The sequence below is a fragment of the Bradyrhizobium sp. 6(2017) genome (assembly GCF_011058295.2).
Classification (GTDB): Bacteria; Pseudomonadota; Alphaproteobacteria; order Rhizobiales; family Xanthobacteraceae; genus Bradyrhizobium; species Bradyrhizobium septentrionale.
On sequence record NZ_CP049289.2, the window covers coordinates 9,951,821 to 9,994,154 of the forward strand.

Here is a 42,334-nt window from a genome sequence, read left to right on the forward strand (position 1 = left end):
TTTGTATTTGGCTTGCAGCCGCGCGAGCGCTTCCGGCACCTCCGGAAACGGCACCAGCTTCTCGATCTCACCGACGAGGTAGCACACATCGTCCATCGTGTGGTCGATCCCGGCGCGGTCCATCACGTGGGACACCGCGCGGTGCCCGATCTCGCGATAGGGCGTGTGCTCGCGATGCAGCAGCGCATCGATCATCGAATTCTCGAAATGCGTGCGGCGCCACCACGTGACGAAGGAATCCGGATCGCCCTTCCAGCCCTTCTTCGCAAGGAACGGCGCCGCGATCCTGGTCAGGCCGCCCTGCATGTCGACCACCGTGCCGTACTGATCAAACATGCAGATCTTCACGTCGCGCTTGATTGTCTCAAAGCTCATGGGTGCCTCCTTGGTTCAGACCCACTGATACTCCGCGGGATCACCATGGATGAAATGGATTTGTGATCTCTCACTATTCACGATATGAATGGCGGATGAACCTTCGATCCATCGACCTCAACTTGCTCGTCGCACTGGACGCGCTGCTGACCGAGCGTCACGTCACCAAGGCCGCCGATCGTGTCGGCCTCAGTCAACCGGCGATGAGCAACGCGCTCAACCGGTTGCGCGCGATGTTCGCGGACGAACTTCTGGTGCGGACGACGACCGGGATGCAGCCCACGCCGCGCGCGACCGAATTGGCGGAGCCGCTGCGCCAGGTCCTGCGCCAGGTCGAGCGCGTGATGGCGAGCGATGCCGGCTTCGACCCAAACCGGACCGAACGCACCTTCACGATCAGGATGTCGGATATTCTCGCGTGCCTGCTGCTGCCGAGACTCGCCGCGGCGCGGCCGGCGGACGGGCGGATCTCCTACAACACGATCCATCTGTCGCCCTCCCTGACGATCGATGCGCTCGAGCGCGACGAGATCGACGTCGCGGTCAGCATGGGTCTCGAGCACTCCGCATCGATCCGCTCGGAGACGCTGCTGCGCGACCGTATGGTCTGTCTGATGCGGCGCGGTCACGAGATCAAGCGCGGGCGGTTGACCTTCGAGCGCTTCATCGCGCAGGAGCACATGAAGGTTTCGATGAGTCCGACTGATCTGCGGTTCGTCGACGATGTGCTCGCCGAACGCGGCCATCGAAGACGCATCGCCCTGAACGTACCGCATTGGCTCGTCGTGCCCCACGTTCTGAAGAAGACTGACCTGCTCGCGGTGATGCCGCGGCACCTCGCCGCCGTGCTGATGGACGATGAGCTGCGGATGGAGGACCTGCCGTTCGAGTCCGCGCCCTTCGACTGGATGTTGTACTGGCATCGCAGATACGACCAGAGCAATGCGAATGGCTGGCTCCGCGACCGGCTCAGGGCGGCCTGCTCCGATCTAGGTTAGGCGCCGATGTCCGCTGGTCTACGCGCGATCGACCGCTCACTTCCTGCGTCAGCGTCCACGATCGCTGACGCATCCTCCAGCGATCGTCCCTTGGTTTCGAAACCGAACATGAGGAAGACCACGGCCTGGAAGACGAGGATGCCGGCCAACGTCGTCAGCACGCCGGTCAAGCCTTGCCAGGCGAAGATCGCGACCACGACGTATTGAACCAGCGCGGTCGCGATGCGTCCGGACGTGGCGCAGATCGCCGTGCCGCGCAGCCGGTAGCGGGTCGGGAACAGTTCCGGGACGTGCATCGCAAACCCGGTCGCCAGCATGACGTAGATCGCGGTGACGAGCAGGAAGCCGACGCCTGCGAGCGCAACGCCGTCCGGCATGGTGGGATAGGCGATACCGAGCGCCGCTGCCGCAATCGACGAGCAGACGATCGACAGCCGGCGCCCGAGCCGGTCCGCCAGCACGAGGCCGATCAGCGATCCGACCGGCCCGCCCAGGGCCATCACCGTGGTGTAACCCAGCGAGGAGACCACGCTGTGGCCGCCCTTGATCATGAAGGTCGGAAGCCAGCCGATGAACCCATAGAGGCTGAAGCCGACGACGATGTGCAACAGGCTACCGAGCAGCGTGCGGCTGAGATATGGCGGCTGGAACAGGCGCCACACCGGGCCGGGAGGCTGCTGCTCCGTCGCGCCGGCGGCGACCGGAGCCAGCGCGCCCTTGCGCGCTGCCTCCGCCTCGATTGCCGCGAGAATTTTCTCGGCTTCATCGGCGCGGCCGTTGGCGGCGAGCCAGCGTGGCGATTCCGGCATCGACTTGCGCAGGACCCAGACGATCATCGCGAGGACGCCGACGAGCGCGAACATGTAGCGCCATCCAAGCGTCGGGATCACCCACAGGCCGATCATCGACGACGCGAACAGCGAGAAGTTGGTGATCACGGCCAAGAGCCCGATCCAGCGTCCGCGCGAGGCGGCCGGCACAAACTCGGTCAAGGTCGCGTAGCCGACCACGATCTCCGCGCCGAGGCCAATGCCGATGATAAAGCGCAGGCCGATCAGGACGGTCATGCTGGGCGCGAAAGCCGCCGCGATCGACGCCAGGCCAAAGATCGCGAGGTTCATCTGGTAGGAGAAGCGCCGACCGAAGCGGTCGCCGAGGATGCCGGAGAACCAGGCACCGATCGTCATGCCAACGAAGGTCGCGGAGACGAAGGCGGCGTTGAGCTCGAGAGTGGACCAGCCTTCCTTGAGCACGGTCCCCAGCACGCCGCCGGCCAGATAGATGTCGAAGGCGTCGAGGAACATGCCGGCGCCGATCAGCGCCAGGATGCGCCAGTGGAATCCACAGATCGGCAGCCTGTCGAGGCGTGCGCCCGCGTTGATGTCGATGTCGGCGGATCGCGCCATGCCAAACCTCCCTGCCCGGCCTTTCGGGAGCCGGATGTTCCATCATTGATTGATGACGCGCAGGGGGTGGTCGTCCAATTCAAATCGAAAATTCGACTATTTGGCGCAGTGATGAAGCTGACGCGCGATAGTGCGCGGCGATCTCACTGATGTTGGCGACTGCAGCCGCAAGACGCGTCAGGCCAACGCGTCGGCCGCAGCCCCGATGCCAGCGTAGATCTCATTGAGATCCGCCTCCGTGACGCAGTAGGGCGGCATCACGTAGATCGTGTTGCCGAGCGGTCGCAGCAGCAGGTTTCGCCGTTCGAAGAAGGCCAGAAGTTTTGGGCCGATGCCTGCGAGATAGCCCGCATCGTTTGCCTTAAGATCGAGTGCGGTGACGGTGCCGGTGCGGCGGACGTTTTCGAAGCGCGGATCGGCGCGGAAGGGTGCGATCAGGCGCTCCTGCATCGCGGCGAGCGACGTGACGCGCTCGTGCGCGCCGTGTTGCCAGAGCTCGAGATTCGCTTTTGCCGCGGCGCAGGCAACCGGGTTCGCGGTGTAGGAACTGGAATGGAAGAACATCCGCGATCGATCGCTGGAATAGTGCGCATCGTAGATGTCGGCGCGGCACAGCGTCACCGCGAGCGGCAGCGATCCGCCGGTGAGGCCCTTCGAATAGCAAGCGATGTCAGGCGTGACGTCCGCCTGCTCGCACGCGAACAAGGTGCCGGTCCTGCCCCAGCCGGTCATCACTTCGTCAGCAATGAACAGCACGCCAGCGGCCTCGCAGATGCGCTTCATTTCCTTCAGCACCCAGGCGGGATACATCAGCATCCCGCCGGCGCCCAGAATCAGCGGCTCGACGATGAACGCGGCCGCGTTTTCCTTGCTGCATGCGGCTTCCAGCGCATCGAGCGTCGCCTGCTCATGCCCGGTGGCAGGAAACGGGATCGAGGCAACGTCGAACAGCAGCGGTTCGTAGGCCGCATTGAACACGCCGCGCGCGCCGACCGACATCGTGCCCACGGTGTCGCCATGATAGGAGTGCTGCATGACGATGATGCGCGTGCGCGGCACGCCGATATTGTGCCAATAGCCGAGCGCCATTTTCAGCGCCACTTCGACGCTGGTCGAGCCAGAGTCGGAGAAGAACACATAGTCGAGGCCATCAGGCGCAAGCTTCAGGAGCTGCGCGGCAACCGCTTCGGCCGGATCGTGGGTATGGCCGGCAAAGATGATCTGGTTGAGCTGCTCCGCCTGGCTCTGGATCGCGCGCACGATATGCGGATGGCAATGGCCGTGGGTCACGACCCACCAGGATGCGATCGCGTCGATGATGCGGCGGTCATCCGCGGTGTAGAGGTAGGCGCCCTCGCCGCGCACGATCCTGGTCATCGGGCCGTGCAGCGCGTGCTGGGTGAACGGGTGCCAGATCGGCGACTTCTTTGGTGACGTCATGGATTGAAATCGTCGTGGCGGAACGACGCCTTGAACGCGGCCTGCAGCGTGTCCGCCGCAAGCGGCGCAAGCCAAGGCATCCGGCCGAGCCGCTGGACCTGCCCGATCTGGCAAATCGCCCGCTCGCTCTCCGGATTGCTGTCGCCGATGAAGGCGATGCCGAGAAGATCGATCCGGCGCTTGCGCAGCGCCTCGATCGACAGCAGCGAGTGATTGATGGTGCCGAGCGCGGTGCGGGCGCAGAGCACCACCGGAAGCCGCCAGCGCTCGAAGATGTCGATATATAGCGTGTCGTCATTCAGCGGCACCATCAGCCCGCCGGCGCCTTCGATCACCAGCGGCCGGTCACAGGTCGCGGGCACATCGAGCGCAGCCGGATCGATGCGCACGCCGTCGATCGCGGCGGATTGATGCGGCGACGCCGGCGTTCGCAGCCGATAGCGCTCGGGCACGATGCGGTCGGGCGCAAGACCGCCGAGCCGCGCCACCAGCTGCGCATCGGTCTCTTCTTCAAGTCCGGACTGCACCGGCTTCCAGTAGTCCGCGCCGAGGAAGCCGGCGAGGCCTGCGGAGAAGATCGTCTTTCCGATCCCGGTATCGGTGCCGGTCACCACGATCCGGCTGGTCATCGCGACCAGCCCTTAGTCTCCTCGACCAGCGCATCGAGCAGTGCGCGCACGTCGCCCTCGTCGACATTGAGGGTCAGTGCAATGCGCAACCGCGCGGTTCCCGCCGGCACGGTCGGCGGCCGGATGCCGCGGATGTCGAAACCACGCGCCTGCAATGCTGACGCGAGTTGCATCGCGCGCGCATTGTCGCCGACGACATAGGGCACGATCTGCGAGCGCGACGGACTTTGCCAGCCGCGCAGATAGAGTTCGCGATGCGTGAACGCGACCAATTTTGCGAGGCGCTGCTGATGCTCGGGCTCCTCCTGCAGGATCAGAAGCGCCTCGCGCACGGCAACAGCCACAAGCGGTGACGGCGCGGTCGCGAAGATGAACGGGCGGCAGCGATTGACCATGAAGTCGCGCAGCACGGCGGACGCGGTGACCAGCGCGCCGGCGGCACCCAGCGCCTTGCCGCAGGTATGAACGATCACGAGGTTGTCGCGTCCCTCATAGGGCGCCGTCAGCCCACGGCCCTGCTCGCCATAGACGCCCGTGCCGTGCGCCTCGTCGACCATCACGAATGCGTCGTGCCGTTCGGCGATCGCGACGAGATCGTCGAGCGGCGCGATATCGCCGTCCATGCTGTAGACGCTTTCGACCACGATCCAGACCCGGCCGGTCCCGCCCTGGGCGCGCCAATCGCGAATGGTATCTTCGACCGACCCGGGATCATTGTGTTCACTGAACCGGAATTCGGCCCGGCCGGCACGCGCGCCTTCATGGATGCTGGCATGCACCAGCGAATCGAGCACCAGCAGGTCGCCGCGCTGCGGCAGCGTCGTCAGCACGGCAAAATTGGCGACGTAGCCGCCGCCGAAGAACAGCGCGGTCTCGGCGCGGAAGAACCTGGCGGCCTCGGCCTCTAGCCGTTCGTGCTCTTCGCAATTGCCGCGCAGCAGCCGCGAGCCGCCGGCGCCGATCGGCGTGCCGGCCTCGAGCGCGGCCGCAACTGACTGCTTGATGCGCGGCGCGCTCGCCAGCGCCAGATAGTCGTTCGATACCAAATCGATGCCCGCGCGCGGCTTGAGGCCGCGCAGCCGATCGTCCTTGCTCAGGGCATGCAAGGCCGCGGCGTAATCAGCGACCTTGGCCGCATGGATTGCGCTCATGCTTCACTCACAGGAAGATTGTCGATTGCGCACAACCAGCGTTGCGCGCTCGCCGAAGTTTGCGGTTAGGCAAGACGGGACGTGATGCCGAGCCGATCCAGCAGATCGGCGTCGCGATCGCGCTGCGGGTTCTTGGTGGTCAGCAGCACGTCGCCGATGAAGATCGAATTGGCGCCGGCGAGGAAGCACATCGCCTGCAGCTCATCGGTCATGTATTGCCGCCCGGCCGACAAGCGGACCACGCTGTTCGGCATCATGATCCGCGCGGTGGCGACCAGCCGCACCAGCGCGATCGGATCGGGCCGCTCCGCGGTGTCGTTGACCGGCACGCCCTTGACCTCGTTCCACAGATTGATCGGCACGCTTTCCGGATGGCTGGGCAGATTGGCGAGCAGCATCAGCATGCCGAGCCGGTCTTCAACCTGCTCGCCCATGCCGATAATGCCGCCGCAGCAGACCTTGATGCCTGCGTCGCGCACATGCGCCAGCGTATCGATGCGGTCCTGCAAGGTGCGGGTGGTGATGATCTTGTCGTAGAACTCCGGCGAGGTATCGACATTGTGGTTGTAGAAATCGAGCCCGGCCTCGGAGAGGCGTTCGGCCTGACCAGGCGTCAGCATGCCGAGCGTGACGCAGGTCTCCATGCCCAGCCCCTTCACCGCGCTGACCATGTCGCAGACCTGATCGAGATCGCGGTCCTTGGGACTGCGCCAGGCGGCGGCCATGCAGAAGCGGCTTGCGCCGGCATCCTTGGCGCGCTGCGCGACGGCGACCACCTCATCCCGCGGCATCAGGCGGGTCGCCTTCAGGCCGGTGTCGTAATGCGCGCTCTGCGAGCAGTAGCCGCAATCTTCCGGACAGCCGCCGGTCTTGATGCTGAGCAGGCTCGCGGTTTCGACGTGGTTCGGATTGAAGTTGGCGCGGTGGACGCTTTGCGCTTGAAACATCAGGTCGGCGAACGGCAAATTGTAGAGCGCTTCGGCCTCGACGCGCTCCCAGGTCTTGCGCAGCGGGGCGCTGCTGCTTCTGTCGGTCCGTTCGATTTCCACCACATCAACCATCGGGCTTGCCTTCTCGTTTGCTATGGATCATAGATAATATGATCTGTTATCTATGATCATTGACTTAGAATGATGCTAGCCGAGGTCGAGCGGATGCGCATCCGTTTTTGTGATAGATAATCTATGGTCAGCGAAGCAGAGAACACGACCACCGCCGGGCGCATCGCCGGCGCGATCGGCGAGCGCATCATCAGCGGCGGATTGCTGCCCGACGCCCCGCTCCGGCAGGATCATGTCGCGCGGGAATTCCACTCCAGCCACGTGCCGGTGCGCGAGGCCTTCAGGCAATTGGAGGCGCAGCACCTTGTCGTTGCCGTGCCGCGTCGCGGCGTGCGGGTTGCTCCACTCGACACCAAATCGGTGAAGGAGATCGCCGAGATGCGCGCCGCGCTCGAGGTGGTCGCGTTCCGCAATGCCGCCCCGAGGTTCACGTCGGCGCATCTGGCGCGGATCGAGCTCGCCTTGATCGAAGGCGACAATGCCGAGACGGTTCAGGATTTCGAGATGGCCAATCGCGCCTTTCATCACGCGCTGGTGGCGCCGTGCGCGATGCCGCGGCTGCTCGCCAGCCTCGACGGATTGCAGCTGGCCAATTCGCGGCTCGTGTTCGCGATGGCGCGCAACGCCGGCTGGCGGCCGCGGCCCAGCCAGGATCATCGCATGATCCTGCAGGCCGTACGTGCGCGCAACATCGAGCAGGCCTGCAGCCTGCTCGCACGCCATATCCAGACGATCGAGCGTCTTGCGTTGCCGGCGGCGTGATCTGGGATTTGCAATCGCTTGCGGGTCGCAGGCGGCTAGGAGATCGCCACGATCTCCAGCTCCTGATCGCCCGACCCGACGATATCGCCCACGGCTTTGCCCATCAGCGATCTCGCCACCGGCGCGACAAAGGAAATCGAGCCGGCCTTCGGATCGGCTTCGTCCTCGCCGACAATGCGATAGGTCTGCACCCGCCCATCGGCGCGGCTGAACGTCACGGTGCTTCCGAACGCGACGGTTTCGGTCGAGCCAGGCTCAGGGACCACCTGCGCCGTGCGGAGCCGTTCCGTGAGATAGCGCGTGTCGCGCAACGGAACGGCCGACTGCCGTCGCCGTTCGTTGACGTCGTCCAGCTGCTGCGCGATCTCCAAGGCCTCGCGTGCCTCCTGGAGCTGGCGCTCCAGCGCCTTGCGTCCTGCCTCGGTCACCAGATTGGGATGCGGCGAAATCGGACGGTCCGGCAGCAGCGTCTCGGACGCGGTCTCGGCACTTTCTTCCTTGGTGAAGGCAACGCTCAATCCAGAACTCCGTCAATGAGGCAGGCAGTATAGCCCCGCCTTATCAGCCCCGCTAATGCGCGATGGGATTAGGTTGGATCTAATGCGCCGCGGGTTGCTCCGTCTTGCCCCTACGCCCGAAGCGGTTCTTGGCAGCCTCGCGCCAGCGCTGGATGGTGACGTAAAGCATCGGCACCAGGAAGATGCCGATCGAGCTCGCGGCGAGCATGCCGCCGAACACCGCCGTGCCGACTGCACGGCGGCTGATTTCCGCGGCGCCGGTCGCGACCACCAGCGGCACCAGGCCCAGGATGAAGGCGATCGAGGTCATCATGACCGCACGGAAGCGCATCTGCGCGCCCATCATCGCGGCCTCCGTGATCGGCCTGCCGGCCTCGCGCTGCTCCTTGGCGAATTCGACGATCAGAATGCCGTTCTTGGCGGCGAGCGCGATCAGCACCACGAGGCCGATCTGGCCATAGAGATCGAGGTTCAGGCCCGCAAGCTTGATGCCGAGATAGGAGCCCAGCACGCCGACCGTGACCGACAGCAGCACGGGGATCGGAATCGTCCAGCTCTCATACAGCGCCACCAGGAACAGATAGGCAAACAGCACCGCGAGCGCGAGGATGATGCCGGTCTGGCCGGAGGCCGCCTGCTCCTGATAGGCAGTGCCGGTCCATTCGTAGGAATAGCCCGCCGGCAGCGTCGTCTTCGAGAGTTCAGCCATCGCGGCGATCGCGGTGCCAGACGATACGCCGGCCGCCGGACCGCCATTCACCGTGACCGAACGATAATTGTTGTAGCGCGTGATCACCTGAGGGCCGGTGACGATCCGCAAGGATGCGATCGAGCGGATCGGCACCATCTCGCCGCCGCTGTTGCGCACATAGATCTGCCAGATGTCGGGGATGTCGGCGCGGTTGGCCGCGTCGCCCTGCACATTGACCTGCCAGGTGCGCCCAAACAGGTTGAAATTGTTGACGTAGATGCCGCCGAGCGTGGCCTGCAGCGCGGTGAACACGTCGGCCATGTTGAGGCCGAGCGCCTGCGCCTTGGCACGATCGATATCGAGGAAAATCGATGGGTTGGTCGCGGTGAAGGTCGAGAACACGCGGGTCAGCCGCGGATCGCGGTTCGCCGCGGCGATGAGCCCGCCCATCACGCTGCCGAGCGCGGCCGGGTCCTGCCCCTCGAGCGCCTCGAGCTGATATTCGAAGCCGCCGGAGGTCGAGAGCCCGATGATCGGCGGCAGGTTGAACGGCAGCACCGAGGCCGAACGGATCTGCGATCCCGCGATGAAGGTCTGCCGGATCGCGGCCTGCACGGAATCGGTGACCGCCTTGCGGTCCTCGAACGGTTTCATGCGCGCCACCATGAAGGCGGAATTGGGCTCGTTGCCGCCATCGAGCAGCGAGAAGCCTATGATCGACAGCACGTGGTCGATCGCCGGGTTCTTCTTCAACAGCGCCTCGACCTGCTTGGTGACCTCGCTGGTGCGCGCCACCGAGGCGCCGTCAGGCAGCTGCACCGCGATGAAGAACGCGCCCTGGTCTTCCTCGGGCAGGAATCCGGTCGGCGTGATCTTCGATACGCCGAACACCGCGCCGGCAAACACCAGCACCGCGACCAGCGACAACACCGCCACGCGGACCAGCCGTTGCACCACGCCGGCATAGCGGTCGCGCACCCAGTCGATGCCGCCGAGCACCCGTCCCATGATGCCGCGGCGCGGCCCGCCATGGCGCAGGAACACGGCGCACAATGCCGGCGACAATGTCAACGCGTTGAGCGCCGAGATCACCATCGCCGCACTGATCGTCACCGCGAACTGGCGGAACAGCGTGCCGGATATGCCGGGGATGAACGCAATCGGCACGAACACCGAGAGCAGCACCAGCGAGATCGCGATGATCGGCGCCGTGATCTGCGCCATCGCCTTCTTGGTGGCGTCGGCCGGCGACAGCTCCGGCTCCTCTTCCATGACGCGCTCGACGTTCTCGACCACGACGATGGCGTCGTCGACCACAATGCCGATCGCAAGCACCATCGCCAGCAGCGAGACCGTGTTGGCGGAATAGCCGAGCGCCAGCAGCACCGCGAAGGCGCCGATCAGGCTGACCGGAACCGCGACCGCCGGGATCACCGTGGCGCGCAGATTGCCGAGGAACAGGAACACCACGATCACGACGAGCACAAAGGCCTCGCCGAGCGTCTTGATCACCTCCTTGATCGTATCGGAGACGAAGGTCGTGGAGTCGTACTGCACGAGATAGCTCAGCCCTGGCGGAAACCGCTCCGACAGCCGCGCAAGCGTGGCCTGCACGGCCTTGGCGGTGGTCACGGCGTTGGCGCCGGGCGCGAGATAGATGCCCATCGGCACGCCGGGATTGCCGTCGATCCGCGATTCCGAGTCCATGTTCTGCGCGCCGATCTCGACGCGGGCGACGTCCTTGATCCGCAGCACCGATCCGTCCGGATTGGCCCGCAGCACGATGTTGCCGAACTGCGTCGAGGTGGTCAGGCGGCCCTGGGTCTGCACGTTGAACTGGAACTGCTGGTCGTTCGAGATCGGACGCGCGCCGATGCGGCCGACCGGCGCCTGCACGCTCTGGGCGCGGATCGCGGCGATCACGTCCGACGGCGCCAGATTGAGGCTGGTCAGGCGCTGGGTGTCGAACCAGATCCGCATCGAATAGTTCAGCTTGGCGAACAGCGACGCCTGGCCGACGCCGGGCGTGCGCGAGATCGCGTCCAGCACATTGATGATGGCGTAGTTGGTGATGAACAGCGGGTCCTGCTCGCCGCTCTTGCTGTACAGCACGATGAACTGCAGCACCGCCGAGGATTTCTTCTGCACAGTCAGGCCTTGCGCCTGCACCTCGGTCGGCAATTGCGCGAGGGCGCTCTGCACCCGGTTGTTGACGTTGACGGTGTTGATGTCGGGATCGGTGCCGAGCGCGAACGAGACCGTCAGCGTATAGCTGCCGTCATTGCCGCTGGTCGACTTCATGTAGAGCATCTTGTCGACGCCGACGACCTGCGCCTCCAGCGGCTGGGCGACGCTGGATTCGACCACCTCGGCCGAAGCGCCGGGGAACACGGCCGAGACCGTGACCTGCGGCGGCACGATGTCCGGGAACTGGGCAACCGGGATCTGCATCATCGCCAGCACGCCGGCGATCGTGATCACGAAAGCGATGACGATCGCAAGCCGCGGACGATCGACGAAGACAGCGGAGATCATGGATTGTTGCCCGTCGATTTCGGCGTGCTGCTTGCGCCGCCGTCCGCCGAGACCTTCATGCTTGACTGGATCAGCGCGCTGGCGGGCCCCGGCGCGACCACCTCGCCCGGCCTGACCTTCTGCAATCCCTCGACGACGACCTTGTCGCCGAGCGCGATGCCGCTCGTCACCGCCGCAATCGTCGAGGTCGATTGGCCAAGCTGGATCCGCTTTTGCTCGGCCTTGTTGTCGGCGCCGACGACGTAGACATATTCACCCTGCTGATCCGACAGCACCGCCGAGCGCGGGATCGCCAGCACCTCGACCGGCTGCACGCCTTCCAGCAGCACGGTCACGAACTCGTTGTCGGTGAGCTCACGGACCGCACCGCCGGCAGCGACGGACGTGTACGTCGACGGGTTGGGAATGGTGCCGCGCAACGAGATGGTGTCGGTGTTCTGGGTGATTGTGTTGTTGACGAAATTCAGCTCACCAACCTGATTGTAGAGCCGGCCGTTTGTCAAACGCACGCGGATGACGACGGCCTTGAAGCCGCCGCGGGTCGCGTAGCGGTCGCGCAGATCGAGCGCCTCGCGCACCGGCACAGGGAAGGTGACATACATCGGGTCCTGGCTGACGATGGTCGTCAGGGTTCCCGAACTCGGCGTCACGACGTTGCCCTCGGTGACCGCGGTGCGCCCGATCCTGCCGTCGATCGGCGAGTGGATCTCGGTGTAGTCGAGATTGATCTGGGACAGGTCGACCTGGGCCTGCGCGGCCTGCACCTGCGCCTCGAGGCTCTGCTGGTTGGCGACCGCCGCATCGACGCTCGATTGCTGGCCGGCCGGTCCGCCGAGCAGGGACTTGGCGCGATCGGTAGTCAGCTTGGCGTTGACCAGGGTCGCCTGCAGTTGGGCGACCTGCGCCTTCTTCGATGCAAGGTCGGCCTCGAACGGGCCACGCTCGAGTTGATACAGCAGGTCGCCGGCCTTGACTTCGGAGCCTTCGACGAAGTTCCGCTTCTCCAGGAAGGCGGTCACACGTGCCACCACGTTGACGCGGTTGGGGGCCTCGATGCGTCCCAGAAATTCATTGGTTTCGGTGATCGGCCGCTTCACCGCCTCGAACACGCCGACGGCAGGAGGCCCGGGTGGGCCCGCCTGAGCATGCGCCGCCGAAATCCCGATAGCCGCCAATCCCGCCGATACCAGAAGCCCTGCCAATCCCCCAAGCATTCGTTCCGGACCACTCATGCTGTCCAACCTTTCGGCTACCAACAAGCTCTACCAGACGTCGAGTTCCCTCAGACCGGGAAGGTCAGGATGGGCAAGGTGCATTGCAGGAGATCATAACGCGCCCAATCCGACAATCCTGGAACCGGATCGCCCCGTTGCGGTGATCCCGACGACACGCCACTGTGAGAAAGCGCCGCGACGCTGCAATGACACGGCGATCACGGCCACACCGACAGGCCCGGTGCACCGTACGCTCCCGTCAACGTGATGAGGCGTTGCTACCTGGGTACGGCCAGGTGGCGCACTGGTGCCGGCAGACGATTGCTGCGGACAGTTGCCCAATGCTTGCGCATGTTCGACGGCGAATGGAAGGGCGTGGCGTCGCCCATTCCGCTCACAACGCGATGGCGTTCTTCAAACGGGAAATCTCTTGATAAGCGGGCGACTCCAGATGTTGGTACAGCCATGGCCGCGCGCGCTCGCCGCTGGCCTCGTGCACGCCGTCGAAGATGCCCATGTCGATCGCATGCGGGTGATCAGATGATGCGTAGACCGACTGCATTTCCGCGAACTTCTCGTCCCGCCCCAGTTCCACCGTGTTGCCGCCGTCGCGGCTGCCAATCTCGACGAACAGCGGACACGGGCATATCAGATAAGCCAGCTCTGCGCCTGTGTACCTGGCGCGGCTGCTGCTGAAATGGATGTAGGTCGCAAGTTCGACGCCGAGATTCTTGCTGATGACGGACGACATCAGAAGCTTCTTCTCGTCGCGCATATATCCGGAGACGACGGTCGGCCGCATCCGTCCGGTGGCGGCCTCCAGATGGAGCACGAGAAACGCGCCCCACGACACCCCATACACGCCGACGTTCAGGCCGGATGCTCCTGTCAGCTTCCGGCAGACGATTTCGCCGGCGTCGATCGATGCGCACGACACGTTGTGCGCGGAGACGCCATGGGATGCCAGCATCGCGGCGATGTTGTTCTGACTTGCCTGATCTCCGATCTGGACGATGTAAGGACACCAGACGACATAGCCGTCCCGGCACAGGCTCTTGCCGAGCGCGTTCATGTAGTCGTTGTCGGCATCATCGAAGCAGCGCTCCGGCGTGCTCGCCATGCCGTGGCCGAGCAGGATCAATCCCTTGAACTCTCCGTCGGGAATGCCAAGGCATCCGCGCACCGGTACGCCGCACTCCAGATCGAACTCGACCTTCACGACCGAGAATCCGTCCGCCGGCGCGCGCCAGAGAATCCGGATCTCGTCGCGCGACGGCCGATAGAGCCGCGGTCCCTGGAAAAGAGACCGCATCTCGCGTCGGATTTCCGGGCCGGTTGCGACCGCGCGCAGCTTGCCGCTTGTCGCGATATCGAAGAACGACCGGCAGAACTTGTCGTAGCCAAGCGTCGGCAAATCGATATTCGCGCATGATCCCCTGCAATGACTCAGCGCCAGCGTGTTGTTGCCGGCAACCGACGAGGGGCCGACCAGCGTCATCAACAATCCGGAAAGAGCCCTGCGGCTGATCATCGGCCCTCCCCGAGCCCGCTTGCGGTTCGATTGAATGAGACAAGGTGGCCCTAGCTGGCGCCACAGATCGCGCGGACACAAATTAAAGGATGTTCATCGTCGAATGATCGCGCGCGGCGTTGCAATCCCGCCACGCTGGAAGGCCGAACGCATCGACGATACACGCCGAATGCGTTTCGAGACGCTTCAGGATATTTCTGACTGTCACGCGGCTTCAATTCCGCCATACAAGGCGGAGGCTCCATCGCCGGACTTCGATTGTCGGGTCTTGATCGTCAGGTCTTGCTTGTCGGGTTTTGGGATTGACCTCAGCGACTTTCGGCCGGCCGCGGAGCGAGCCGCAGCCAAACGAGCAACGCCCGGCACATCTGCGCGAGGGTCGCAAACAAGACCGGCGAAACGCGGGGATTCACCATGATACCCTTCGACGCACCGGAATAGCCCGGACTCGTGGGCTCGGCCGAATTGCTCTACGCAATATTTCCGAGGCCGAAGGGTTTATCTATTGGTTAACAAGTTTTCCGGGATGGCCGATGACGAACGATCTGCACGAGCGTCTGATTGAACTGGCCTACGAGGCCGCCGTCCTCCCCGAGTTGTGGCCGAACGTCCTGCATCAGGTCGGCGAGATCGCGCGTGCGCGCGGTACCGTGCTGCTGACGGCGGCTCCGCATGACGTCCGATGGATCGCATCCCCCGACATGCACGACGACACGGCGGCCTATGTCGAAGGCGGCTGGCACCAGCGCAATGGGCGGTTGCCGCGCCTGCTCGCGGCCAACCATGCCGGCTTCCTGCGCGACATCGACGTGTTCGATACGCCCGAGGAGGTGCAGCAGGATTTCCAGATCCGCGAATTCTTCCGGCCGCGTGGGCTCGGCTGGGGTGCCGGCACCGCAATCCCGGTGCCGAGCGGCGACATGCTGATCTACAGCGTCGAGCGCGAATACCAGCACGGGCCGATCGAGCGCGAAGCGATCGAGCAGCTCGATGCGCTGCGCCCGCATCTGGCGCGTGCCGCATTGCTGTCAGCCCGGCTCGGGATGGAGCGCGCCAGGGCGGCAACCGAGTCGCTGGCGATGCTCGGACTGCCCGCGGCCGTGCTGCGGCGCGGCGGCCGCCTGATGGCGGCCAACACGCTGTTCGACCGCCTGGTGCTCGACGTGATGCAGGATCGCGCCGAGCGCCTGGCGCTGGCGGCGCCCACCGCCGACGCGCTGTTCGCCCAGGCGCTTGCAGCGCTGGATCACGGGCTGATCAGCGTCGAGGTCCGCTCGGTGCCGATCGCGGCACAGGACGATCGCCCACCGCTGATCGTGCATCTGATCCCGATTCACGGTTCGGCGCGTGACCTGTTCGATCGCGCGCTGGCGATCGTGATCGTGACGCCGGTGGTACCGGCCGAGGTGCCGACTGCGGAGGTGTTGCAGGGCCTGTTCGACCTGACGCCGGCGGAAGCGCGGGTCGCGCGCGGCATCGGCGAGGGACGAACCGTCGAGGCGATCGCCATCGCCTTCGGCATCTCCCGCGAAACCGTGCGCAACCAGCTCAAGGCCGTGCTGGCGAAGACCGGGCTCGGCCGGCAGGTGGAGCTGGCCGGACTGCTCGCCGGCGCCAAGGTGCCGCCGGGTCCGTCCGCGGACTAGCTCGGCCATCAGGCCTCAGGCCACGTTCAGGCGCGCCTGGAAGAAGCCGGCAACACGGTTCACTGCGTCGGCGGTCATTGGATCATTGTCCGCAAAGTCGAAACCGTGCGCCTTGCCCGGGTATCGGACGATCTCCGCCGCGGCACCGACCGACTTGCCGAGACCGACAAGCTCCTCGCCCTTGGCGAGCGGCACGTTGCGGTCGGCCTCGCCGTGCAACTCGATCATCGGCGGCAGATGCTTGACCTCTGGCACAACCTTGTCGGGCATGCCGCCATACAGCACGGCCAGCGCAGCCACCCGCTCGTCGCGGGCCGCCGCTGCCGCGGCAACGTAGCCGCCGAGCGAGAAGCCGAGCAGCCCGATCCGGCCGGAACTGTCCGCGCCCGCCAGCACCGCGGTCACTACGGACGAGACCCGCGCGGCCCAGGCGTCGAAACGCCCGGTCTCATAGGCCTCGCGGATCACGTGCGTGTGCATCGTCTCGAACGCTTGCTCGTCGGCCGGCGTGTAATAGCGAACGAAATAGGCGTCGATGCCGTCCGCGGTCAGCGCATTGGCATAGCGTTCATAGGCCCGCGGCCTGAGATCGAAGCCGCGCGAGCCGTGCAGGACAAGCACGGCCGGCCGCTTGCCGGTGCGCCCGGAAGCAAAATGGTTAAGCGCGACGCGGCCCTCACTGGCATCGACGCTCAGCGTCTCGGCCGGCACCGCCGCAAGCGAGGGCGATGCGGCCAGCAGGGCAAGGCCGCCAAGCAGGCTCCTTCGGCTGATTGCGTGCATCGAAACCTCGATTGGACTGCGCCGCCCCTCGTCAGGCCGCGCCGCTATATCATGCCGAACGGCGCGCCCGATAGCCTTGCCGGTGATGCCGGCATGGTCGCAGCAGACGGTGGCGGCATCCGCCGGCGATCGATAAAGGACCAGATGTTCAAACGGCGCCGGTTGCGCTAGTGATAGTTCCCCTCCCTCCGTGCGCCCGCCCGGCGCCTGTCCAGTCAATGAGTGCATCTGAATGGCCGAAGCCGACCTCGACGCCGTGATCCGGCAAACCGCAAGAGCGCAGACCAAAGCCGTGATGGCGGCCGCGAAGAAGCGCCAGGCCGTCTGGGTCGCGCGCGCGGCCAAGGCCAAGGACAAGGAGACCAAGGCGCGCTTCCGCCACCTCGCCAAGAGCACGATCCTGAACGCCACCGCGACCGCCAAGCGGTTGCAGAATTCGGCGGAGAATGCAGCCGACGCCTATGCCCGCGCCATGAAGAAGGCGATGGAAGAGCCGGCGCCGGCCAAGAAGCCCGAGAAGAAGCCTGAGAACAAATCTGAGGCGAAATCGGAGAAGAAGCCCGCGAAGAAGAAAGCGGCCGCCTGATAAGGAGCACGCATGCTCACCGTCCACCATCTCGGCAAGTCGCAATCGGAACGGATCGTCTGGCTGTGCGAAGAGCTGGAGATCCCCTATGAGCTGAAGTGCTACGCGCGCGATCCCGTCACGATGCTGGCGCCGGCCGACTACAAGGCGCTGCACCCGATCGGCACCGCGCCCGTCATCACCGACGGCCAGCTGGTGCTGGCCGAGTCCGGCGCGGTGGTCGAATACATCCTCGCCAAATATGGCAACGGGCGGCTGACGCTGAAGCCCAGCGATCCCGATTTCGCCCAATTCCTGTACTGGTTTCACTTCGCCAATGGCACGCTGCAGGCGCAGATGGGCCGCAGCATGATCCTGAACCGCCTCAACCTCGCGGCCGACAATCCGATGCTGGTGGCGACCAAGGCGCGGGTCGACCGCTCGTTCGATCTGATCGAGGCGCGGGTCGGCGGCGCGCGCTATCTCGCGGGCGACGAATTCACGACGGCCGACATCATGATCGGCTTCTCGCTCACGACCATGCGCTATTTCCTGCCCTACGACCTCGGCCGCCGCCCCAACATCAGGGACTATCTCGGCCGCATTGCCGCGCGCCCGGCCTATCAGCGCGCGATGCAGAAGGGCGATCCCGGCATGGCGCTGCTTTTGACGTGAGGCCGTGATGCCGCGTTACGTCGCGCTGTTGCGCGCAGTCAATGTCGGCGGCACCGGCAAGCTGCCGATGACCGAACTGAAGGCGATGTGCGTCGACGCGGGATTTGCCGACGTGCAGACCTACATCGCCAGCGGCAATGTCGTGTTCTCCTCGAAGCTCGCAGCTGCAAAGGTCAAGGCCGCGCCGGAGAAGCGGCTGCACGCCTACGCCGGCAAGCCGGTCGGCGTCGTGGTCAGGAGCGCCGACGAGATCGCCGCGGTGCTGCAGGCCAATCCGTTTCCGAACGAGCCGCCGAACCATACGGTGGCGATCTTCCTCGACGAGCCGCCGGCCAGGAACGCCCTGAAGGACGTCAAAGGCCAGCAGGACGAACAGATACGGCTCGGCAAGCGCGAGATCTACGTCACCTATGGCAGCGGCATGGGCCGCTCGAAGCTGAAGATCCCCGCAGCCGTCCAGGGCACCGCGCGGAATATCAACACGATCGCGAAGCTCGCCGAGTTGACGGCGGGGGATTAGAGAGTTTCTCGGACTATCTGTGAACCGTCATCCTGAGGAGCGCGCAGCGCGTCTCGAAGGATGCACGGCCCGGCTGGTGGCCGATTCATCCTTCGAGACGCCGCTTCGCGGCTCCTCAGGATGACGGATCAAACGCGGGTTACGTCGCTAGCTCTCCCGCACCACGAATCCTTCGGCGTTGAGCCTCGTCAGCACCTCTTCCAGATGGGCGCGGTCGCGGGTTTCGATCACGAGCTCAAGCAGCGTCGCCTTGGCCGGCAGATCGGAGAAGGTGCGCTGGTGCGAGACCTCGATGATGTTGGCGCCGGCGTCCGCCAGCAGGATCGACACCGCCGCCAGCTGACCTGGCCGATCGACGATGTCGAGCGCCAGTTGGGTCAGCCGTCCCTCGCGCGCGAGCTCGCGGGTCAAGACCGAGGCGATCAGCCTGGTGTCGATATTGCCGCCGGTCAGCACCAGGCCGACTGACTTGCCTGCGAAGCGCTTGGGCGCAGACAGCACCGCGGCGAGGCCGGCGGCGCCGGCGCCCTCGACCACCGTCTTCTCGATCGAGATCAGGGTCGCGACTGCGCGTTCGATCTGGTCCTCGCTGACCAGGATGATGTCGTCGACGAGCTCGCGGACGATTTTGGTGGTGATCTGCCCGGGCGACTTGACCGCGATGCCCTCGGCGAGCGTGTCGCCGCGCATCGGCAACTGCTCGCCTTTGACGGCATTGTACATCGATGGATAGAGCTGCGCCTGCACACCGACGATCTGCACCGACGGCTTCAGCGCCTTGGCGGCCGTCGCGATGCCCGAGATCAGCCCGCCGCCGCCGATCGGCACCACCAGGATGTCGAGCTCCGGCACCGCCGCGAGCATTTCGAGCCCGATCGTGCCCTGGCCGGCAATGATCAGGGGATCGTCATAGGGGTGGACCAGAATGAGGCCGTGCTGCGCGGCATGCGCGCTGACGAACGCAAAGCATTCTTCCAGCGTCTGTCCAGTGATGATGACCTCGGCGCCGTGCCGCCTGGTGTTCTCGATCTTCACCATCGGCGTGCCGATCGGCATCACGATGGTGGCGGGAATGCCGAGCCGTTTCGCGTGATAGGCCACGCCCTGGGCATGATTGCCGGCCGACATCGCGATCACACCGCGCTTGCGCTCCTCGGGCGATAGCGCCTGCAGGCGATTGAGCGCGCCGCGCTCCTTGAAGGTCGCGGTGAACTGCAAATTCTCGAATTTGAGGAACAGGCGGCAGCCGCAGATCTCACCCAGCGTGCGGCTCTCGTTGCACGCCGTGACCATGACCGCGCCCTTGATGATTTCGGCGGCGCGGCGCACGTCGGCAAGAGTTACGCTAGCGCCGGTCACGGCGGTGGTATCGGAAGGATGCGGCATCGGGTTTCGCTTTGGTCCGTTTCGTCAGACGGAACCTAGCGGGTTTCGGCGCCGAAAACGACCGCGCTATCGTGCGGTTAACACCTGTTCCTGCGGCTCTTGCTCCGGCCTAGCCGGCCCGGCCAGCTCGATCTCGTCGCATTTCGGGCATACCAGCGCGGTGCGGAAATGCCTGTCGAGCACGATGGTGCGCGTCCTGCCGCACCGGCAGCGCATCGGCTTGTCCATGGGAGATCGGCCCGGGTTCGAGATGCAAGGAAAGCGTGCGCTTAGCTATCTCGATCCGGTTAACCCAATATGACGTTGCCGCCGGAAAAATTCTTCGCGTTGCCTTTTTGAGCATGATCTCTTCGGAAAACCGCTTCACACTTTTCCGGATCATGCTTCAGAAAAACCCCGCGCTGAGATCGAGGCCATAGCTTGCCCTCAACGCCGCGACGAACAACACCGCAAGGACGAACAGCAGAACATGCCGGGCGATGCCGCTCCGAAGTGGATTGGCCGCAAACGCGCGAGCAATCGATTGAGCCAAAGCAGTCATTTGCGACCTCCAGAGCCACGCCCCAAGATTAGGTCGCGCGCAACGCGGCGAGGTTCAATGCGGCTCCCGGAACGGCCGGCGGCGTGGCGATACGCCCTGCTCGGGATCGCGCTGCGTTCGCATTCGATTCTTGAAGCGATGACCGACCACAATCAGCGTGCCCTCTGCACGGATTGCGCTGTCGTCCGTCGGCGCGGGCGACAGATTGTCTTGCGTCACGGCCTCCAGCGCCTGCAGGAACTCGCGTCCGGCCGATGTGATCTGCCAGCCTTCGACGTCACGCAGCACATAGAAGCTGCTGAAGATATCGAGCTCGGGAACCCGCGACGCCAGCCGCTTGATCCGCGCATGCCAATCCTCGCCGCTTGACGAGAGAATGGCGAGGTCGTGCTTGAGTGAATCGAGTGTGGCCCTGCCGCTGACGTGACTGGCCAATATTTTCAGAATCGCAACCTGGATGCTCAACTCGACGCCTCGACCGCCACGGTTCTTTTTGTTCTGCGCAGCCGATCCGGAAATTATCGCGCTGATGACTCCAAGATCCAGTCATCAGCGCCAGTTATCCAGACCCGGAGCAACGGTATCGACTTACGCTGCGCGCGATGTCGCGACGCGGCGCTCGGGCCGCTGCGACGACATCGATTCCTCTTCCATATCCTGTGGCGCGCCCCAAAATTCCCGCACCGTCGGCCCGCTCTTCAGCCTTTTGTCGCGCAGGAAGCCGAGAATTTCGTGCGGCCAGACCCGGCGTCCCATCTGCGTGTACCAGCGCATCGCATGGCGAAGTCCGGCGTCGCGGTGAAACAGCACGCGGAGCAGGGCCTTCGGGCGGCTTTGCAGCACCATCTCCGTGAACTTGAACCAGAGCAGCACGCGCCACGGCGGCATGTGCCGTGTCGCAAGCACCTGATGCTTGTAATCCCAGAGCCGGCGATCGGCCTGAATCACACGCCGCTCGGCCGCAAGACGGAAGTACGGCGTCCAGCGATGCGGCGTGACGTAGAGCATCTGGATCTGATCGGGGTCGTAGGACAGAAGCTGCCGCAGCCCGCGCCAGTGATCGCGATCGGTTTCCTCCTCGAAGCCGACCACCCAGGTTGCCATCGACAGGATGCCGTGCTGGCGCATCAGGCGGATCGCCTCGCGATCGATCGTCGTGGTCGCGCCCTTGCGGATCAGCTCCAGCGTCTTCTCGTCGGTGTTCTCCATGCCGAGCAGGAAGCGCTGCCAGCCCGCCTTCTTGTAGAGATGCAGGATGTCGGCATCGCGCACGATGTCGTCCGCGCGGGTCGAGCCGACCAGGATCAGGTCGACATTCTCCGCGATCAGGGCTTCGAGAAACGTCCGCCAGGCCTTCTTCGAGACGGTCGGATTCTCGTCGGCGAAGTTGATTACCTTGACGCCGTACTCGCGATAGAGCCGCGCCAGCTCCTTGGCGAAACGCACGGGATCGCGATGCCGCCATCGCGTCCAGAAACCGCGCTGACCGCAATAATTGCAGAGATGCGGACAGCCGCGCGAGAACTGCACGACGACGGCGCGCAGGCCGCCCCAATAGCTGTAGCTGTTATGATCGATCAATTCCCAGCCGACGCGATAGGCGTCGAGATCGCGGATCACAGGCGCAGGCGGTGTCACGCGCGGCCCATAGTCATCGCGGAATGCGATGCCGTTGATGATGCGCAGATCGCCGCCGGTCTCCAGCGCCCGCATCAGACGCCGCGCGGTCTCTTCGCCCTCGCCGCGCACGATCGCAGTGACGTAGCGCTCCTCGCGCAGGATCTCGCGCCCATGATAGGTTGGAAACACCCCGCCATAGACGATCCACACATTGGGCACGGCCTTGACGACGGCCTGCGCGACCTCGGCGATGACAGGATGGCCCGACGTCGAGCCGGAATGACCGAACAGGACGGCATCCGGCGAAAACCGCGATGCCTCCGCCACGAGGGCTTCGACCGGCATCGGCCCGAACTCGGCATCGAGAAGACGGACGTCGTGTCCGTCGTCGATCAGCGGCCCGCCGATCGATAGCAGGCCGAGCGGCGGCAGATGGTCGTCGGGAATCCGGCTGCCGATCGCAGGGTGAGGCACGTTGACAAGAAGAATGCGCATGGATGATCGCTCCCGCTTTGGTTGGCGTGATCGTTCGTCCCCGCATCTTGTGGTAGGAGAGCCCAACCCCCCGGCCGGGCTTGAGAAGAGATCAGCAGGCGCGGCTTGACGCGCTAGAGGTTCGGCACCTCCGCCGGCGCGATCGCGGTCAACCCGCCGAAGCGGCGCTCGCGGCGATGGAAGGAGGCGAGCGCGTCAGCGAGATCGTCGGCGTCGAATTCGGGCCACATCCGCTCGGTGAAATGCAGTTCGGCATAGGCACCTTCCCAAAGCAGGAAATCCGACAGCCGCTTCTCGCCCGAGGTGCGGATGATCAGGTCGACGTCGCGCAGGCCGGCCTCGCCGGTGATCAGATCGGCGAAGGTTTCGCGGCTCAACTGACCGACGTCGGCGGCGCGCGCGGCCGCGTTCAGGATCGCATCGCGCGCCGAATAGTCGATGGCGATGCGCAGATGCAGCGTGGTGCCGTCGGAGGTTGCGGCCTCGGCGCGCGTGATCGCGGTCGCGATGCCGTCGGGCAGCCGGTCACGGCGGCCGATCACGGTGAGGCGGACGCCGTTGCGCACCAGGGCCGCGATCTCGTTGGCGAGGTAGAACCGCAGCAGCCCCATCAGCGCCGTGACTTCAGCCTTCGGACGGCGCCAATTGTCGCTCGAGAATGCATAGAGCGTCAGCGTGCCGACGCCCTGGTCCGGCGCGGCCTCGACGATGCGGCGGATCGCCTCGACGCCTGCCTCATGGCCGCGCAGCCGCGACAGGCCGCGCCGCGTCGCCCAGCGGCCGTTGCCGTCCATGATGATGCCGACGTGGAGCCGCATGGCGACCTCCGGCTTGAGCGCAACGTTGCTTTGCATCACAAAGTCTCCGGACAAAAAATGGGATGATCAAACTGGCTGGATACCAAGGCGGGCAGACGCGCCTTCGTCCTTGCCGGCTGCTTTTTCAGGCTTGCCGGCGGACTTTTCAGCCGTGCCGGCGGCCTTGGCCGCATCGCGCACCAACTGCTCGAGCACGGCGAGATAATCGAGGAAGCGGCGGCGGCCGCTCTTGGTCAGGCGGCAGGTGGTGTGCGGGCGATTGCCTTCATAGCCCTTGATGACGTCGACGAGGCCGGCCTCCTGCAGCACCTGCAGATGCCGGCTGAGATTGCCGTCGGTCAGGCCGCAGAGTTGTTTCAGATCGGCAAAGGCGAGCCCTTTCGGATGCGCCATCAGCGAGGTCAACAATCCGAGCCGCGCCTTCTCGTGGATGACGCGGTCGAGGCCATCATAGGCGAATGGCGCGCTGGTCACGTCAGTCTTCGGCATCATGGCCTCCGGAAGCGAAATACAACAGTGCTGCGATCAGCAACTGGCCGATCGCGAAGGGCAGTCCCATGGTCCAGGGCGATAGCGCGTGGCTCTGGCTTGCGATCAGCAGCACCGTGAAGCCGGACAGGAAATACCAGGCGCCTCCGAACGCGATGCTGCGCGGCAGCAGGCGGACCGAGGCGAACACGCCGAGGCTGACCAGCACCTGCCACAGGCCGGGCAGCATCCACAGCGTCTCAGGCGCGAATTTCCATTGCAGGATCGCGAGCAGCACGCCGGCAATCGCTGCCGGAACGAACTGCTCGATCGCCTGCTGCACCATCGCGTCGGCGAGGCCGGAATGATGCCGCCGCGAGCGCGCCTGCATCTCGGTCCAGATCAACCCCGCGGACAGCAGCGCGGCCGCCGCCCAGCCCGCGAGGAACGCGATCGGATGCCCGGTCGGATCGTCGAGCCAGAGATATTGCGCAAGCGCCGTGACGAGCGCGATGCCGCTGGTGGCCGCAACCGTCGCCGGCCCGTAGCCGCGGAATGCGGTTCCGGCCGCAATCTGGTTGCGGATCGCGAGAATGTCGGCCAACGCCTTGTCGAGATCACGCATGATTCGCCCGGACTTTGTATTGCAAAGTATACGGGATCACCAAGTAAACGCAAGCGGCATCGCGCCGCCTGCCGATCGGCATGTTTAACGGCCGGTTACCGCACCGATTGCGGCGAATGTGCGCCGCCTCACACCTTCACGAGGTTCGCAAAGCCGCCATAGATCATCCGGTTGGCATCGAACGGCACATCGCCCTTGCCCATCGACGCCAGGCGCGGATCGGCCATCACCTTGGCGTTGATCCTGTCGCGCTGGGCGCGCGACTTGTAGGTGATCCAGGCGAACACGACAGTTTCGCCGGCCTTCAGTTTCACGCTTGCGGAAACGACGTCCATTTTCCGGGCTTGACGTCGTCGGCAACCCATTCGCGATAATCCAGCGCGCCATGTTCGCGCCAGACCTTGCCGGCCTTCTTCGAGAGCTGCGCATAGGCTTTGAGTTTCTTCTTCGGCACAGCGACGACGAAACCATCGACATAGGGCATTGGCACTTCCTGCTGTTGTTGGTGTCATTGCGAGGAGCGAAGCGACGAAGCAATCTATTTCGACGCTTGCGGCGCGATGGATTGCTTCGCTTCGCTCGCAATGACAATCAGCTATGACAGCAGGATGCCTGAACGGGCGCCGGTTGGTACTGGTCACGTAGCCGCACCCAATCCATCGGATACGGCAAGCCCTCCTCATGACGGCCGAGCGGCGTGAGGTCGAGATAGTGATAGGCCGCATTCATCATGTCGAGGCCGCGCGCGAAGGTCGAGTAGGTGTGGAACACGCTGCCGGTCTCGTCGCGGAAGAAGACGCTGATTCCCGGCAGCTCGGGTCCGTAGGGCGGGGTCGTGCCATAATTGTATTGCGCGTTCCCTGCGTCGATCTGCTGACGCGTGAACGAGACGCCATAGTCATAGTTGAAATCATTGTCGCCGGCTGAGATCCAGTCGAAGGTCCAGCCCATCCGCTCCTTGAATGCCTCGAGCTTGGCGAGCGGCGCCAGCGAGATCGCGATCATCGTGGTGTCTCGCGCGGCAAGATGCGGAACCATGCGCTCGAAGCCATCGACCCAGAACGAGCAGCTCTTGCACGCTTCGTCCCAGTCCGGCGCGAACATCACGTGCTGCACCACAAGCTGCGGCCTGCCCTTGAAGAGATCGCCGAGCGTCACCCTGCCATCGGGTCCGTCGAACACATAATCCTTGTCGACCTTGACCCAAGGCAGTTCGCGGCGCTGCCGGCTCAGCGCTTCGCGGGCTTGCGTCAGCTCCTTCTCGCGCGCCATCAGCGCCTTGCGGGCGGCAATCCATTCCTCGCGCGACACGATGTTGTGCTGTTGCATGGGGTTCTCCTTGGGATGCTCCCTGTTCAGGCGTCGACGAAGTGTTCGAGATTGCCGAGGAATTCGGTCCAGCCGCGTTGGTGGTTGTCGCGGGCGGTCTCATCGACGAACTGCGCGTGATGGAAAGTGAGCAACGTGCCGCCGGCATCCGGCCTGATCGACACCGTCACCTCGGACTCGCGCTCCGGGGTCGAATGCCAGGCCCAGCTGAACACCAGCCTTTCGTTCGGCACCACCTCGCGATAGACGCCGCCGACCTCGTGATATTCCCCGTTGGTGCCGGTGAACTTGATCCGGTAGCGCCCGCCGACGCGGACATCGAGCTCGGCCTGGGTCGTGCCGGGCTTGACCTGCCCCGGACCGAACCACCGCGCTAGGTTTTCCGGCTCGGTCCACGCGGCGTAGACTTTCTCCGGCCGCGCGCGGAGCCGCCGGGTGAGGGTGAGGCTTGGACGCGCGGCGAGGCCGGCGTCGGCGGCGAATGCGGATTTGTTGGCCGATTGATTGACCATGGGTCTTCCTCCACAAAAGCGGCAAGGCGATCGAGATTGTCGGACCAGAATTGCGCATAGCGATTGAGCCAGTTCATCGCCTGCTCCATCGGCCTGGCGGTGAGCCGGCAGGCCACCGTGCGGCCGGTCTTTTCGCGCGCGACCAAGCCTGCATCCGTGAGCACGTCGAGATGCTTCATGATCGCCGGCAATGACATCGCGAATGGCTGCGCCAGTTCGCTCACCGACAGGCTGTCCTGCTCGCCGAGCCGGGCCACCAGCGCCCGGCGGGTGGGATCGGAAAGCGCCGCGAAGGTGCGGTCCAGCGTTTCGTCCTGATACTTAACCATAAGGTTTAGTATAGACGCAAACGGCGCGGCGTCAAGCGGGCGTTTTCACGATCGCGTCAAGGCCGCGGCAGCATCGGGCGAGGTGGTTGGAACGATTGCAGGCTGAGAGCGGAAATTGCTCAGGCGGCTACTGCCGGTGGTGCCGATGCCGGTGCCAGCGACGGTGCGGCCGCGGTTCCGCTTGCAATTGGGGGCGAAACAGGAAGCGCGGATTTTCTCCGCAGGCGAGATAGCGTCCCGACACGCTCGCGAGGCACTGATCATAGGTCTGATAGGCGCATTCGCCGGGATAGCCGAGGCTCGGGCCCTGCGCGCACCACGGATAGTCATAGGGATCGGCGGAGGCAGGCGTGACGCTCGCCGCACCGGCAAGCGTCATCGTTGCAAGGACAAGCACTGCCAATTGCGATCTGCGCATGATCCGAATCACTCCGACTTCCCGAGATGCCGCAGTTAGTGAAGTGCGGCGTCTCGGGCAAGCGTCTGAAGGGCATCCGTTTCGCGTCAGCGCCGCAGAAGGTGCGAGGCCTACTCGACCTTGAGGCCGGCGAACTCGACCACCTTCTTCCATTTGTCGGTCTCGGCCTTGATGTCGTTGCCGAAGGCGTCCGGTGCCTGGATCAGCGAGTCGCCGCCGAGCTCGACCAGACGCTTCCGCATGTCGGGTTCGGCGAGAACGGCGTTGATCTCGCTGTTGAGCCTGGCGATCAGTTCCTTCGGCGTGTTCTTCGGCGCACCCATGCCGAACAGCGCGCTCGCCTCATAGCCCTTCACGGTGTCGGCGATCGCCGGCACGTCGGGCAGTTGCGAGGAGCGCTCGGTCGTCGTCACGCCAAGCGCGCGCAGCGAACCGGAACGGATGTGCTGGATGATCGAGGGCATGTTGTCGAAGATCACCTGCACCTGACCGCCGAGCATGTCGGTGATCGCAGGCGCGGCGCCTCGGTACGGCACGTGCTGCATCTTGCAGCCGGTCATCGACATGAACATCTCGCCGGAGAGATGCACCGAGGTGCCGTTGCCAGACGAGGCCATGTTGACCTTGCCGGGATTGGCCTTCACGTACTCGATGAACTCGGCGACGTTCTTCGCCGGCACGTCCTTGTTGACGGTCATCACGTTCGGCACGCGATTAAAGGAAGCGACCGGCGCGACGTCGCGCACGAAGTTGAACTTCAGATTGGCGTAGAGCGAGGCGTTGATGTAGTTCGCCGGATTGACCAGCAGCACGGTGTAGCCGTCTGGCTCGGCGTTGATCGCAGCCTCGGTGCCGATATTGTTGCCGGCGCCCGGCTTGTTCTCGATCACGAATTGCTGGCCGAGCTTCTCCGACAGCCGTTGCCCGACCAGCCGCGCGATGATGTCGGTGGCGCCGCCGGGCGGATAGCCCACGATCCAGCGCACCGGCCGCGCCGGATAGTCGGCGGCGGACGCGCGGCCGATCGCGAATGTCGAAATCCCCGACCCGATCAGGCCCAGCGCGGTACGGCGTGAAATCATGAAGTTTCTCCCGATCCAGCAGGGTTTGGCGCCCTGCCCGTTTCTGTTGCGTTGCGTGCGGCGCGGTTTTAACAAACAATGTCTGAAGCGGCCAGTGCGACACGTGCGCCACCGACCGCGACGAAAGGCTAAGCTTCGGCTCCGATTGCATCAGAACCGAAGCGCTGAATTCTTGTATTGAGACTCTGGACCGAAAAGGATCGCGCATGTCCGTCAAGGTGAATGGGCTCGACCATCTCGTGATCAACGTCACCGATGTCGTGCGCTCGGTTGCCTGGTACAGCAGGATCCTTGGCATGGAGGTGAAGGTGTTCGACCCCGGCAACGGCAAGACACCGCGCACCTCGCTGGTGTTCGGCAACCAGAAGATCAATGTGCGGCCGCGCGATGCCGACAAGGTGGACTGGTTCACCGCCGATCACGAAGCGGCGGGCAGCGACGATCTCTGCTTCCTGACCTCGAGCACACCGGAGGAAGTGGTCGCGCATCTGAAGGCCAATGGCGTCAAGATCGAGGAAGGCCCGGTGGCCAAGCAGGGTGCGCGCGGCACGCTGCGTTCGGTCTATTGCCGCGACCCCGACGGCAGCCTGATCGAGATCTCGTCGTATCAGGACTGACGCTTAAGGCCGTTATCCGGGGCGATGTGAAGCATCGAACCATGACGCGCAATTGCGCGCCTGAGGTTCGCGCTGTTGCGCCTCGCGGAAATATATCAGAATTTGCCCGCGGCCGCGCACGGTGGCACAAGGGCTGCCGACAAGAACAAGCAAGCAGCCGCTGAAGCGGCGCGCGGGAGGACATATGACCAATGCAAAGCCAGTGCCGGGCGTCGTGGGACCGTTTGCGGGGCTCGACGTGCCATGGCTGCTCAGGATGCGCGCCGAGGTGCGCCGCGATCATCCGTTCCTGATCTGGGCCCCGTTCGATGCGCCGGCGCGGCGCTGGAGCTACGGCGAATTCCGCGAGCGTGTTGGCGCGCTGGCCGCGGGCCTCGCCAGGCGCGGCATCAGGCAGGGCGACTATGTCCTGATCCATCTCGATAATTGCATCGAGGCGATCATGTCGTGGTTCGCCTGCGTCGAGCTCGGCGCCATTGCCGTCACCACCAACACCCGCTCGGCTGCGGCCGAGATCGAGTACTTTGCCGGCCATTGCGGCGCTGTCGCCGCGATCACCCAGCCGGCCTATGCCGAACTGATTGCCACGAACTGCAAGGGCCTGCGCTGGATCGCGGTGACCTCGCATGATGCGGGGCAAGCGCCGGCACAGGCGCCCGCGCGCGGCGACAGTTTTGAGGCGCTGTTTGCCGACAGCGCCGACCGGCCGCAGCGCCCGACCGATCCGCTCGCTCCCTGCAGCGTGCAATACACCTCCGGCACCACATCGCGGCCGAAGGCGGTGCTGTGGACCCATGCCAACGCATTGTGGGGCGCCAAGATCAATGCGGCGCATCAGGACCTGCACGCCTTTGATGTGCACCAGACCTACCTGCCGCTGTTTCACACCAACGCGCTGGCCTATTCGATGCTGGCGAGCCTGTGGGTCGGCTCGACCTGCGTGATCCAGCCGCGCTTCTCGGCGAGCCGGTTCTGGCCGGTGGCGCTCGAGCACGGCGCGACCTGGACCTCGACGATCCCGTTCTGCATGAAGGCGCTGCTCGAGCAGGAGGTCCCCAAGAATCACAAGTTCAGGCTCTGGGGCACCGCGGTGAACGAGCCGCCCGCATTCGCGGTGTTCGGCGTCAAGATCATCGGCTGGTGGGGCATGACCGAGACTATCACCCACGGCATCATCGGCGAGGTCGACCAGCCGAACACGCCGATGTCGATCGGCCGCGCTGCACCCGAATACGAAATCCGCATCACCAATGATGACGGCACGCCGACCGGCGTCGGCGAGACCGGCAATCTGCTGATCAAGGGCATTCCCGGCCTGTCGCTGTTCGCCGAATATCTGCACAACGAGAAGGCCACACGCGAGAGCTTTGACGAGCACGGCTATTTCGTCACCGGCGACCGCGTCACGCTGCTCGAGCGCGGCTATATCAGGTTCGGCGATCGGTCCAAGGACATGCTGAAGGTCGGCGGCGAGAATGTCGCGGCCTCCGAGATCGAACAGGTGATCGCGGTGGTGCCGGGGGTGCGCGAAGCCGCCGTCGTGGCGAAGAAGCACCCGATGCTGGACGAGGTGCCGGTCGTCTTCATCATCCCGCAGGCCGGCGTCGCGGCGTCGCCCGCCGATCTGCACGATAAGGTCATGACCGCCTGCCGCGCGGCGCTTGCCGACTTCAAGGTGCCGCGGGAAATCCGCTTCGTCGACGAGATGCCGCGCTCGACGCTGGAGAAGGTCGCGAAGGCGGAGCTGAGGAAGATGCTGGAGTGACGGCGACGTCGTTCCGGGGCGATGCAAGGCATCGAACCCGGAACCTCGAGATTCCGGGTCTGGTCCTTCGGACCATCCCGGAATGACGGTGGAAGATCTCAATTCACCTCGAACCGGATCGGCAGCTTCTTCGGGCCGTTGACAAAATAGGCCTGCGTCATCTTCACCTCGCCGTCGAGCGACAGCGATTTCAGATGCGGCAGCAACTCCTCGAACAGGATACGCATCTCGAGCTTGGCGAGATACTGGCCGAGACAGAGATGCGCGCCGTAGCCGAACGCGACATGGCGGTTGGGCTTGCGGTCGCTGCGGAAGCGATAGGGTTCCTCGAACACCTCCTCGTCGCGATTGCCCGAGGCGTAGCACAGCATCAGCCAGTCGCCTTTTGCGATCTCGCGGCCGCCGAGCTCGGTGTCGGCGGTGGCCGAGCGCATGAAGTGCTTGACTGGGGTCATCCAGCGGATCGCCTCGTCGACCAGGCCCGGGATCAGTTCCGGATTGGCCTTCACCCTGGCGAATTCCGCGGGGTCGTTCGCCAGCGCCCAGATCGCGCCCGCGGTCGAGGATGAGGTGGTGTCGTGGCCCGCGGTTGCGACGATCATGTAATAGCTGGTCTGATCGTGCTCGGGCATATAGTCGCCGCCGATCTTCGCGTTGGCGATGACGGTGGCGAGATCCTCGCGCGGGTTCTGGCGGCGATTTTCGGTGATCGTGCGGAAGTAAGCGGAAAAGTCGGCGATGATCGCCTGCAACATCACGGAGACTTGTTCCGCGCTCAGCGCGTCGCGGACGCGCGCGGTGTCGGGATCCTGTGGACCGAACAGCTCCTGCGTCAGCTTGAGCATGCGCGGCTCGTCCGCCTCCGGCACGCCGAGGATCTCCATGATGACGTGCAGCGGATAGCCGAGCGCGACGTCCTCGACGAAATCGCAGGCGCCGCCGCGGTCGAGCATGCGCTGCACCGTGGCCCGCGCGATCTCGCGGACGCGGCCTTCGAACTTGCCGAGATTGGCCGGCATGAACCAGCCCTGCGTCAGCGCGCGGTATTTCGGATGGTCGGGCGCATCCATCTGCACCAGCGAACGCACCAGATTGGGCCCGCCGGTGATCTTGCGAACGCGTTCCTCGAGCGCCTGGTTGGTCAGCGTGGTCGGCCGGTCGGCGTTGTGGAACAGGTCGTTCTGGCGGCTGATCGCCTGGATATGCGCGTGCTTGGTCACCACCCAGAACGGATCAAATTTCTCCGGCCGGGCGATGCCGAGCGGGTTGTTGGCGCGCAGCCAGCGATAGGCGTCGTGGATGCGATCGTCGGCATAGGCGACCGGATCAACGAGGGTTGCCGCGATGTCTGCGGGGATGTCGAGATCCCCGGTCGTTGCCGTGTCCATGATCGTCCTCAACCGCCAAAGCATCGGTCGCGCCGATGATCACCGGAATCTAGGCGGAGGTAAGGACGCGGACTTGCGTTGATTGGCTAAACACTTCACCTCCGCGTCATTGCGAGGAGCGAAGCGACGAAGCAATGACGCGGAGGCCGTTGCGGCTCAATAATGCCCGAACGCCACCGGGCGGAATGCCTGCAGCAATTGCTGGTCGAGCTTGCCGCCCATCTCCTCCATCATGGAGAACGCCTTGGCGTGGGTGAACTGCAGCCGGTAGGCGCGCTTCTCGACCAGGGCGGCATAGACATCGACGATCGTGGTGACGCGGACGATGTCGCTGATCTGGTTGCCGCTGAGGCCGTTGGGATAGCCGGTGCCGTCGAGGAACTCGTGATGGTGCAGGATCACGTCGAGCATTTCCGGCGGGAAGCCGCCCTGCGCGGACAGCGCCTCATAGCCGCGGCGCGGATGCTCGCGCATCTCGGCCATTTCCTCGACCGTCAGCGCGCTGGGCTTGTCGAGCAGCGCAACCGGAACGAAGGCCTTGCCAACATCGTGCAGCAGCGCGGCCCGGGCGAGCCGGCGCTGGTCGTCCTCGCGCATGCCGAGATGCTGCGAGAACGCCACCGCGAAGCCGGTCACGAACAGGCAATGGCGATAGGTCTCCTGGTGATGGCAGCCGACCGTGGTCAGCCATTCGCGCAGTGAATTGTGCTTGATCGCCTTGAGGATCTTGTTCTCGGCGGCGACGATGTCCTCGAACTTGAGCGGCTCGCCGGCGCGCATCCGCTCGAACATCTTGACCATCACGCCGTGCGCGGCCTCGACGCCGCGGTTGAGCGCCTTGCCGCGGTCGGTCTCGTCATAGCCGCTGTTGTCGGGGAATGCGGCGCGGATGCGCTGCAGGATGCCGCGCGCATCGAACGGCCGCGAGATCGTGTCGGTGGCGCCGAGCGCCCAGGCCTGCATCGAGGCGTGATGCAGCGCATCCGCCAGCACGAACAGCCGCGGCATCTCGCGATAGGCGTCGGCCTGCAGCTTGGCGCGAACCAGCTGCACGGCTTCGGGCGAGCGCAGGTTGATGTCGACGACGATGCCGGAGAGATCGCGGGCCGGCTGCTCGGGAATATCCGAGGTCGGAATGGTATCGACCTCGCCCACCGAGCGCAGGATGCTGGCGAGTTCGTTGCTTTGATCGCTTCGATCTGACGCCAGCAGGAGACGGCGCTTCGAAGTCTGGTTATTGGCCAAGGCAGTCATGACATCCCCGTCGCGGTAACGACCGACGCCGGACGCTACCTGACGATGCGTTCCCTCCGACTTAATGGGGATGCTGAACGGCGGTTAAGCGCAATGGATACAATTTGAGCGACCGCAAAATCCGCCAGCAGAATCAGGTCCGCCGAAACTGCAGCGAGCCGGCGGCAGCAGCGGCGGATCATGAATTTTGCGGCGCCGGTCAAGAAAAAACGCCGGAGAGCTGTCGCGCTCTCCGGCGTCTTCATTCGTTCAGGCCATCAAGCCTTCTTCATCGCAGACTTCACGGCCTCCGCGGTGATCGGCAGACCGCGGACGCGGGCGCCGACCGCGTTGAAGACGGCGTTGCCGATCGCCGGCGCCACCACCGTCACCGCAGGCTCGCCGACGCCGGTCGCCTTCTCGCCATTGGCGATGACGTTGACCGCGACTTCCGGCAGCTGGCTCATCCGCAGCGGCGTGTACGTGTCGAAGTTGGTCTGCTCGATGCCGCCGTCCTTCAACGTCGCCTTCTCGAACAGCGCAAGCGACATGCCCCACAGCGCCGCGCCCTCGACCTGGGCCCGGATGCCATCGGGATTCACCTGCGTACCGACGTCGGTCGCCACCGTCAGCTTCTTCACCGTCACCTCGCCCGATGGCGCAACCGCAACATGGGCGACGCAGGCGGTCCAGCTCGCCGTGGCGCGCTCCTGCGACGACACGCAGGCCACGCCCATGCCTTCGCCCTTGGGCAGTTGCTTGGTGCCATAGCCGGCGAGGCCCATCGCAGCGAGCAGAGTGTTGCGGAGACGCTGCGCGCCGCCGTCATTCTTGCCCTTGCCGTCGAGCAACGAGATGCGCAGCTGCGCCGGGTCCTTGCCGGTCGCATGCGCGATCTCGTCGATCATGCTTTCGACCGCCCAGAACGTCCAGCCCGGCGCCACCGAACGGAGCTGACCCGACGGGGTGGCGTTGTGCGCCATCTCGTTCTTGATCGCCCGCACGTAGTGGTTGGGCACGGTGTAGAAGAAGTCCGCCCCGTTCACGGTGAACGAGTCGAGCGGGCCCTTCTTGTCGACCGATGGCGTGAGGAAATCAGGGATTCCCCAACGCTGGGTCGGCCAGGCCGAGACCACGTCATGGCTCAGCGCGACGATCTTGCCGTCGCCGTCCATGCCGGCTTTCACCTTCTGCAAGGTCAACGGACGCGAGAAGTCCATCGTCATGTCGTTCTCGCGCGAGTAGATGACCTTGACCGGCTTGCCGACGGCTTTGGCCGCCTGCACCGCCGGCACCATCATGTCGGCGTCGAGACGCCGGCCGAAGCCGCCGCCCAGCCACATCTGGTGCATCACCACGAACTTCGGATCGATCCCGGCGGCGCCGGCTGCGATCGCACCGGAGCGCGTCGCGAACTGGTTGCCGGAATAGATATGCAGGATGTCGCCCTTGAACTCCGCGGTGGCGTTCATCGGCTCCATCGGCGCGTGGATATTGATGTTGGTGGTGTATTCCGCCTCCAGCACCTTGGCCGCCGTGCCGAACGCCGCGTTCGGATCGCCGTCCTTGACGAAGAACTCGCCGGAATCGCTCAGCCCCTGCAGCCGCTTGGCCTCGGTGAACAGCGATTCGCTCGACAGTTTTGCGTTCGGGCCGCTGTCATAGCTGATCTTCAGCGCCTCGGCCGCCTTCTTCGCCTGCGCGAAGGTATTGGCGACCGCGACGACCCAACCGGTCGTGGTTGCGGTCTTGTCGTCGAGGGTGACGGCCTTGATGAAGCCCGGCAGCTTCTTGGCCGCGCTATCGTCGACCGACTTCACGGTGGCGCCGTAACGCACCGGCGGAGTGACCAGCGCGCCGTAGACCATGCCCGGCACCATCACGTCGATGCCGTATTTGGCCGTGCCGTTGACCTTCAACGGAATGTCGATCTGCGGCACTGAGACGCCGATCATGGTGTACTGATCGGGCGTCTTCAGCTTCAGCGCCTTCAGGTCATCCGCCGTGAAGGTCTTGGTCGCCTTGCCGCTCTTCACCACGTCGGCAAACGACATCGACTTCTTCGACTTCGGATGGCTGATCGTCGATGCGCGTACCACCAGCTCACCGGCCGGCACGCCCATCGCGGCCGCCGCCGCCTCGGTCAATGCGATCCGGCCGGCAGCGCCGGCGCGGCTCATGGCGTCGAAGTTCATCATCGTCGACCAGCTGCCGCCGGTGATCTGCGCGCCCAGCACGGGATCGTTGAACTTCGGATCGTTGGAGGCGAGCTGGACCCGCATGTCCTTCCAGTTCGCGCCGAGCTCTTCGGCCACGATCTGCGCCATGGTCGAGGCGACGTGCTGACCCATATCGGCCTTGCCGCAGGTCACGGTGACGAGACCGTCGGGCGCGATCGAGTACCAGACGCTCGGCTCGAAAGTGGCGGGTGCGGGCGCCGCGAGCGCCTGGTCGATGCCGGGCACGGCGGCGTAGCCGAGCACGAGGCCGGTTGCAGCGGTGCCGACCAGGAAGGAGCGGCGGCTGAGATCGGTCGTCTCGGGAGCGAGGCTTTTCACGTGCTTGTTCATGTGGCCCTCCGCTCGGATCCGGTGGCCGATGCAGTGCGCATGTCGGACGCAGCACGCATGATCGCCTTCTGGATTCGTGAATAGGTCATGCAACGGCAGAGATTGCCGTCCATATGCGCGACCACTTCCTCTTTCGTCGGGTTGGTGTTCTTCGACAGCAGCGCCGCCGCTTGCATGATCTGCCCGGACTGGCAGTAGCCGCATTGCGGCACCTGCTCGGCGACCCAGGCCTTCTGCAAGGGATGATCGCCCTTGGCGGAGAGTCCTTCGATGGTGGTGATCTTCTTGCCGACGGCGTCGGCGACGGAGGTCTGGCAGGACCGCACCGCTTCGCCGTTGACGTGAACCGTGCAGGCGCCACAGAGACCGGCGCCGCAACCGAATTTGGTGCCCGTCATCTGCAATTGCTCGCGGATGACCCAAAGCAGCGGCGTGTCATTGGCCGCTTCGACGGACATATTCCGTCCGTTGATATTGAGATTTGGCATCTCTCTCCCCTTCCGGTGTCGGAAGCCGCTTACGGCGGCTACTCACTGTTGGGTCACGCCTGGCGCCCACCGGGTAAGCGACAGTTGCCGAAACAATGATCCGGTTCCCGGCTGGAGGCAATCCAATTTGGAATTGATCGAAAAGAATAAATATCGAAAACTGCCTGTTGTGCGATGCGGCAACGGCATGAAGCTTTTGAAATGCCAGTATTGATGCCGTATCGATGCCCTACCAAGGTCGGTAGCGCTGCCGGACCTGAGATCGACAACAGAAGGAGCCCGTCAATGGCCAAACTCAACCGCAGCGGCGTCGATATCTATTACGAGATCCACGGTAGCGGCCCGCCCCTGATCCTCACCCACGGCCATTCGTCGACCTCGGCAATGTGGCAGGGCCAGATCGAGGCGCTGTCGAAACGGCACAAGCTCATATTGTGGGACATGCGCGGGCACGGGCTATCAGACTATCCCGACAATCCGGATGCCTACAGCGAAGCGGCGACGGTCGGCGATATCGCCGCCCTGCTCGACGCCGCCGGCGCCGACAAGGCAATCGTCGGCGGCCTGTCGCTCGGCGGCTACATGTCGCTGGCCTTTCATCGCGCCCATCCGGAGCGGGTGCGCGCGCTATTGATCATCGACACCGGCCCGGGCTTCAAGAAGGACGACGCCCGCGAGGTCTGGAACCAGCGCGCCCGCGACACCGGCGACCGGTTCGATCGCGAAGGGCTCGAGGTGCTGAAATCGCTGAGCGCCGAGCGCGCCTCGGTCACGCATCGCAACGCCCGGGGCCTCGCGCTCGCCGCGCGCGGCATGCTGGCGCAGCGCGACGCGCGGGTGATCGAATCATTGCCCGAGATCAAGGTGCCTTCGCTGGTCGTGGTTGGCGCCGACGACACGCCGTTCCTGGCCGCCTCCGACTACATGGCGGCGAAAATCCCGGGCGCGCAGAAGGCCGTGATTCCGAATGCCGGCCACGCGGTCAACATCGACCAGCCGCAGGCCTTCATCGCCGCGGTGCTGCCGTTCCTCGATGGCCTTGAGGCCGGCGTGCCAGGAAAGGCCAAGTGAAGAACCCGTGAAGGACAAGCCATGAAATCGATCGCCATCGCCCTGCTGCTCGTGGCGGCCGCAACAGACGCGAGCGCCGAGAAGCTGCCGCCGTTCGGCGGCCCGGCCACGCCGACCTTCACCGCGACGCTGTCGAACACCACACCGCTGGTGTTCGGGATGGGCGTCGCGGACGCGCAACGCGCGCTCGGCACCCCCTTCACCTATGTCCGCGGACGGCCCGGCAACGAGATTTTCCTGACCTTCCGCGATATCGGCGGCAGCGGACTGTTTCCACACCGCGACCGTCTCTATCTGCAATTCCGCAAGGGCCGGCTCGCCGGCTGGAAAGGCGACTGGGGCGAGAACTGGATGTGGCGATAGAGCTTCGAACGCGTCACCAAGACCTTCATGCAACCCCCAACATGACAAGGATGGACCATGGGACAAGATATCAAACTGAAAGCATCCGACGGATTTGAACTCGGCGCCTATCGCGCCGATCCGGCCGGCGCGCCGAAGGGCGCGATCGTCGTGATCCAGGAGATTTTTGGCGTCAATCACCACATCCGCTCGGTCTGCGACCGGCTGGCGAAGGAAGGCTATGTCGCGGTTGCGCCGTCGATCTTCGACCGCATCACGCCGAACTTCCAGAGCGGCTATTCCCCCGATGAGGTCGCCGAAGCGCGCAAATTCGTCGCCAACCCGGACTTTGCCGCGATGCTGCGCGACAGCCAGGCGGCGATCGATGCGGTGAAACCGGTCGGGCCGGTCGGCATCATCGGCTTCTGTCTCGGCGGCAGCATCGCCTATGCCGCCGCCACCAAGCTGACCGGCCTCTCGGCCGCGATCGGCTATTACGGCGGCGCGGTCGTGCGCTTCGCCGACGACAAGCCGACCGTGCCGACGCAGCTGCATTTCGGCGAGAAGGATGCCGGCATTCCCTTGAGCGATGTCGAGACCATCAAGTCGAAGCGCCCCGAGGTCGAAATCTTCATCTATCCGGGCGCGCAGCACGGCTTCCATTGCGACGAACGCGCGAGCTACGACAAGGCGAGCGCCGACATCGCCTGGCCGCGCAGCATGGAATTTTTCGCGAAGCATCTGAAGAAGTAGCGTCAGTCATTGCCGGGCGTAGCCGTCCAAAGGACGGCGTCGCTTCCGCTCGCCTATGACCCGGCAATCCATCGTCTTCGAAAAACTTTTCCGAGATGGATGCGCGGGTCAAGCCCGCGCATGACGAGCGGTGATCAGAACCAGCGTTCGCCGACGAACACCGTGTCGCCCGGGCCCATCGGCGTGCCCAGCGGCACCACGAAGCGGCCGGAGCCGGACGCATCCGTATGCGTCAGCGTCACGCTGTCGCGGCGGGCGCGCGGCGAGAAGCCGCCGGCAATCGCGACCGCGCTTTCGACGGTCATGTTCGGCACATAGGGATACTGGCCGGGCGCTGCGACTTCGCCGAGGATGAAGAACGGCCGATAGGACTCGATCTCGACCGCCACCGACGGCTCGCGGATGAAGCCGTTGCGCAACCGCGCCGAGATCTCACCGGCGAGACCGGCGGGCGTGCGGCCGCGCGCCGGCACCGAGCCGATCAGCGGCATGGTGATCGCGCCCGCGGCGCCGATCGCATAGGAGTTGGTCAGGCCTTCCTGGCCATAGACCACGACGCGGAGCTTGTCGCCCGGGCCGAGATGATAGCCATTGTCGTAACCGGCGGGCTCACCCGGTGCGGCGGCCAAGACGATCGGGGCGGCGACCGGCGCGGCATATCCATAAGCAGGGGGAGCGCTGGCGAAGGCCGAGCGCAATGCGCTGATCGCCCCGCCGCCGCCTGCATCGGCAACCGGAGCGGGTGCGTAGGCCGGGCCATAGCTGACGGCATCGACACCTTGCGGGCCGACCGCCGGTCCGGACGTGCTCATGCAGCCAGACAACGCGAGCGCAGCCATAACGGCAGTGATCGGCAATCGTAACGCGCGTGCAACCGGCACCGGACTTATCCCTCAACGGCGAGACAAGCCTAGTCTTGCACCACTTATGGTTAATAAAGGGTTTTCGAGGATCGAGCGGGAAGCCGGAAAACCCGGCCTCCCATCGATTTGCAGCATCAGGACCGCGTTCAGGCGGCGCTGACGCCGACGCCGATCGGGCAGGACACGCCGGTGCCGCCGAGCCCGCAATAGCCCGCCGGATTCTTGGCGAGATACTGCTGGTGATAGTCCTCGGCGAAGTAGAATTCGCCGGCCGGCGCGATTTCGGTGGTGATCGCGCCGAGGCCCTTGGCGGCAAGCGCCTTCTGATACATAGCCTGCGACTCGTCAGCCGCTTTGCGCTGCGCGTCGCTGAACGTGTAGATCGCGGAGCGATACTGCGTGCCGATGTCGTTGCCCTGGCGCATGCCCTGCGTCGGGTTGTGGTTCTCCCAGAACGTCTTCAACAGCTTCGCGTAGGAGATCTTGTTCGGGTCGAACACCACCAGCACCCCTTCGGTGTGGCCGGTGCGCCCCGAGCACACCTCCTCATAGGTCGGGTTCGGCGTGTGACCGCCGGCATAGCCGACCGCGGTGGTGTAGATGCCGTCGCCGAGTTCCCAGAACTTGCGCTCCGCGCCCCAGAAGCAGCCGAGCCCGAACACCGCCTGTTCGAGGCCTTGCGGATAGGGCGGCGTCAACTTGCTGCCATTGACGAAATGGGTGGTCGCAGTCGGGATCGGCGTCGCGCGGCCCGGCAGCGCCTCGGTGGCGCTCGGCAACGCGGTGGTCTTGCGCATGAACAACATGGATACCTCCGGGCGGGACATCGGCCGACGCGGCAACGGCCTGCGGGCCGGCTGTCACCTATATATGTCCTTACGCAGATGATGGCAGCCCCGTTACTGAGGGCTGCGGCCAAGAGGGGCTGCAGCCAGGTCAGTCCCGGGCGTAGCCGATCAGGGGCTTGCGCGGCCGGAACAGGATCATCAGCAGGATGCCGGCAATGCCGAGCACCGCGAACACCGGCTGCTCCAGAAGCAGGCGGATGACGTCGTTCCAGATCCAGGGTCCGAAGCGATCCACCCAGGCATGAAACGCCTGCTGGCTCGACTGATGGATATCGTTCCAGAACTGGCCGAACTGGGTGAACCGCAGGCTCTGGTCGGCGACGTAGCGCGCCCCGTCATAGACCATGAAGATGAAGCTGCCAGCCAGCAGCAATAGGCCGATCAGACGGAAAAAACCGCGGATCATGCGTCACCCTAACTCCCTGTCGCGCCCGGCGCGCCGTCAGGCCTTACCGGGCGCTCCCCGGAAATTCAACCTCTTCAGCGGCTTATCCGCCCCCCGCAGGCCCGATTTCCGGCCCTTTTTGGGCTCCGAAAGCGTTGACGCTTGAGCCTGCGCCATCTATAAGACCGGCCGATGGCGGCGGGCGCAATCCTGCCGCCGCTGTTCTTTGGACAGTGCCGCATGCGGGGGCAGCATTATGCGCCTTGGCATGGCCGCCTCAAGGACACCTTGGACAAATACATCAGAGTTGAGATTTGAACCGGCCGGTGCGCGCAAGCCCGACCACGAGCGATCACCGCCGAAGGACAGTTAGAGAACCATGGCCAACACCACTTCCGCCAAGAAGGCGACCCGCAAGATTGCCCGCCGCACCATCGTCAACAAGTCGCGTCGCACGCAGATGCGTGGCGCGGTGCGCACCGTCGAGGAAGCGATCAAGAGCGGCGACCGCGAAGCGGCACTGAAGGCGATGAGCAAGGCCGAGCCCGAACTGATGAAGGCAGCGCAGCGCAACATCATTCACAAGAACCTCGCGAGCCGTAAGGTGTCGCGTCTCACGCAGAGCATCGCCAAGCTCGCCAAGTGAGCTGACGAGTGAGACGACCAGCGAGCTGACGAAGCAAGCTGACTGAAGAATACATTTGTCACGAAGCCCGGCTCACGCCGGGCTTTTTGTTTTTGTCTCGACTTTTGTCGTGGAAGTTTCATAGCGCGAGAACAATGCGCATTGCTGCGCAACGAACTGCGTGTCATGTTTCGTCGTGTCCGTAGTTCTACCGGCTCGGTATGCTTAACGCATCGCACTCGCGCAGATTGTTCGACGCTAAGCGCGATAAATGGAATAGCGCGCCGCATCGCGCGTTGAAAATGCGAGCGGGGTTACCCTGCAAAAGTAATCGAGAAAAATGACGTCTCGCGAGTTACTTATGCACATAGCGCTGAGCAGCGATTGGAAAAATGACCGGCGCGAGACCAAATGTAAATTTTCTATGAAAAATTTTTGGTATTGCACCGTCATTTGTGACGCGCGCGATTCTGTACGCTGATTCAAAACCTTGCTTTCGCAACTCTGCATCCGCAACGCCTCAACAGTCGCGAAGAGTCACGATCCCCGTCGAATCCACGGATTGTCAGAAAATGCGCTTGGTGTATTTATTTGTTGTTCGCGACGCCCACGGCTCTCCAGATCAGCGCGGTTTGAGACCCAAGGGCGGACGTGCAAATCGGCGGCGGTGTGCGCGTTAGCGACGCTTTCCAAGCGAAGCTAGATTGACAACTCATAGCGATATGAGGACGGTTGGCCTGTGTCAAAATTTCTCCCGCGATGTCCCCGGCAATTTGGGGGATCGAACAAGAGAGACCAGGACAGTCGTCGGAATCCGGCAGCGGGAACGCGGAGCAAGTGAACGGATTGACGGCGACACGCGGCGGCGAAGCGCCGGGCATTTTTAGTGTTCGGTAGCGGCAGTTCGAAACTAAGACACTAGCAAGCTGACAACTTGCCGCGATACGTCGCGGCAGGAGGGGGAGGACTTATGCCTTACGGTATCATCACTGCAGTCGAACCAACGACAGCCGAAGCGCAGATCTCCAGTGGTGCCGTAATCAACCCCTCGGACGCCAGCTCTCACCCCAAGAGACCGTCGAGTACGCGCTGACCTCGCGGGACGCATCTTCTCCAAACAGCTGATCTGTCCGGTGGCGCATGGTCGCCACACGGGAGAGCTTTGTCCGGAGCAGACCGCGCCCGCTGGAGGTCGCGCCGTGGCAGGAAACCTGCACGGCGTTTTCGCAACAATTTTCTCTCAGACTTGGAAGCACGAAGGCT

The 42,334-nt window shown here is 64.5% G+C and carries 41 protein-coding genes and 2 pseudogenes (1 of these 43 only partly in view); 12 read left to right on the forward strand and 31 right to left on the reverse strand.

Going from position 1 to position 42,334, the window contains the following annotated elements:
- Positions 1-375, reverse strand: the 5' portion of a protein-coding gene (locus tag G6P99_RS47180) for a haloacid dehalogenase type II (RefSeq protein WP_029079455.1). It extends 327 nt beyond the left edge of the window; only the first 375 of its 702 coding nucleotides appear in the window; it begins with the start codon at positions 373-375; its stop codon lies off the left edge, out of view.
- 95 nt (positions 376-470) lie between these two features.
- On the opposite strand from G6P99_RS47180, the gene G6P99_RS47185 reads away from it, so the two are divergent.
- Positions 471-1,373: a LysR family transcriptional regulator gene (locus tag G6P99_RS47185; protein WP_029079454.1), complete on the forward strand. Its 903-nt coding sequence runs from the start codon at positions 471-473 to the stop codon at positions 1,371-1,373.
- On the opposite strand, the gene G6P99_RS47190 is transcribed toward G6P99_RS47185, so the two are convergent.
- The 5 genes from G6P99_RS47190 to bioB all read right to left on the reverse strand — a co-directional run bounded on the left by G6P99_RS47190 (position 1,370) and on the right by bioB (position 7,060).
- Positions 1,370-2,779 (reverse strand): MFS transporter, encoded by a 1,410-nt coding sequence (locus G6P99_RS47190; RefSeq protein ID WP_029079453.1) that lies wholly within the window; start codon positions 2,777-2,779, stop codon positions 1,370-1,372. The two genes, G6P99_RS47185 and G6P99_RS47190, sit on opposite strands and share 4 nt — an antisense overlap.
- A 177-nt stretch (positions 2,780-2,956) precedes the next feature.
- Complete coding sequence (locus G6P99_RS47195; protein ID WP_029079452.1) at positions 2,957-4,219, reverse strand: adenosylmethionine--8-amino-7-oxononanoate transaminase; 1,263 nt, start codon at positions 4,217-4,219, stop codon at positions 2,957-2,959.
- Positions 4,216-4,848: a dethiobiotin synthase gene (gene bioD / locus G6P99_RS47200; protein ID WP_029079451.1), complete on the reverse strand. Its 633-nt coding sequence runs from the start codon at positions 4,846-4,848 to the stop codon at positions 4,216-4,218. The genes G6P99_RS47195 and bioD overlap by 4 nt, the downstream gene beginning before the upstream one ends.
- Positions 4,845-5,999, reverse strand: coding sequence for an 8-amino-7-oxononanoate synthase (locus G6P99_RS47205; RefSeq protein WP_029079450.1), 1,155 nt, complete (start codon positions 5,997-5,999; stop codon positions 4,845-4,847). Before G6P99_RS47205 ends, bioD begins: the two co-directional genes overlap by 4 nt.
- Before the next feature lie 65 nt (positions 6,000-6,064).
- Positions 6,065-7,060 (reverse strand): biotin synthase BioB, encoded by a 996-nt coding sequence (gene bioB, locus G6P99_RS47210; protein WP_029079449.1) that lies wholly within the window; start codon positions 7,058-7,060, stop codon positions 6,065-6,067.
- 123 nt (positions 7,061-7,183) lie between these two features.
- Here bioB and G6P99_RS47215 point away from each other — a divergent pair, with 123 nt between their 5' ends.
- The gene (locus G6P99_RS47215; protein ID WP_029079448.1) at positions 7,184-7,822 is read left to right on the forward strand and encodes a GntR family transcriptional regulator; all 639 of its coding nucleotides are present in this window, start codon (positions 7,184-7,186) and stop codon (positions 7,820-7,822) included.
- A gap of 35 nt (positions 7,823-7,857) precedes the next feature.
- Here G6P99_RS47215 and greA read toward each other — a convergent pair whose 3' ends face one another.
- The 4 genes from greA to G6P99_RS47235 form a co-directional block, all read right to left on the reverse strand.
- On the reverse strand, positions 7,858-8,340 hold the full coding sequence (gene greA, locus G6P99_RS47220; RefSeq protein ID WP_029079447.1) for a transcription elongation factor GreA: 483 nt from the start codon (positions 8,338-8,340) through the stop codon (positions 7,858-7,860).
- Between the two features lie 79 nt (positions 8,341-8,419).
- Positions 8,420-11,566 (reverse strand): efflux RND transporter permease subunit, encoded by a 3,147-nt coding sequence (locus tag G6P99_RS47225; RefSeq protein ID WP_165126956.1) that lies wholly within the window; start codon positions 11,564-11,566, stop codon positions 8,420-8,422.
- A complete protein-coding gene (locus G6P99_RS47230) occupies positions 11,563-12,798 on the reverse strand; it encodes an efflux RND transporter periplasmic adaptor subunit (protein WP_035976495.1) in 1,236 nt (411 codons plus the stop codon). The genes G6P99_RS47225 and G6P99_RS47230 overlap by 4 nt, the downstream gene beginning before the upstream one ends.
- A 376-nt stretch (positions 12,799-13,174) precedes the next feature.
- A complete protein-coding gene (locus G6P99_RS47235) occupies positions 13,175-14,311 on the reverse strand; it encodes a hypothetical protein (protein ID WP_156928450.1) in 1,137 nt (378 codons plus the stop codon).
- A 533-nt stretch (positions 14,312-14,844) separates the two neighbouring features.
- Here G6P99_RS47235 and G6P99_RS47240 point away from each other — a divergent pair.
- On the forward strand, positions 14,845-15,957 hold the full coding sequence (locus G6P99_RS47240) for a helix-turn-helix transcriptional regulator (protein WP_035976467.1): 1,113 nt from the start codon (positions 14,845-14,847) through the stop codon (positions 15,955-15,957).
- Positions 15,958-15,972: 15 nt separating this feature from the next.
- On the opposite strand, the gene G6P99_RS47245 is transcribed toward G6P99_RS47240, so the two are convergent.
- Positions 15,973-16,740 (reverse strand): dienelactone hydrolase family protein, encoded by a 768-nt coding sequence (locus G6P99_RS47245; RefSeq protein WP_035976466.1) that lies wholly within the window; start codon positions 16,738-16,740, stop codon positions 15,973-15,975.
- Between the two features lie 232 nt (positions 16,741-16,972).
- On the opposite strand from G6P99_RS47245, the gene G6P99_RS47250 reads away from it, so the two are divergent.
- The 3 genes from G6P99_RS47250 to G6P99_RS47260 are packed head-to-tail and all read left to right on the forward strand — an operon-like array spanning position 16,973 to position 18,500.
- Positions 16,973-17,326: a hypothetical protein gene (locus G6P99_RS47250; protein ID WP_029079443.1), complete on the forward strand. Its 354-nt coding sequence runs from the start codon at positions 16,973-16,975 to the stop codon at positions 17,324-17,326.
- A gap of 12 nt (positions 17,327-17,338) precedes the next feature.
- Positions 17,339-17,980: a glutathione S-transferase family protein gene (locus G6P99_RS47255; RefSeq protein ID WP_029079442.1), complete on the forward strand. Its 642-nt coding sequence runs from the start codon at positions 17,339-17,341 to the stop codon at positions 17,978-17,980.
- A 7-nt stretch (positions 17,981-17,987) separates the two neighbouring features.
- A complete protein-coding gene (locus tag G6P99_RS47260; RefSeq protein WP_165126958.1) occupies positions 17,988-18,500 on the forward strand; it encodes a DUF1697 domain-containing protein in 513 nt (170 codons plus the stop codon).
- 147 nt (positions 18,501-18,647) lie between these two features.
- Here the strand turns inward: G6P99_RS47260 and G6P99_RS47265 are convergent, their stop codons facing one another.
- The 13 genes and pseudogenes from G6P99_RS47265 to G6P99_RS47325 form a co-directional block, all read right to left on the reverse strand.
- On the reverse strand, positions 18,648-19,886 hold the full coding sequence (locus G6P99_RS47265; RefSeq protein WP_029079440.1) for a threonine ammonia-lyase: 1,239 nt from the start codon (positions 19,884-19,886) through the stop codon (positions 18,648-18,650).
- A gap of 385 nt (positions 19,887-20,271) precedes the next feature.
- Positions 20,272-20,427, reverse strand: coding sequence for a response regulator (locus G6P99_RS47270; RefSeq protein WP_165126960.1), 156 nt, complete (start codon positions 20,425-20,427; stop codon positions 20,272-20,274).
- A gap of 54 nt (positions 20,428-20,481) precedes the next feature.
- The gene (locus G6P99_RS47275) at positions 20,482-20,892 is read right to left on the reverse strand and encodes an aminoacyl-tRNA deacylase (RefSeq protein ID WP_245284575.1); all 411 of its coding nucleotides are present in this window, start codon (positions 20,890-20,892) and stop codon (positions 20,482-20,484) included.
- Between the two features lie 123 nt (positions 20,893-21,015).
- Positions 21,016-22,542: a magnesium-protoporphyrin IX monomethyl ester anaerobic oxidative cyclase gene (gene bchE / locus G6P99_RS47280; RefSeq protein WP_029079437.1), complete on the reverse strand. Its 1,527-nt coding sequence runs from the start codon at positions 22,540-22,542 to the stop codon at positions 21,016-21,018.
- 113 nt (positions 22,543-22,655) lie between these two features.
- Positions 22,656-23,396, reverse strand: coding sequence for a di-trans,poly-cis-decaprenylcistransferase (locus G6P99_RS47285; protein WP_029079436.1), 741 nt, complete (start codon positions 23,394-23,396; stop codon positions 22,656-22,658).
- Between the two features lie 30 nt (positions 23,397-23,426).
- On the reverse strand, positions 23,427-23,849 hold the full coding sequence (locus G6P99_RS47290) for a transcriptional regulator (RefSeq protein WP_035976494.1): 423 nt from the start codon (positions 23,847-23,849) through the stop codon (positions 23,427-23,429).
- On the reverse strand, positions 23,836-24,453 hold the full coding sequence (locus G6P99_RS47295; protein ID WP_029079434.1) for a hypothetical protein: 618 nt from the start codon (positions 24,451-24,453) through the stop codon (positions 23,836-23,838). Before G6P99_RS47295 ends, G6P99_RS47290 begins: the two co-directional genes overlap by 14 nt.
- Before the next feature lie 128 nt (positions 24,454-24,581).
- Positions 24,582-24,937 (reverse strand): annotated as a pseudogene (locus G6P99_RS47300) (DUF1428 domain-containing protein).
- 107 nt (positions 24,938-25,044) lie between these two features.
- Positions 25,045-25,782, reverse strand: a complete 738-nt coding sequence (locus tag G6P99_RS47305) for a DUF899 domain-containing protein (protein WP_029079433.1) — start codon at positions 25,780-25,782, stop codon at positions 25,045-25,047.
- A gap of 26 nt (positions 25,783-25,808) precedes the next feature.
- Entirely contained in the window at positions 25,809-26,294 is a 486-nt protein-coding gene (locus G6P99_RS47310) for an SRPBCC family protein (RefSeq protein ID WP_029079432.1), read from the reverse strand.
- Positions 26,295-26,431: 137 nt separating this feature from the next.
- Positions 26,432-26,623, reverse strand: a pseudogene (locus G6P99_RS47315) (ArsR/SmtB family transcription factor); the annotation flags it as partial.
- 127 nt (positions 26,624-26,750) lie between these two features.
- Complete coding sequence (locus G6P99_RS47320; protein ID WP_414645611.1) at positions 26,751-27,020, reverse strand: DUF3551 domain-containing protein; 270 nt, start codon at positions 27,018-27,020, stop codon at positions 26,751-26,753.
- Between the two features lie 131 nt (positions 27,021-27,151).
- On the reverse strand, positions 27,152-28,123 hold the full coding sequence (locus G6P99_RS47325) for a Bug family tripartite tricarboxylate transporter substrate binding protein (protein WP_029079429.1): 972 nt from the start codon (positions 28,121-28,123) through the stop codon (positions 27,152-27,154).
- Positions 28,124-28,329: 206 nt separating this feature from the next.
- Between G6P99_RS47325 and G6P99_RS47330 the strand changes: the two genes are divergently transcribed.
- Together G6P99_RS47330 and G6P99_RS47335 are read left to right on the forward strand one after the other, a co-directional pair.
- A complete protein-coding gene (locus G6P99_RS47330; RefSeq protein WP_029079428.1) occupies positions 28,330-28,740 on the forward strand; it encodes a VOC family protein in 411 nt (136 codons plus the stop codon).
- Between the two features lie 184 nt (positions 28,741-28,924).
- Positions 28,925-30,505 (forward strand): AMP-binding protein, encoded by a 1,581-nt coding sequence (locus tag G6P99_RS47335; RefSeq protein ID WP_165126964.1) that lies wholly within the window; start codon positions 28,925-28,927, stop codon positions 30,503-30,505.
- 98 nt (positions 30,506-30,603) lie between these two features.
- Here the strand turns inward: G6P99_RS47335 and G6P99_RS47340 are convergent, their stop codons facing one another.
- From G6P99_RS47340 to G6P99_RS47355, 4 genes are all read right to left on the reverse strand, one after another.
- A complete protein-coding gene (locus G6P99_RS47340) occupies positions 30,604-31,893 on the reverse strand; it encodes a cytochrome P450 (RefSeq protein WP_029079426.1) in 1,290 nt (429 codons plus the stop codon).
- Between the two features lie 156 nt (positions 31,894-32,049).
- Positions 32,050-33,147, reverse strand: a complete 1,098-nt coding sequence (locus tag G6P99_RS47345; protein WP_029079425.1) for an HD-GYP domain-containing protein — start codon at positions 33,145-33,147, stop codon at positions 32,050-32,052.
- Positions 33,148-33,404: 257 nt separating this feature from the next.
- Complete coding sequence (locus G6P99_RS47350) at positions 33,405-35,696, reverse strand: xanthine dehydrogenase family protein molybdopterin-binding subunit (protein ID WP_029079424.1); 2,292 nt, start codon at positions 35,694-35,696, stop codon at positions 33,405-33,407.
- The gene (locus tag G6P99_RS47355) at positions 35,693-36,184 is read right to left on the reverse strand and encodes a (2Fe-2S)-binding protein (protein ID WP_026192016.1); all 492 of its coding nucleotides are present in this window, start codon (positions 36,182-36,184) and stop codon (positions 35,693-35,695) included. Before G6P99_RS47355 ends, G6P99_RS47350 begins: the two co-directional genes overlap by 4 nt.
- A gap of 285 nt (positions 36,185-36,469) precedes the next feature.
- On the opposite strand from G6P99_RS47355, the gene G6P99_RS47360 reads away from it, so the two are divergent.
- Genes G6P99_RS47360 through G6P99_RS47370 form a run of 3 tightly spaced genes read left to right on the forward strand, consistent with a single transcriptional unit; the run spans position 36,470 to position 38,350 of the window.
- Positions 36,470-37,255 (forward strand): alpha/beta fold hydrolase, encoded by a 786-nt coding sequence (locus G6P99_RS47360; RefSeq protein WP_029079423.1) that lies wholly within the window; start codon positions 36,470-36,472, stop codon positions 37,253-37,255.
- A gap of 21 nt (positions 37,256-37,276) precedes the next feature.
- The gene (locus G6P99_RS47365; protein WP_029079422.1) at positions 37,277-37,618 is read left to right on the forward strand and encodes a hypothetical protein; all 342 of its coding nucleotides are present in this window, start codon (positions 37,277-37,279) and stop codon (positions 37,616-37,618) included.
- Between the two features lie 57 nt (positions 37,619-37,675).
- Positions 37,676-38,350, forward strand: coding sequence for a dienelactone hydrolase family protein (locus tag G6P99_RS47370; protein WP_029079421.1), 675 nt, complete (start codon positions 37,676-37,678; stop codon positions 38,348-38,350).
- A gap of 134 nt (positions 38,351-38,484) precedes the next feature.
- On the opposite strand, the gene G6P99_RS47375 is transcribed toward G6P99_RS47370, so the two are convergent.
- The 3 genes from G6P99_RS47375 to G6P99_RS47385 all read right to left on the reverse strand — a co-directional run bounded on the left by G6P99_RS47375 (position 38,485) and on the right by G6P99_RS47385 (position 40,467).
- Positions 38,485-39,189, reverse strand: coding sequence for a polysaccharide biosynthesis/export family protein (locus G6P99_RS47375; RefSeq protein WP_198031144.1), 705 nt, complete (start codon positions 39,187-39,189; stop codon positions 38,485-38,487).
- A 170-nt stretch (positions 39,190-39,359) separates the two neighbouring features.
- Positions 39,360-40,019, reverse strand: coding sequence for a peptide-methionine (S)-S-oxide reductase MsrA (msrA, locus tag G6P99_RS47380; protein WP_029079419.1), 660 nt, complete (start codon positions 40,017-40,019; stop codon positions 39,360-39,362).
- 130 nt (positions 40,020-40,149) lie between these two features.
- Positions 40,150-40,467, reverse strand: coding sequence for a hypothetical protein (locus G6P99_RS47385; RefSeq protein WP_029079418.1), 318 nt, complete (start codon positions 40,465-40,467; stop codon positions 40,150-40,152).
- A gap of 358 nt (positions 40,468-40,825) precedes the next feature.
- Between G6P99_RS47385 and rpsT the strand changes: the two genes are divergently transcribed.
- Positions 40,826-41,092 (forward strand): 30S ribosomal protein S20, encoded by a 267-nt coding sequence (gene rpsT, locus G6P99_RS47390; protein ID WP_029079417.1) that lies wholly within the window; start codon positions 40,826-40,828, stop codon positions 41,090-41,092.
- The last annotated feature ends 1,242 nt before the right edge of the window (positions 41,093-42,334 follow it).

Excerpts from the sequence above, each read along its gene's own strand:
- G6P99_RS47185 (WP_029079454.1), top strand. The coding sequence starts at position 471 with ATGAACCTTCGATCCATCGACCTCAACTTGCTCGTCGCACTGGACGCG.
- G6P99_RS47190 (WP_029079453.1), bottom strand. The coding sequence starts at position 2,779 with ATGGCGCGATCCGCCGACATCGACATCAACGCGGGCGCACGCCTCGAC.
- G6P99_RS47195 (WP_029079452.1), bottom strand. The coding sequence starts at position 4,219 with ATGACGTCACCAAAGAAGTCGCCGATCTGGCACCCGTTCACCCAGCAC.
- bioD (WP_029079451.1), bottom strand. The coding sequence starts at position 4,848 with ATGACCAGCCGGATCGTGGTGACCGGCACCGATACCGGGATCGGAAAG.
- G6P99_RS47205 (WP_029079450.1), bottom strand. The coding sequence starts at position 5,999 with ATGAGCGCAATCCATGCGGCCAAGGTCGCTGATTACGCCGCGGCCTTG.
- bioB (WP_029079449.1), bottom strand. The coding sequence starts at position 7,060 with ATGGTTGATGTGGTGGAAATCGAACGGACCGACAGAAGCAGCAGCGCC.
- G6P99_RS47215 (WP_029079448.1), top strand. The coding sequence starts at position 7,184 with ATGGTCAGCGAAGCAGAGAACACGACCACCGCCGGGCGCATCGCCGGC.
- G6P99_RS47225 (WP_165126956.1), bottom strand. The coding sequence starts at position 11,566 with ATGATCTCCGCTGTCTTCGTCGATCGTCCGCGGCTTGCGATCGTCATC.
- G6P99_RS47230 (WP_035976495.1), bottom strand. The coding sequence starts at position 12,798 with ATGAGTGGTCCGGAACGAATGCTTGGGGGATTGGCAGGGCTTCTGGTA.
- G6P99_RS47235 (WP_156928450.1), bottom strand. The coding sequence starts at position 14,311 with ATGATCAGCCGCAGGGCTCTTTCCGGATTGTTGATGACGCTGGTCGGC.
- G6P99_RS47240 (WP_035976467.1), top strand. The coding sequence starts at position 14,845 with ATGACGAACGATCTGCACGAGCGTCTGATTGAACTGGCCTACGAGGCC.
- G6P99_RS47245 (WP_035976466.1), bottom strand. The coding sequence starts at position 16,740 with ATGCACGCAATCAGCCGAAGGAGCCTGCTTGGCGGCCTTGCCCTGCTG.
- G6P99_RS47250 (WP_029079443.1), top strand. The coding sequence starts at position 16,973 with ATGGCCGAAGCCGACCTCGACGCCGTGATCCGGCAAACCGCAAGAGCG.
- G6P99_RS47255 (WP_029079442.1), top strand. The coding sequence starts at position 17,339 with ATGCTCACCGTCCACCATCTCGGCAAGTCGCAATCGGAACGGATCGTC.
- G6P99_RS47260 (WP_165126958.1), top strand. The coding sequence starts at position 17,988 with ATGCCGCGTTACGTCGCGCTGTTGCGCGCAGTCAATGTCGGCGGCACC.
- G6P99_RS47265 (WP_029079440.1), bottom strand. The coding sequence starts at position 19,886 with ATGCCGCATCCTTCCGATACCACCGCCGTGACCGGCGCTAGCGTAACT.
- G6P99_RS47270 (WP_165126960.1), bottom strand. The coding sequence starts at position 20,427 with ATGACTGCTTTGGCTCAATCGATTGCTCGCGCGTTTGCGGCCAATCCA.
- bchE (WP_029079437.1), bottom strand. The coding sequence starts at position 22,542 with ATGCGCATTCTTCTTGTCAACGTGCCTCACCCTGCGATCGGCAGCCGG.
- G6P99_RS47285 (WP_029079436.1), bottom strand. The coding sequence starts at position 23,396 with ATGCAAAGCAACGTTGCGCTCAAGCCGGAGGTCGCCATGCGGCTCCAC.
- G6P99_RS47290 (WP_035976494.1), bottom strand. The coding sequence starts at position 23,849 with ATGCCGAAGACTGACGTGACCAGCGCGCCATTCGCCTATGATGGCCTC.
- G6P99_RS47295 (WP_029079434.1), bottom strand. The coding sequence starts at position 24,453 with ATGCGTGATCTCGACAAGGCGTTGGCCGACATTCTCGCGATCCGCAAC.
- G6P99_RS47305 (WP_029079433.1), bottom strand. The coding sequence starts at position 25,782 with ATGCAACAGCACAACATCGTGTCGCGCGAGGAATGGATTGCCGCCCGC.
- G6P99_RS47310 (WP_029079432.1), bottom strand. The coding sequence starts at position 26,294 with ATGGTCAATCAATCGGCCAACAAATCCGCATTCGCCGCCGACGCCGGC.
- G6P99_RS47325 (WP_029079429.1), bottom strand. The coding sequence starts at position 28,123 with ATGATTTCACGCCGTACCGCGCTGGGCCTGATCGGGTCGGGGATTTCG.
- G6P99_RS47330 (WP_029079428.1), top strand. The coding sequence starts at position 28,330 with ATGTCCGTCAAGGTGAATGGGCTCGACCATCTCGTGATCAACGTCACC.
- G6P99_RS47335 (WP_165126964.1), top strand. The coding sequence starts at position 28,925 with ATGACCAATGCAAAGCCAGTGCCGGGCGTCGTGGGACCGTTTGCGGGG.
- G6P99_RS47340 (WP_029079426.1), bottom strand. The coding sequence starts at position 31,893 with ATGGACACGGCAACGACCGGGGATCTCGACATCCCCGCAGACATCGCG.
- G6P99_RS47345 (WP_029079425.1), bottom strand. The coding sequence starts at position 33,147 with ATGACTGCCTTGGCCAATAACCAGACTTCGAAGCGCCGTCTCCTGCTG.
- G6P99_RS47350 (WP_029079424.1), bottom strand. The coding sequence starts at position 35,696 with ATGAACAAGCACGTGAAAAGCCTCGCTCCCGAGACGACCGATCTCAGC.
- G6P99_RS47355 (WP_026192016.1), bottom strand. The coding sequence starts at position 36,184 with ATGCCAAATCTCAATATCAACGGACGGAATATGTCCGTCGAAGCGGCC.
- G6P99_RS47360 (WP_029079423.1), top strand. The coding sequence starts at position 36,470 with ATGGCCAAACTCAACCGCAGCGGCGTCGATATCTATTACGAGATCCAC.
- G6P99_RS47365 (WP_029079422.1), top strand. The coding sequence starts at position 37,277 with ATGAAATCGATCGCCATCGCCCTGCTGCTCGTGGCGGCCGCAACAGAC.
- G6P99_RS47370 (WP_029079421.1), top strand. The coding sequence starts at position 37,676 with ATGGGACAAGATATCAAACTGAAAGCATCCGACGGATTTGAACTCGGC.
- G6P99_RS47375 (WP_198031144.1), bottom strand. The coding sequence starts at position 39,189 with ATGGCTGCGCTCGCGTTGTCTGGCTGCATGAGCACGTCCGGACCGGCG.
- msrA (WP_029079419.1), bottom strand. The coding sequence starts at position 40,019 with ATGTTGTTCATGCGCAAGACCACCGCGTTGCCGAGCGCCACCGAGGCG.
- G6P99_RS47385 (WP_029079418.1), bottom strand. The coding sequence starts at position 40,467 with ATGATCCGCGGTTTTTTCCGTCTGATCGGCCTATTGCTGCTGGCTGGC.
- rpsT (WP_029079417.1), top strand. The coding sequence starts at position 40,826 with ATGGCCAACACCACTTCCGCCAAGAAGGCGACCCGCAAGATTGCCCGC.